A 56,864-nucleotide genomic window follows, 5' to 3' on the forward strand; every position below is an offset into this window, starting at 1 on the left:
GGTTCGGCAGGCGCGGCCGGCTTGGCAGGCGCCGCCGGCGCGGCCACCGTGGTGGTCGGCGCAGCCGGTCCGTCACCCGGCGCCGCCGCAGCCTGCGGCAACCCGGCCGTGAGCGCCGTCAACGACACGGCGATCCCGGATGCCATTGCCGCGATGACTCGTTTCTCGGCAACACGTCGTGCGCGCATCGTTCATCGACTCCTCGTGGTCCGCAGCGCAACCGCTCCCCCGACGCCGGCCCCTGAAACCAGCAGGAAGGTGTGGTCGCCCCGGCTCGACCCGACCTTCACGGTTGTGCTCACCACGTTCATCGCGCGCAGCGCTAGTTCGTTACACGAGGACGCTCGGGTGGCACGGCGTCGATGAGCAGGCGGGTGTAGTCCTCGCGCGGTGCCGCGAACAGCTCGGTCGCGGGCCGGTATTCGACGGCGCGGCCCGACTGCATCACCAAGACGTCGTGACTCATCCGCTGGATCACCGCGAGGTCGTGGCCGATGAACAGGTAGGTCAGGGTCAGCTCGCGCTGCAGGTCGGTCAACAGCTCGAGGACGCGTGCCTGCACCGACACGTCCAGCGAGGCGGTCGACTCGTCGAGGATCAGCAGGTCGGGTTCGAGGGCGAGCGCCCGCGCGATGCTGACGCGCTGCCGTTGACCACCGGACAGCTCGTGCGGGTAGCGCTCGGCGAACGACGACGGCAGTCCGACGAGTTCCAGGAGTTCGGCAACGCGCTCCCGGCGGGCGGCGCGATCGGCGGCCAGGCGGTGGACGCGCAGCGGCTCGGCGATCGTCGCGCCGACGGCCATGCGGGGGTCGAGGGAGGAGAACGGGTCCTGGAACACCAGACCGACGCGTCGGCGCAGCGCGCGCGGCGCGTCCTTCGCCAGCAGGTCCGCTCCCTCGAGGGTGGCGGTGCCCGCGTCGGGGCGCACCAAGCCGGTGAGCGCGGACGCCACCGTCGACTTGCCGGACCCGGATTCGCCGACGAGGCCGAGCGTGGCGCCGCGCCGGATGGTGAACGCGAGGTCGTGCACCGCGTGCACGGTGGCGCGTCCGGTCGCGGTGGTCACCGGGAAGCTGACGTCGAGGCCGGTGACCTCCACCAGCGGGGGTGCGTCCTCGGGCACGGGTGCGGGCCCTGCGGAGCCGAGCACCGGCCGGGCCCGCAGCAGGTCGCGCGTGTAGTCGTCACGGGGACGGTCGAACACGTCGAGGATGGGCGCGCGTTCGACCACTTCGCCGGTGCGCAGCACCGTCACGTCGTCGGCTACCTGACCGATCACGCCCAGGTCGTGGCTGATCCAGACGACGGCGGTGCCGAAGTCGCGCTGCAGTGTCCGCACCAGCTCGATGATCTGCGCCTGCGTCGTGACGTCGAGGGCGGTGGTGGGTTCGTCGGCGATCAGTAGTTCCGGATCGCAGGCCAGTGCGATCGCGATCATCACGCGCTGCCGTTGGCCGCCCGAGAGTTGGTGCGGGTACGCCTTCAACCGGGACGCGGGGTCCGGCAGACCGACGGCCTCGAGCAACTCGAGCGCGCGGGCGGTCGCCTCGCGTCGCGACACGCGGCGGTGGGCCTCGATGGACTCGGTGATCTGGCGCTCGAGGGTGAGCATGGGGTTCAGCGACGTGCCCGGGTCTTGGAAGACGAAGCCGATGCGGCCGCCGTGCACGCGGCGCAGGCTGCGTGCCGACGCACCGACGAGCTGGATCGGATCATCCTGTCCGGCAAGGAGACTGGAGCCCGTGACGGTGGCCGCGGGCACGTCCAGCAGGCCGGTGGCGGCCAGCACCGTCATCGACTTGCCGGATCCCGATTCGCCCACGATGCCCAGCGTCTGCTCCCGGTCCACCGAGAGCGACACGTCACGCACGATCTCGCGGCGGCCCACGCGCACGCTCAGCCCGGCGACGTCGAGCACCGTCTCGTTCGCGACCGTCACCGTTGCCTCGCCGCCTCGCGCACCGTGCGCTGCCTCGGGTCGAGTACGTCACGCAGGCCGTCGCCGACGAGGTTGAGCGCCAACACGATGAGGAAGATGGCCGCTCCGGGGAACACCGCCATCCACCAGGCGAGGGTGACGAACCCCTGGGAGTCGAAGATCATGCGGCCCAACGACGGTTCGGGCGGCTGGATGCCCAGCCCGAGGAAGGACAGTGCGGCCTCGCTGAGGATCGCGAACGCCAGCGACAGCGACGTCTGCACGATCAGGGGCCCGGCGATGTTGGGGAGCACGTGGCGGGTCAGGACGAAGCCGTGCCCGGTACCCATCGACCGGGATACCGCGACATACGGTTCGACGCGCACCGACAGCGTGCTGGCGCGCGCGACGCGGGCGAAGATCGGGGTGTACACGACCCCGATCGCCAGCATCGTGGTGGTGACGCCGGGACCCAGGATGGCGACGATCGCCAGTGCGAGCAGCAGCACGGGAAAGGCGAACATGACGTCGACGACACGCATGAAGACCGTGTCGAGCCAGCCGCCGCGATATCCCGCGAGCACGCCGAGACCCACCCCGACGACGGCCGCGAAGGCCACGCTGACCACGGCGACCTGCATCGAGGCCTGGACCGCCACCATGACGCGGGACAACACGTCGCGGCCGAGTTCGTCGGTGCCGAACCAGTGCGCACCGCTGGGTCCCTGCAGCGCGATGGGCACGTCCACGTCGTTGATGCCGTAGGGGGTCAACCATCTCGCGGCGACGGCCACGACGGCGATGACGACCAGCAGCACGGCGCTGACCAGGGTGACGGGGTTGGACAGCAGCAGGCGCCACGATGCGACGCGGGTGGACTCGGGCGCGGGACCGGTCATGACAGCCGGATCCTGGGGTCGACCACGGCGTAGAGCACGTCCACCACGAGGTTGATGAGCAGGAACAGCGCGGCGATCAGCAGGACCGCCCCCTGGATGACGGGGTAGTCGCGCGCGGCGACGGCGTTGTACACCAACCGGCCGAGGCCCGGCCACGCGAACACCACCTCGACGACGATGACCCCGCCGAGGATCGTGGCCAGCTGGATGCCCGTGATGGTCAGGATCGGCACCAGCGCGTTGCGCACCGTGTGCCGCATGGTGACGACGGTCGGTGAGAGGCCCTTCGATCGCGCGGTGCGCACGTACCCGCTCGAGGCGACGTCGAGGACGGCCGAGCGGACGTATCGCGTCATGATGGCGCCGGCGACGAGGCCCACGGTGAGCCCGGGCAACACCATGTGCGACAGCCATCCGGCGGGGTCGCCGAACGGCGGCCGATATCCCGACGTCGGGAGCCAGCCGAGGGTGCTCGCGAACAGGGCGATGAGCAGGATGCCCATCCAGAAGTCGGGGATCGACACCCCGAACTGGCTCGTCACGCGGACGATGGCGTCGCTCAGCCGACCTTCGCGCAGCGCCGAGAAGATACCCGCGGGCAGTGCGATCAGCAGTGCGACGACGATGCCCACGGCCGCCAGCGACACCGTCGCGGGCAGCCGCTCGAGCAGCACGCCCAGCACGGGGTCGCCGTTGCGGAAGCTGACGCCGAGGTCGCCGCGCGCGGCGGAGACCAGGTAGCTCGCGAACTGGTCGTACAGCGGCCGATCCAGTCCGCTCGCCGAGCGCAGGGCCGCGTACGCCTCCGGGGTGTACCGCGTGCCGAGCGCGATGCGGACCGGGTCGCCGGGCACCAGGTGCACCAGTGCGAACACGACGATGAGCACGCCGACCAGCACCACCAGCGAGTACGCGACGCGTCGGGCGAGGAAGCGGATCACGGGTTCACCTGCTCCCCGAGCCGTGCGGTGCGGAAGCGCACGGCGCCGTCACGGCGCGCCTCGTACCCGGTGAGATCGGGCCGCCACGCCTGGATCACCGACGGGTTGTACAGGTACAGGTAGCTCACCTCGTCGGCGATGCGGGTGGCGGCCTGCGCGTAATCCCGTGCGCGCAGGGCGGTGTCGGTCTGCACGCGGCCCGCGTCCAGCAGCCGGTCCACCTCGGGATCGGAGAACTTCTGGGCATTGCTGCTGCCGTCGGTGTGATGCTGCGCGTAGTAGAAGTCGTCGGGGTCGATGTTGCCCAGCCACCCCATCATCAGCATGTCGAAGTGGCCGCTGTTCTGTTCGTCGAGCCAGGTCGCCATGTCGACGGTGCGGATGTTCACGGTGATGCCCAGCGGGGCCAGGTTGGCGGCGATCACCTGAGCGGCGGTGACCGTCTCGGGATACTCGCTGGTGACCAGCAGGTCCATGCTCGTCGGCGCGGCGTTGGCCTCGGCCAGCAGCCTCCTGGCCTCGTCCAGGTCGTAGCGGTACCGGTCGTAGGGCACGTACCACGGGTTGCCCTGGGGAATGGCCAGCTGGTTGGCCACTGCGGTGCCGTAACTCGTTGCCTGGACGATGGATTGGCGGTCGATGGCGTAGGCGATGGCCTGTCGCACGCGCACGTCGTTCCACGGCGCGCGGGCCTCGTTCAGGGCCAGGTACCAGTAGTCGTTGCTGGGCGTGACGGCCAGGTGAAGCGAGTCGTCGTCGCGCAACTGCGCCACCCGCTGCGTGGGAATGGCGTCGGTCCAGTCGATTTCACCGGCCTGCAGTGCCGAGAGCGCCGTCGACGGTTCGGAGATGAACTGGAACGTCACGCCGGGGATCGCGGGTGCCCCACCCCAATAGGTGGGGTTCGCGGCCAGCGTGATGGAGTCGCCGCTGCGCTGCGACACGAACGAGAACGGGCCGGTCCCCACGGGATGCGTCGCGATCTGGCCGCTTTCGACGTTGGCCCGGGAGACGATGGCCATGCCCTTGAAGCCGCCGAGGTTGGTCAACAGGTTGGGCGTGGGTTGGCGCACCCGGATCACGACGGTGGCCGGGTCCGGGGCGGTGACGTCGGTGACGGCGGCGAACTTGTCGACGTTGGAGAGCTTTTCGTCGATGATGCGGCGGTAGGAGTAGACGACGTCGGCGGCGCCGAAAGGGCTGCCGTCGTGGAAGGTGACGCCGCGCCGCAGGTGGAAGGTCCACGTCAGCTGGTCCGCCGACACGTCCCAGGACTCGGCCAGCGCCGGTCGCATCCGGAGGTCGGCGTCGGGTTCGACGAGCGTGTCGAAGACGTTCTCCAGGACCTCGAACGAGAAGTAGGCGCTGGTCTTCTGCGGGTCCAGCTGGTCGGGTTCACCGGCGATGGCGGCGATCAGGTTGCCGGAGCCGGCACCCAGGTCGACCCGCTGCGCTGGAGCGCACGACGACACGGCCAGGGTTGCGAGCAGGACAGCAAGGCTCGCCAACCACCGCATTGGGACCCTGTACCCACTGGGCCCGCGTCTCATGCCAACGAATCGAGGACCGACGCGTAGCTTTCCTTCACCACTTCCAGATGCGCCCAGCTCTCCACCGCGCTCACTCCCGGCAGTGCCCGCACGACGTCCATCGCCTCGACCAGCTGGGCCGCGGAGAACGCCCGCACCGTCATCAGCACGTCGAAGCGCCCCAGGGTCCTCGCGACGAAGATGGCCGCGGGCATCGCGGCGACGGCGGTGACCACCTCGCGGTGATCACCGACCAGCCGGATGCCCAGACCCACCGCACTCTGACGATCCTCGCCCGAGTGCCGCACGACGGCGCCGATGCGCACCACCTGCGCCTCGACGAGGCGCACCACACGGCGCCGGGCGCCGGCCGGGGACAGGCCGACCACCCTGGCCAGGTCGACGAACGAGGTGCGGCCGTCCTCCTGCAGCGCGCGCAGCAACGCCAGGTCCACCGCATCGACGGTGATGTCGACGTCTCCGACGGGCCCCACCACGTCGCGCACCACCTCGACGTAGCTCAGCGTGTCGACCCCGGTGACGCCGTCCATGCAGCGCAGTTCGCCGACGGCGCGGTCGATCTCTCGCGGGGACGCGGCACGCAGTTCGGCGACCAGTCCGTGCAGGCCGCCGGTGAGCGACAGGAACGGCACGTCGTCGCGGTGCGCGATCGCGGCGGCGATGGGAGCCGCGGGCCGGTCGACGGTGAGGCCGACGTGCGCCAACGCGCCGCGGCCCAGTACGGCGGGGTGCACCACACCGCGGACGACCACCTGGCCGCTGCCGATGAGCCGCTGCACGCGGACCGCGGCGGCCGACCGCGACAGGCCGACGCGGCGCGCTATCTCGGGGGGCGCCAGCCTTCCGTCGTCCTCGAGGAGTTCGACGATCGCCTCGTCCACCTGGTCCATGACAGCCCCTCCGTTCCGCGACCCGCGACATTCGCCGGAAGATCTTTCTACCCGTGATGGTCACCAGATCGAACGAAATCAATGGCTTTTCTCGTTCATTCGACCCGAACTTCCGTCTGATCACGTCAGATCGTGATCGGAAACGCCTCCGTAACGATCGAACTGATTGCACACCAGGACGGGTGAGCCCTACAGTGACCCGCACCACACCACCATCCCGGAGAGCGCCACCCGATGACCGTCTTGAGCCACACCGTCGACACCGTCACCGACACCGCGGGACGACTGCTCGCCGTGCACGCGCACCTCTCCCCCTCCCGCCGACCGTCCGAGGTAGACCGGTGAGCACCAACCCCGACGCCGACCCCCATGCCGAGGCCACCCCGCCGAAGATCACCCAGGTGGAGGTGCACGGCGTGGAACCCATCCCCGACTCCGAACGCACCGCGCGCCCCCTCGACCTCTTCCGGCTGACGTTCGGTGGAGCCAACACCATCGCCACCGTGGTGCTGGGCAGTTTCCCCATCGTGTTCGGGCTGTCGTTTCGCGACGCCGTGCTCGCGACGCTGCTGGGCGTCGTCGTCGGCGGCGCGATCTTGGCCCCCATGGCCGTGTTCGGACCGCGCAACGGCACCAACAACGCCGTCTCGTCGTCGGCACACCTCGGTGTCCACGGCCGGGTGGTGGGATCGTTCCTGTCGTTGCTCACCGCCGTCGCGTTCTTCTCCATCTCCGTGTGGACGTCCGGTGACGTGCTGGTGGGCGGCGCCCACCGGGCCGTCGGATTGCCACAGAACGACCTCGCCGTCGCCGTGGCCTACGGGATCTTCGCGATGCTGGTCTTGGTGGTGTGCATCTATGGGTTCCGATTCATGTTGCTGGTGAACAAGATTGCGGTGGTCGCCGCCACCGTGCTGTTCCTGCTGGGCCTCGTCGCGTTCGGCGGCACCTTCGACGCCGGCTATGCGGGCATCTTCGGGCCCGGCGCGGATGCGGCGACCCAGGCGCTGTACTGGCCGTCGTTCGTCGGCGCGGCGCTGATCGTGATGGCCAACCCCGTCAGCTTCGGCGCCTTCCTGGGCGACTGGGCGCGCTACATCCCGCGGGACACGCCGTCGTGGAAGCCGATGGCGGCGGCGTTCCTCGCCCAGATCGCCACGCTGGTCCCGTTCCTGTTCGGTCTGGTGACCGCCACGGTGGTCGCCACCACCGCCTCGGAGTTCATCGCCGACGGTGACTACGTCGGCGGACTGCTCGCGGTGTCCCCGGGGTGGTACTTCCTGCCGGTCTGCCTCATCGCGCTCATCGGCGGGATGTCGACGGGGACCACGGCGCTCTACGGCACGGGCCTGGACTTCTCCAGCGTGTTCCCGCGGTTCTCCCGCGTGCAGGCCACGATCTTCATCGGCGTCATCGCCATCGCGTTCATCTTCGTGGGCCGGTTCGCCTTCGACGTGGTGCAGTCCATCTCGACGTTCGCGGTGCTCATCGTCACGTGCACGGCGCCGTGGATGGTGGTCATGATGATCGGCTGGGCCACGCGCCGCGGCTGGTACGACTCCGACGCCCTGCAGGTGTTCAACCGGCGCCAGCGCGGCGGCCGGTACTGGTTCCGGCACGGCTGGAACTGGCGAGGCCTGGGCGCGTGGCTCGTCTCCGCTACGCTGAGCATCTGCTTCGTGAACCTGCCCGGCCAGTTCGTGGGGCCGCTGGGCGATCTGGCGGGCGGCATCGACCTGTCGATTCCCGTGGGCCTCGGGCTGGCCGCCGTGCTGTATCCCGTTGCGCTACGCCTCTTTCCCGAACCCGCCGACGCGTTCGGCCCCGACGGCCCGCGGTTCGTGCCTGCGGGGCCCGCGACCAACGTCCCCATCACCTCACTCGACGATCCCGAAACCACCGACACCGCAAGGGAAGTGACCGCATGAGCACCCCGCTCGGCCCCATCGACGCCTCCAAGACACCACGCTTCGCCGGCCCGGCGTCGTTCGCCCGCCTGCCCCGACTGGACCAGGTGACCAAGGCCGACGTCGTGGTGGCCGGGGTGCCGTTCGACTCCGGTGTGTCCTACCGGCCCGGCGCGCGCTTCGGCCCCACCTACGTCCGCGAGGCCTCGCGGCTGCTGCGGCCCTACAACCCGGCGCTCGACGTCTCGCCCTTCGAGATCGCCCAGGTAGCCGACGCGGGCGACATCGCGGTGAACCCCTTCAACATCAACGAGGCCATCGAGACCATCGAGGCCGCCGCCGTCGGCCTGACGAAGGACGGTACCCGCCTGGTGACGATCGGCGGCGACCACACCATCGCCCTGCCCCTGCTGCGCGCCGCGGCCGCCGCCCACGGCCCGGTGGCGCTGGTGCACTTCGACGCTCACCTCGACACGTGGGACACCTACTTCGGCGCCGAGTACACCCACGGCACCCCGTTCCGCCGCGCGGTGGAGGAAGGCATCCTCGACACCGAGGCGCTCTCGCACGTCGGCACGCGAGGCCCGTTGTACGGCAAGAAGGATCTCGAGGACGACCGCCGCTTCGGGTTCGGCATCGTCACCTCCTCGGACGTGTACTACCAGGGTGTGCGCGAGGTGGTCGACAAGCTGCGCGACCGCCTGGGCGACCGTCCGGTATACGTGTCCATCGACATCGACGTCCTCGACCCCGCCCACGCACCCGGCACCGGGACGCCGGAGGCCGGCGGCATGACCAGCCGCGAACTGCTCGAGATCCTGCGCGGTTTCCAAGGTCTGAACCTGGTGGGCGCGGACGTGGTGGAGGTGGCCCCGGCCTACGACCATGCCGAGATCACCGGGGTGGCGGCGTCGCACGTCGCCTACGACCTGGTGTCGCTGCTGGCCCAGCGGGTCCAGGAAACGGCGCCATGACCCGTAACGGCGGTGACGTCGTCGTCGAAACCCTGGCCGCACTCGGTGTTTCGCACGTCTTCGGCATTCCCGGCCAGCATGCGCTTGGGCTGTTCGACGCCATCCGGCGCAGCTCGCTCACCTTCGTCAGCTCGCGGGTGGAGAACAACTCGGCCTTCGGTGCCGACGGCTTCGCCAGGGCGACGGGCGACGTCGGCGTGCTGTTCCTGTCGACGGGCCCGGGCGCACTCACCGCGCTGGGCGCCCTGCAGGAGGCCTACGCCACCGGGGTGCCACTGCTGGTCATCACGAGCCAGGTCCCCCGCTCCGGGCTCGGGCTGCGCCGCGGCATGCTGCACCAACTCGACGACCAGCAGCGCAGCGCGGTGAACGTCACCAAGAGCACGGCGGTGGCCCACACGGCCGCCGCCATCCCCAGCCTGCTCGCCGACGCGTGGGCACTGGCCACCTCGGCGCCTGCGGGTCCCACGTGGGTGGAGATCCCCCAGGACGTGCTGCTCGAGACCACCGACGTGCCGCCGGTGACCGCGGTGCCGGTGCGGGCCACCGTCCGCCCGCCGCGCGACGACGTCGTGGCGGCGGCGGCGGACCTGCTGAACGGGGCGCAGCGGCCGGTGATCCTTGCCGGTGGCGGGGTGCGCCGGTCGGCGGGAGGTCGCGAGGCGCTGGTGGCCCTGGCCGAGCGCCTGGACGCCCCGGTCGTCTCGACCGTCGGCGGCAAGGGCGCCATCGGTTTCGGCCATCCGCTGTCGGCGGCGTCGTGGATCGAGGATCGGCACACCACCGACCTGCTCGAAGACGCCGACGTGCTGCTGGCCGTCGGCACCGCGATGGGTGAGGTCACCAGCAACTACTTCACGTTCGCGCCGCGGGGCCGAATCATCCACGTGGATGCGGAGGCTCGGGTGCTCGAGGCCAACCACCCGGCCCTCGCGGTCCACGCCGACGCGGCGACCGCACTACGGGCGCTGACCGCCGCGGTCGCCCCCCGGGAGCCGGGGCAGGGCGCACGGGTGGCCGGCGACCTGCGCCGCGCCGTGGAACGCCGGCTGGCCGGCCAGGACGTCGCGACCGAACTACGGCTGCTGCGCGATCTGCGCGCGGCGGTCCCGTCGAGCGCACACACGTTCTGGGACATGACGATTGCCGGCTACTGGGCGTGGTCGGCGTGGGATCCCGCCGACGGCGCGTTCCACTCCGCGCAGGGTTCGGGCGGTCTGGGCTTCGCCTTCCCCGCCGCCGTGGCCGCCGCGATCGGCACGGGCCGACGCACGTTCGCGGTCTCCGGCGACGGCGGCGCGATGTACTCCCTCGCCGAACTCGCCACCGCGCGGCAGCACGACGCCGACGTCACGTGGCTGATCGTCGACGACGGCGGGTACGGCATCCTGCGCGAGTACATGACCGACGCCTTCGGCCAGGCCACCGCCACCGAGCTGGCCCGCCCCGACTTCGTAGCGCTGGCAGGAAGTTTCGGCATCCCGGCGTATCAGACCTCGCCGGCCGACGTCGGCGCCGTCGTGGCCCGGACGTGCGCCACGCCCGGGCCCGCCGTCGTCGTCCTGCCCGCAGTGCTGCGGATGTTCGCGCCCACCCACCTCTCCAGTTAGGACCTTCTCATGGGCAAGCCCCTCGACATCGCGATCATCGTCGTCTACCTCGCCGCCATGCTGGCATTCGGCTTCTGGGGCAAGACCCGCACCAAGGACTCCGCCGACTTCCTGGTCGCCGGCCGGCGCCTGGGCCCGACGCTCTACACCGGCACCATGGCAGCCGTGGTGCTCGGTGGCGCCTCGACGGTGGGTGGCGTTGGCCTGGGCTACAAGTGGGGCATCTCCGGCATGTGGCTGGTGGTGGCCATCGCCATCGGGCTGCTGGCGCTGAGCCTGTTCTTCGCGGGCCGCATCCAGCGTCTGCGGGTCTACACCGTCGCGCAGATGCTGCGGCTGCGTTACGGCATCGACGCCACGTCGACGTCGGGTCTCGTGATGGCCGCCTACACCCTGATGCTCTCGGTGACGTCGACCATCGCGTACGCCACGGTGTTCAACGTGCTGTTCGGCACCGAGCGGACGGTGTCGGTGATCATCGGCGGTGCCATCGTGATGCTGTACTCGGCGATCGGCGGCATGTGGTCGATCACGCTGACCGACATGGTGCAGTTCGTGCTCAAGACCATCGGGATCTTCTTCCTGCTGCTGCCGTTCACGTGGCACCGCGCGGGTGGGCTCGACGGCATCCGGGAACGCGCGGGCGACGCCGTGTTCGACCTGGGCGCCATCGGCACCCAGACCATCATCACGTTCTTCGTGGTCTACAGCTTCGGAATGCTCATCGGACAGGACATCTGGCAGCGGGTGTTCACCGCGCGTTCGCCACGCGTCGCCAAGTGGGGTGGCACCGCCGCCGCCATCTACTGCCTCTTCTACGGCGTGGCGGGCGCCCTGATCGGCATGGCCGCCTCGACGTTCCTGCCCGACGTGGAGGCCAAGGACGACGTCTACGCCCAGATCGCCGAGGCCATCCTGCCGGTGGGCATCAGCGGCATCGTGCTGGCCGCCGCGGTGGCCGCCATGATGTCGACGGCGTCGGGTGCCCTGATCGCCACCGCAACGGTGGCGCGCACCGACGTCAAGCCGTTGCTGCAGCGACTGCTCGGACGCACGCCCGACGCCGAGGACGGCGACCGCGACGTGCACTCCGACCGCATGTACGTGGTGGTCCTCGGCATCGCCGTGATCGTGATCGCGGCGCTGCTCAACGACGTCGTCGCCGCCCTCACCATCGCCTACGACATCCTGGTGGGCGGTCTGCTGGTGCCCATCCTCGGCGGCTTCCTGTGGAAGCGGGCGACCGGCGCGGGCGCGCTGTGGGCGATGGTGACCGGCACCGTCGTGACGCTGGGCACCATGGTGGCCGTCGGCGACGTGCTGGCCAACGAGCCCATCTACTACGGCCTGGCATCCAGCCTGGTGGTGTTCGTCGTGGCGAGCCTGGCGACTCCGCGGACACCCGCCGCGGTCCTCGCGGAGTGGGACGGCCGTCTGGCGGGCCGCGACGCCGAGTCGCCCCGCGTCACCACCTGACCCCTGGCGCGAACTCGACGCGCCCGCCGCGAGATCTGCACCGGGGTCGCGTGGCGTCGCGCACCGCGACCCGCGCGCAGAACTCGCGGACATCCGGGCGGATGTCAGGGCACCAGGACCACCTTGACGCAGTCCCCGGCCCGTTGCGCCACCCGCGCGTAGGCCTGGGCGGCGTCGTCGAGGGCGTAGGAGTCGGTGAAGATGCCGCCGACGTCCAGACGGCCCGCCCGCAGCAGCGGCACCAGTTCGGGCCACGTGCGTTGCACCGGCGCCGTGGTCATGCGCAGCGTGACGCTGCGCACCAACGACATCAGGGCGGGGAACGGGAACGGGTTCAGGTCGTGCACGCCCACCACCGACACCGTGCCGCCCGCACGCACGCACGTCAGCGCCGACGTCATCGTCGCGTCGTTGCCGACGGCGTCGATGACCGCCGCCGCACCGCGCCCGCCCGTCGCCTCGGCCACCGCGCCCAGGTCGTCGGGATGTAGCGGCGTCGCCCCGCTCGCCGCGGCGCGCACCCGACGGCCCTCGACGGGGTCGACGCCGAACACCGACCCGGCGCCCTGGGCGATCGCGCTGCGCACCGCGCACAGCCCGACCGCGCCCAGGCCGAGCACCACCACCGTGGCACCGGGCGTGATGTCCGCCCGCCGGGCACCCGCCCACCCCGTCGCCAGGTTGTCGGTCAGCAGCAGGGCGGCGTCGTCGTCGAGACCCTCTGGGACTGGCAGCAATTGGAAGTCGGCGGCCGGTACCGCCAGCAGTTCGGCCTGCGCGCCCCCCAGCGCACCGGACCCGAAGATCCGCGGGCCCGAGACGCACGTGACCGGATCCAGCGTGGCGCATCCCGCGCACGCCCCGCACCCGGCCACCGACGACACCAGCACGCGATCGCCGACGCGCACCGTGCGGACCTCGGGCCCGGCCTCGACCACGATCCCCACGGCCTCGTGTCCCAGGGCCACGGGTTCGGCCAGTGGGTAGTCGCCTTCGTAGAAGTGCAGATCCGAACCGCAGATGGCGGTGGCCGTCACCTGCACGACGGCACCGTCGGGGCCGGGCAGGCCCGGGTCCGGGCGACTGTCGACGCGCACGGTCCCCGGGGTGTCGATCAGCACGGTCCGCATGGCCGGAGTCTAGGGGCGCCGACGGGCGTTGCGGCACAATCGAGGCCAGCATGACCGAGACCGACGATCCGCCGACCACCTCGCGCCGGGCGCACGTGCTGCGTCTGCTGCTGTTCGCGGCGTTCCTGGCCGTCCTGTTCTATCTGGTGGCCGTTGCGCGCATCGTCGACGTGGCCACCGTGCGCGACGCCGTGGCGGCCACCGGGCCCGCTGCGCCGCTGGTGTACGTCGCGGTGTCGGCGTGCCTGGGCGCCATCCTGGTGCCCGGCCCCATCCTCGCGGCGGGCAGCGGTTTCCTGTTCGGGCCGCTGGTGGGCACGTTCGTCACCCTGGGCGCCACGGTGAGCACCGCGACGCTGACCGGTCTGATCGGCCGCCGCGCGGGACGCAGCAGCGCCCGCGGGGTGCTCGGCCCGACGCGGGCCGACCGGCTCGACGCCATGATCGGCCGCCACGGGCTGTGGGCCGTGGTCGGGCAGCGGTTCGTCCCCGGCATCTCCGACGCGCTGGCCTCCTATGCAATGGGCGCCTTCGGGGTGCCGCCCTGGCAGCTGGCCGTCGGCGCGCTGATCGGCTCGGCGCCGCGGGCGTTCGTCTACACCGCACTCGGCGCCTCGATCGCCGATCTGTCGGCGCCACTGGCCTATGCCGCCGTCGCGGTCTGGTGCCTCACCGCCGTCGCCGGCGTCTATGCCGCCCACCGCGGCTACCGGGCCTGGCGCGCCCGGGACTAGCCGGATCCGGCCATGTGCAGCGCCGCGAGGTGGCTGAAGAGCACCGAGGCGCCGATCGGGTTGCCCCCGCCGGGATAGGTCTCGCCCGAGATCGCGGCCATGGTGTTGCCCGCCGCGTACAGCCCGGTGATGGGCCGCCCCGCGGTGTCGAGCACCCTGGCGCAGGCGTCGGTGCGCAGGCCGCCCTTGGTGCCCAGGTCGGAGACGCCGAACGCGGCGGCACGGTAGGGCGGCACATCGATGGGCGCCAGCGGCGCCGCGCCGCCGGTGAACACCACGTCGAATGCCTCTCGCCCGCGGCCGAAGTCGTCGTCGACGCCCCGGGCGGCCATGTCGTTGAACCGTCGGACGGAGGCGTGCAGACCCTCCGGGGGAACGCCGATCACCTCGGCGAGTTCGTCGAGCGTGGCGGCCTGTCGCCACAGCCCGGCCGACTCGTACTCGGCAGTGGGCGCGAACGACACGTTGGTGGCCAGCACCGGCGGTTGCTCGCCGGCCCTGCTGTCGTAGACCAACCAGAACGGGGTCCCGACGGTACCGTCGGCCATCGCGGCGAGGATGGCGCGGCCGGAGCGGTCGTAGGCCGCGGCCTCGTTGACGAACCGGCTTCCGGAGCGGTCGACGAACATCCCCCCGACGATGCCCAGCGCGAACGCCGCGCGGCCGTCGGGATGGATCAGCCCCGGCGACCACCAGGCCTGGTCCATGAGATCGGTGGCGGCACCCGCCGCGATGGCGGCACGGTGCGCCCACCCGGTGTTGCCCGGCGCCCCCATGGTGTCGGAAACGCTTCCCGGTACGCCGTTCTCGGCGCGCATCGCCGCGTCGTGCTCGAAGCCGCCCGCGGCCAGCAGCACTCCCCGCCGGGTGCGAATCACCTGACGCGTTCCGTGATGGTCGACGACGCCGCCGATCACGGCGCCGTCGTCGACCACGAGGTCGACCAGCCGGGTGGACAGCTGGGCGGTCACTCGGGGGTCGTCGGCCATCGCGGCCAGGAAGCGACCGATCAGCGCGCGCCCTCCCACCAGGAGGTCGGGCTGCGGCGCACCCAGCCTCTCGTGATCCAGGGGTCCGCGCACCAGGCCGGCGAACCTGCCGAGCCGCGCGTCGGGGATGGCCCTCGACACGACGTGACGCATCCCGTCCGCCCGGGCATCCGGCACCGAACCGAAGTAGTCGGGCCACGGCAACACCTTGAAGGCGAAGCGCTCGTCGCGTTCCAGATACTCGATGAGGGCCGCGCCGCCGCGGACGTAGACCTCCTGAAGTTCGCCGGGGGTGCGGTCGCCCACGACGGCGTGGAAGTAGCGCAGCGCGGCGTCGATGGTGTCGTCGCAGCCCTCGCGGACGGCCACGGGATTGCCGGGGAACCACATCCCGCCGCCGCCGGAGTAGGCGGTGGTGCCACCGAAGCGGTCCGTCGCCTCGACGAGTGCTACCGAAAGGCCCTCGCGCGCGGCGGTGTACGCCCCCGCCACACCGCCACCGGATCCCACCACCAGCACGTCGACGACGTCGTCGAGAGCCTTCACCGTTCCCCCTTCCGGTGGCCACCCCAGCGGGTCCGAACCGACATTCGAGACATCATCCCCTCCGGCGGCCGCACCGACTACGCTTCTGGCTCATTGCCGAGGAAAGGACCCTCCGATGTGGTGTCGACCGTCGATGCGTGGCGTGATCGCCGCGATGTTGGGCGCTTGCGCCGCTTCCGCCGTCGTCATGGCGCCGACGGCGTCCGCCGAGCCCGGGGCTCCCGGGCCCAACTTCTTGACGCAATCGCATCGGGTGCTCTGCGCGGTGACCCCCGACTCGACCATCGCCGACCCCGGCGTCGACGCGGTGGTGTGTCAGGGCGACTTCACCCAGCCGGGTGCGCACTTCCAAGCCATCACGCACGGTGACGGGAAGCTGGAGTGGCAGGACGCCAATCTCGCGATCGACAACCCCACCACCGACATGACCTACGGCCAGACCTACCACCGAGGCAACTGGACGATCTTCCACGATTCCAGCGGCACGCGGTTCACCAACGACCGCACGGGCCGCGGCATGTTCGTCTCGATCGAGAACGTCTACGCATTCTGACGGTCGGGCGTTCCGTCGCCCACGATTGACGCTCGCGTCGATCCCAGCGGCTATGGTGACCGCGTGTGCACCCGTCTGCTGTGGAACACCAACGCCCTCGCCGTGCTGTCCGGCCGCACGATGGACTGGCCGGAGTCCACGGAACCACTGCTGGTCGTCTCGCCTCGCGGACGGGAGCGTGACGGCGGGATGCTCGGCGGCGTCGTCGTCGACGAACGCAACCCGCTGCGATGGGTCAGCCGCTTCGGCTCGGTGGTGACGAGCATCTACGGCATCGGCAGCATCGACGGCCTCAACGAGCAGGGCCTGGCTGCTCACGGTCTGTACCTCGAGACCACCGACCTCGGCACTCGCGATCCGGCGAAACCTGGCCTGCAGAACGCCCTTTGGGTGCAGTACCTCTTGGACCAGGCAGGCACCGTGGCCGAGGCGTTGACGCTGATGGACGACGTGCAGCTCATCCTCGCGCACGCCCATGGCTTCGACGCCACCATCCACCTGGCCATCGAGGACGCCGCGGGCGACTCCGCGGTCGTCGAGTTCGCCGACGGCAGCCCGGTGGTCCACCACGGCCGCGAGTACACCGTGATGACCAACGATCCGACCTATGCCGAACAACTGGCCCTGCTTGCCCGGCAAGACTTCTCGCACCCCACCTCACAGACGCCACTCCCGGGCAACATCAACGCGGTGGACCGCTTCCAACGCGCGGCCTACTTCGCCGCGATGCTGCCCGAACCCACCGACGAGCGCGAGGCCGTCGCGGGTCTGCTCGCGATCATGCGCAACGTGTCGGTGCCCTTCGGTGCTCCCGACGCCGACTTCGGCACCTACGACACCGAGTACCGGACGGTCGCCGACCTCACCAACCGGTGGTACTTCTTCGAGTTGTCGCGCAGTGCCAACCTGCTGTGGGTCGACCTGACGGCGGTGAACCTCGAAGAGGGTGCGCCCGTGGTCGCCGTCGACCCCTACGACTACTCGTTGATCGGCGACGTCACCGCGCGCTTGACCCCACGCGAACTCGCCTTCTGAGGGCGGGTTTGGGCTGCGTCAGAACGGCTATCCCGAAACGCCACCCCCTATCGGGTGATCGAGATCGGCCCACGGAGCACGGATGACGAATTCGACCGGGGCGTCGACGTCGGAGGAGGCACTCCTGCACGACGTCGTGACCGCCCATCACGCGCTGATGGTCGCCAAGCTGTGGCGGCATCCCGGATCCGTGGAGCACGCCGAACTGTCCATGCAGGCAGCGGTGGACCGGGCCCGCGCCCACGACGTGCCGTGGGGCCGGATCGCCGACGCGCTCGGCATCGCGCGCGGCAACGCCTATCGTCGCTACCGCCCGCGCGTCGAGGCCGTCGACGCCCGAGAACGCACCCAACGGTGAGCGTCGAGACCGGGTACCCCCGCTAGCCTGGCAGCGTGTACACGCCGCCAAGGTTCGCCATCTCCGACGACGAGGTGCGGGCGACGCTGTCCCGCGCCGGTCTGGTGCACCTGGTCACCTTCACCGGTGACGACTCGTTCGTCACGCCACTGCCCATGGTCTTCGACGCCGAGCGGCACCGCCTGCTGGGTCACGTCGCACGCCTCAACCCGCACTGGCAGGCCGCCGAGTCCGCCGTGCGCAGCCTGGCGATCATCCCCGGGCCGCAGGCCTACGTCACGCCGTCGTGGTACGAGACGAAGGCCGAGACCGGCACCGTGGTCCCGACCTGGAACTACGACACCGTGGTGGTCCACGGCCGGATGCACGTGTACGACGACCCGGCGTGGGTGCGCGCGCAGGTCGACCTGCTGACGGCCGAGCACGAACGCCACCGGCCGCAGCCCTGGCAGGTGGCCGACGCGCCGCCGCGCTACGTCGCCGGACAGCTGCGGGCGATCGTCGGCGTCGAGTTGGAGATCACGCGCTGGGAGGGCAAGGCCAAGATGTCGCAGAACCAGCCGGAGCGCAATCGCCGTGGCGTCGTGGCCGGCTTGCGGGAGTCCGAGTGCCCGCTCGACCACGCCGTCGCCGACCGTGTCGAGCAGATGGTAGAAGCCGACCGTGTCGAGCAGACGGCAGAAGCCGACCGTGTCGAGCAGGTCGCAGACGAGGAGACGCCGCGCCCCGCACCGCGGTGACGTTCCCGTCGGGCGTCATCCCGTTCGCGCGGTGCCCGCGACGGTACCTGCCTCTCGGCTGCGCCGGACCGCTACGGGCGCGCGTGTGCCACCAGCATCGCCAGCCCGCGCTCGAATGCCCGGGTGGCGACGGTCTCCTCTGAATCCTGGTCGTGCAGCGTCGAATACGCGGCGGCGAAGCGCGGAAACCGGGCCTCCTGGCCGGCGGGATCGAACATGATGCTGGGGCCCGACATGTCCAGGACGCTGCCGAGGATGAAGGATTCGAACGCGGTCAACAGTGGGATGACCTCGGACGGCGGCCATCCGACCGCTTCCGCTGCCACCGTGAAGTCCTCGTACTCTGCCAGTAGGACCGGCGCGGAGGCGCGCGTGGTCATCAGCAGCGGTACGGCGCGCGAATGCCGCGCGAACGCCAGCCGGTAGGAGCGCGCCCACGCCAGCAGGCCCTCCTCCCAGGGCAGCTCCCGCAGCGGCGACGAGTCGATCTTCGCCGAGACCAGCGCGCGCACGTCCTCGACCATCGCTGCGCGATCCGGGACGTGGTTGTACAGCGACGTCGGATTCACGTTGAGCTTCTGCGCCACCCGTCGCATGCTGGCGCCTTCGATGCCGTGACGATCCACCAGGGCCAGCGCGGTGCGGGCGATGAGATCGCGACTGAGGATGGGACGCGGTGGTCGAGCGATGGCCGGTCTCCTCTCGGGACCCGCCCAGCGTACCGGCAGCGGCCCGCACAGCCTCGGCGTCCAGCACGCTTCCAAACCGACACCGTATGTTTTAGGCTGTCGGCGGACCATCGCCCGCACCCCACTGCGCCCGTCCCCCACCGACATCCGAACCGAGGCTCGCCAGATGAACCCCCACCCCGACTTCACCGTCGTCGAAGCCGACCCCGACTTCACCGTCGTCGAAGCCGACCCCGACTTCACCGTCGTCGAAGCCGACCTGGACACCCTGGCGCGCGCCCTGGACGACGGCACCCTCACCAGCGTCGAACTGGTGGCCCGGCACCTGAACCGCATCGCTCACTTCGACCGCTCGGGCATCGCGCTGAACGCGGTGCCCGTGCTCAACCCGGCCGCCTTCGCCGAGGCGCGCGAATCCGACCGGCGCCGGGCACGCGGGCAGTCCCTCGGCCCGCTGGACGGCATCCCGTACACGGCCAAGGCCAGCTACAAGGTGCGCGACCTGCCGGTGACGGCCGGCTCCCCGGCGTTCGCCGACCTGGTGGCCGACGACGACGCGTTCGCGACGGGCCGGCTCCGGGCGGCGGGCGCCATCTGCCTCGGCCTGACGAACATGCCACCGATGGCCGCCGGCGGCATGCAGCGCGGTCTGTACGGACGCGCCGAAAGTCCCTACGACGCTCGGTATCTCACGTCGGCGTTCGGTTCGGGGTCGTCGAACGGCTCGGGCACCGCAACCGCGGCGAGCTTCGCCGCGTTCGGTCTGGCCGAGGAGACCTGGTCGTCGGGCCGGGCGCCGGCCTCCAACAACGCGCTGGTTGCCTACACGCCGTCACGCGGCGTGATCTCCGTTCGCGGCAACTGGCCGCTGGTCCCCACCATGGACGTCGTGGTGCCCCATGCGCGTTCGGTCTCCGACCTGCTCGCGATGCTGGATGCGATCGTCGACGACGACCCGGTGCGCGAGGGTGACCTGTGGCGGTTGCAGCAGTGGATCCCGCTCCCGGCGGCCTCGTCGGTCCGACCCCTGTGCTACCGCGAGCTGTCGCCACTGCCGCTGCGGGGCATTCGCCTCGCGGTTCCTCGGCTCTACGTCAACGGCGACCCCGACAGCGCGCACCCGATCGAGACCCGCGAATCGGTGATGTCGCTCTGGCGCAGCGTGCGTGACGACCTGGTGGCCGCGGGCGCCGAGGTGATCGAGACCGACCTTCCGGTCGTCGAGAACTACGAGGGGCTGCATGCCGACTCGCGCTCGATGGTCGACCGCGGCCTGGTACCGGCGGAGTTCCTCGACCGCGAGCTGTGGGAGCTGTCGATCTGGGCCTTCGACGAATTCCTCAAGGCCACCGGGGCATCGGGTCTCGCCGACGTCGACCCGGAACGGATCTTCCCGGCGCCGCGGGGCGCACTCCCCGACCGCTACGGCGTGTTCCCGTTCGATCTCGCCTACGACCTGGCCGACTACGTACCCCGCGCCCGCGCGGGGGTCACGCCCTTCGACGAGATCCCTGCCGTCGAGGCGGGCATGCGGGGGCTGGAGCGCACCCGCGAACTGGACTTCGAGGGCTGGCTCACCGAAGGCGGGTTCGACGCCGTGATCTACCCGGCGGCCGCGGACGTCGGCCCCGCCGACGCCGACGTCGACGCCGCATCGGCCGACCGCGCGTGGCGCAACGGCGTCTGGGTGTCCAACGGCAACCTCGTGCCACGCCATCTCGGCATCCCCACCGTCACGATCCCGATGGGCACCATGGCCGACACCGGCATGCCCGTCGGGCTCACGCTGGCGGGCCGGGCGTATTCGGACACCGCACTGCTTCGGCTGGCGCGGGCCGTCGAGGGGTTGCGGCCGCGACGCGTGGCCCCTGCCCGCACCCCGTCACTGCCCGACGAGCGGGTGTTCGACCGCGCCCACCGTGCCACCGACGGCGATCTCGACATCGCCGTCACCGACGTGGCGGTCCGCGACCGTTCCGGCGGCGTCGAGGTGACGTTCACGGTCGAGGCGAAAGACGGCGTGGCGCAGGAGATCGTCGCGTTCGTCGACGGGACGCGCGTACCGCTGTCGATCACCGCAGACGGATCGGCGACCGGCACGGCGACGCTGCCCCCGGACGCACACACCACGGCCCACAGCGAGTGGCGGGCTCCGTACGGTCCACTGATCGTCGCGGTCGCGCGCGACGCCCGGGGCGTCGTCGCCGCAGCGGTGGCCACCACCCCGGATGCACCCCTGTGAGGAGATCGATCGGCGCCGCCGCATCGCCGCCATCCTGGCGCCCACTAAAACCTACAGTGTAGGTTTCAGGTGATCTGCGCCGCCCCGAACCCCTCGAGACGAGGACGTCGATGACCACCACACCCGCCTCCGACGTCGCTCGGCTGCCGTTGACGGCACGCCGCGCCACGTCGACGTTCGGCATGTCCGTGCTGGGCCTGCTGTCGGCGAACCTGTTGCCGTTCATGGTCGTTGCGCTCCAAGACGCTCTGGGTGTCGGTGTCGCCGAGGCCGGGACCATCATGACGGGGTCCTTGCTCGCGACCGCGCTGACGTGCATCGCGGTGACGCGCTTGGCCGAGGGCACGCGGCGAGTCGCCGTCGCCCGCGTGGGCCTGGTGGTGGCCGCCGTCGGATTCGGCGTCGCCGCCTCGTCTCTCGGCACGGTCATGACGGTCGGCGGCGTGATCGTCGGCGGCGCCGGTGCCGGTGGCGCCCTGGCCGCCAGCGGCGCCGCACTGGCCGCGCTGCGCAACCCCAACCGCATGTCGGCGGCCAACGGTCTGGTGAACCGCTTCCTGGTCACGGTGGTGCTCGCGGTCGTCCCGCTGGTCGGCGTCACGCTGAGCAGCGTCTACGGACTGGTCGCCGGGCTCGCCGTCGCGCTGCTGCTGATGTCGGCGTGGCTACCCGCCGCGCCCGTCGTGGACGAGCGCCCCGTCGCCCGGGAAGTCGTTGCCGACGAGTCGATTCCACGCCGTCGGGTCACCGTCGCGGGCATCGCGCTGCTCGTCACGTACGCGCTGTGGGCCATCAGCGAGGACTCCCTGTGGGCCGTCGCGGGCAGCATGGGCGCCGAGCACGCGGGGCTGGGCGACGCCGCCCTCGGCGTGGTGCTCAGCGTCTCGAGCGCCGGCGGATTCGTCGCCGCGCTCGCGCTGATCGTGCTCGGCGACCGCCTGGGCCGGGCGGTGCCGCTGGGCGTGCTGCTCGTCGTGGGCGGCGCCCTGAAGGTCGGCACGTCGGTGACCACCGATCCCACCGTCTTCGGAATCCTGCTGGTGGCGTGGAATTCGGTGTATCTGGCGGCGTTCCTGCTGTTCATCGCCGCGGCCGCGGCGTTGGACGCGAACGGCCGCTTCTCCGGCCCGTCGGTGGGCGTGTACCTGGTGGGATCGAGTTTCGCACCGATGGCCGGCGGGTGGCTCGCGCAGACGTTCGGCTACGGGACGTTCGGGTGGGTGCTCGGCGTCGCCAGCTGGCTGCTGGTGCTGCCGGTCGTGCTGGTCGCACGCCTGTCGACACGGGTGGAGAAATCAGAGATGGCGCGCCGCCAGGCCGCCACTATCGCAGAGGAGGCACGTCGATGACCCGTCGCACAGCGCTGGTGAATGCGCGCGTCGTCAGCTCGGCAGGCGCCGTCGACGCCGTCGCCGACGGCACCCTCGAGGAGGCGGGGTGCGTCGTCATCGAGGGAGACCGCATCGCCGCGCTGGGCGCCACGTCCGACACGCCGGAGGCCGACCAGACGATCGACGTCGCAGGCCGCCTGGTGCTCCCCGGCTTCATCGACTCCCACGTCCACCTGCTCTGGTTCGGGGCGGGACTGAGCAGCGTGGCCCTCACGGACGCCGGCGACCTCGCCGAGATCCAGCGGCGGCTGGTCGAGGCCCGGCGCGCGCTGCCCGCCTCGGCGACGATGCTGCGCGGCCGCGGATGGCTCTTCGACGCCGTGGACGGCGAACCCACCGCCGCCATGCTCGACGACGTCGTCGCCGACATCCCGGTGTTCCTGGACTCCAACGACATGCACTCGGTGTGGGCGAACACCGCCGCCCTGCGGGCGATGGGGCTCGACGCCGACACCGCGGACCCGGCAGGCGGTCGCCTGTCGCGGCTGCCCGACGGCTCCCCGGCCGGGATGCTCTACGAGCGGGCGGCACACGATCTGGCGTGGGCTCACCTGGCGTCCGTGACGTCCGACGAGGACCGGGAACGGCACGTCGCGCTGGCGCTGGAGACGTTCGCCGCCGCGGGTGTCACGTCGGTGGTGGACATGGGCATGGACGAATACGGCTGGAAGGCACTGTGCGACCACGCCGAGCGCCGCGGTGGCCGCCTGCCGGTGCGGGTGTCGGCGCACTGGCTCGTCACCGACTCCGGTGATGCCGAGCGCAACCTGGCCGAGGTGCGCCGCGCTGCCGAACTCAGCCGCGAGCGCACCCCGTGGCTGGAGTTGATCGGCATCAAGCTCGTGCTCGACGGCGTCATCGACGCATGCACGGCGGCGCTGTCCTACCCGTACGCCAACGGCACGTCCGGCGACCTGCTGTGGAGCGCCGAGGCGCTGCTGCCCGTGGTGGTCGCCGCCGATGCCGCCGGGCTGCGGTTGGCGCTGCACGCCATCGGCGACCGGGCCAGCGACGTGGCACTCGACGTCCTCGAGGAGATGATCCGGGTGAACCCGCCGTGGGACCGCAGGCCCCGGCTGGAGCACCTGGAGATCGTGCACGAGCAGACGCCGGCCCGGATGGCACGCCTCGGCGTCACGGCCTCGGTGCAGCCCGTGCACGCCGATCCCGCCATCCAGCCGAACTGGCGCGCCCAGCTCGGCGACGACCGCGTGCACCGCGGGTACCCGTGGACGGCGTTCACCGACGCCGGCGCCCGGTTGGCGTTCGGCACCGATGCGCCCACCGCGCCGCACGAGGCGCTGGCCAACCTGTACATCGCCACCACCCGGCGGTCGGCCACCGACCGCGATCTGCCGCCGAACGAACCCCAGTGGGCGGTGTCGGTGCCCGCGGCGCTGCGGCACGCGACCCTGGACTCCGCGGCGTCGTTCGACGCCGACGGACGCACCGGCCGGGTGCGGCCGGGCATGTACGCCGACCTGGTCGTGCTCGACGGGGACGTCCTCGACGGAGACCTTCTCGAGGTCACCGTGGCACGGACTATCGTCGGCGGCGAAACCGTTCATCAGAAGGGCTGATCGAGACGATCATGGCTGGCGAATACTTCGACTTCTTCGCGCACCGGGAACTTCCCACCCCGACGCTGGACCCCGGCGAGGTGCGGCGGCTGGTGTCCGAGACGTGGGCGCTGGACTGCCATCTCACCGAACTGGGCAGCCAACAGGACCAGAACTTCCTGATGTCCGAGGGCCCGGGCGCGGCGCCGATCGGAGTCCTCAAACTGAGCAACCCGGTGTTCAGCGGCGCCGAGATCGAACTGCAGGATCTCGCCGCCGCCACCGTCGCCGGGCACGACCCGACCATACGCGTGCCCCGCATCGTCGCCGGCCCCACCGGGCCCATGTCCGCCTGGTGGGACACCTCGCAGGGACGGCTGCAGGCCCGCGTCATCGAGTTCTTCGACGGCGCCACGCTGATGGGCTCGGGCTACCTCGCGCCGCGCGTGGTGGCGCGGCTGGGCGAACTCGCGGGCCGCGTCAGCGTCGCCTTGAAGGATCTGAGCCATCCGGCATCGGCCCGCGTGCTGCAGTGGGATCTGCGGCACGCGGACCGTGTCATCGCCGAACTGCTGCCCGACGAGCCCGACGTCGAGGTCTCCGAGTTCGTCGCCGCCGTCGCCGACGCAGCACGACGCGAGCTGGATCCGGTGCGGTCTCGGTTGCCGATGCAGTTGGGCCACTTCGACATCACCGACGACAACGTGATCGCCCCGCCGGGACCGTGCACGGTCCCCGACGCCGTCATCGACTTCGGCGACGTGTGCGAATCGTGGGCCGTCGGCGAGATCGCGGTCACGGTGTCGTCCCTGCTGCACCACGACGGGCTCGGCCCCGTCGACGCACTGCCCGCCATCCGCGCCTTCCATGCCCACCGCCCGCTCGGCGAGGACGAGGTCGACGCGCTGTGGCCGTTGGTCGCCCTGCGCGGCGTCGTCCTCGTGCTCAGTGGTCGCCAACAGGTGCGGCTCGACGCGGACAATGCGTACGCCGACTCGGCGTTGGAGCGCGAGATGCGCATCCTGCGCCAGGCGGCATCGGTCCCGTTCGCGGTGATGTGCGCGCTCATCCGCGACGCCGTGGGACTGCCGCCCCGCCGCCAGTCCGGCTGGGGTGCAGGGGTTCTCGTGCCCGGAATCGCCGATGCCCGGGTGCTGGACGCCGGTACCACCGGCGAACTCAACGACGAGGGCCGCTGGCTCGACGGTGCGGTGCTGGCCGACGCCGCGCACGCCGCGCTCGACGGCGGCGCGCCCGCCGCGGTCGTCCCGGGCTGGCGCGCACGGCTCACCGGCGCGCCGTCACGCACGCCGGAAGCGCCGGCCACGGTGCCCACCGGCCTGACGCTGTGGCTGGCGCACGACACCGCGCTCGACGTCCCGCACGACGGCGCGCTCGCACCCACCGACGACGGGTTGACGATCACCGTCGGCGACCAGGTGGCCCGGTTCGGCGGCTTCGCGCCCACGGGCCCCACGCTGCCGGCGCGCACGCCCATCGGCGTGCAGGTCACCGTCGTCGACGCCGACGTGCCGCTGCGGGTGCCGGCACGGTATGCCCACGGATGGCAGGCGCTGGCCGGTGATCCCGGCCCGGTGCTCGGCCTGCCGGCGATGGCCGACGACGCCGCCGACGACACGTTGGTCCGGCGCGAACGCGTGCTGGCCGAGGTGCAGGAGCACTACTACGCCGAGCCGCCGCGCATCGAACGCGGGTGGCGCGAATACCTCGCCGACACCGACGGCCGCGTCTACCTGGACATGGTGAACAACGTGACGTCGGTGGGGCACGCCCATCCCAGGGTGGTCGAGGCGGCCCATCGCCAGGCGCGGCTGCTGAACACCAACTCGCGCTTCAACTACCGCGTCATCGCCGACTTCGCCGAGCGGGTGTCGGCGACACTGCCCGACGAACTGGACACGGTGTTCTTCGTGAACTCCGGCTCGGAGGCCACCGACCTGGCGATCCGGATCGCCATGGCCGCCACGGGCCGCGCCGACATCGTGGCGATGCGCGAGGCGTACCACGGGTGGACCTACGCCAGCGACGCGGTGTCGACGTCGATCGCCGACAACCCGAACGCGCTGTCGACGCGGCCGGCCTGGGTGCACACCGTGGATGCGGCGAACTCGTACCGCGGCGTGCATCGCGGCGCCGACGCCGTGCGCTACGCCCCGGAGGCGGTGCAGGTCATCGACGACCTGGCGGCTGCGGGCACGCCGCCGGCCGGCTTCATCTGCGAGTCGTACTTCGGCAACGCCGGTGGCGTCGCGCTGCCCGACGGTTACCTGCAGCAGGTGTACGCCGCGGTGCGCCGCCACGGGGGCATCGCGATCGCCGACGAGGTCCAGGTGGGGTACGGCCGCCTGGGCGAGTGGTTCTGGGGCTTCCAGCAGCAGCAGGCAGTGCCCGACGTGGTCGCCGTCGCGAAATCCGTTGGGGCGGGCCAACCGATCGGCATCGTGATCACGCGACGCGCCATCGCCGAGCGCTACCGCACGCAGGGTTACTTCTTCTCCTCGACGGGTGGCTCACCGGTGTCGTCGGCGATCGGTCTCGCGGTGCTGGACGTGATCCAACAGGAGGGCTTGCAGGAGAACGCCCGCGTGGTGGGCACCCACCTGCGGGCCCGGCTGCGCGCGCTCGGCGACAAGCACCCGATCGTGGGCACGGTGCACGGCTCCGGCCTGTACCTCGGGCTGGAGTTCGTCCGCGACCGGGACACGCTGGAACCGGCCACCGAGGAGACCGAGGCGATCTGCGACCGCCTGCTCGAACTCGGCGTCGTCATGCAGCCCACCGGCGACTACCAGAACGTGCTGAAGATCAAGCCGCCGCTGTGCGTCACCGAGGAGTCGGTGGACTACTTCGTCGACAGCCTGGATCGGGTCCTCACGACGGGGTGGTGATCCGACCGCGAGTTCTGCAGCAGGGTCGTGGGGAGACGTATCCGCACGACCCTCCCGCAGAACTCGACGCCGTTCGTGCGGCGCGGCGAGTCACGCGTCTCCTGCGAGCGTGGGAAATCTGAGCGTGGAGGACTAGGACACCAGCCCACGTCGCAGATACGCCATGCGCGCCTCGTCGACGAGGTTCGCGATCCGGGCGAGGTCGCGCGACCGCAACGACGTGACCAGCCCGAGCAGAACCGAAACCAGGAGGGTGAGCTGGATCACCTCGATGAAGCCATCGTGCGGCTGCTCGAAGCCGATGGCCGCCTCCCCTACGGTGTGATCGGGCGACGAGTGGGCCTGTCCCGCGCGGCGGTGGCGGCGCGGGTACACCGCCTGATGGACTCGGGGCGGGTCGACATCCGGGGCGCGGTGCACCCGGGCGTCCTGGGCCATCACGTCCTCGGTTACGCGATGGTCGAGGTGCGGGAGTCGGCGGCCGAGGTCGCCCGTCACGTGGCGACGTGTACCGACGTTCCGTTCGTCTGCGTGGTGACGGGTCGCAGGTCGGTCATCGCCGAGGTGCGGACGAACACGACGGCCACCTTTCAGGCCACCCTCGACCAGATCCGCGCCCACCCGCACGTCACGTCGACCACCACGCTGCGGTACGACGAGATCGTCCGCGACGTCGTGGGTCCGGTGGGCGCCGTCACCGCAGCCGTCGACGCGTTGGACGTCTCGTTGTTGCGGGCGTTGCAGGACGACGGTCGCCTCACCTACGTCGAACTGGCGCAACGCGTGGGACTCACGCCGGCGGGGGCGCGCCGGCGGGTCCGGGCGCTCATCGACGCGCGGGTCGTGCGGATCGGCGCGACGGTCCGGCTGACGGGTCGTGATCACTACGTGGCCATGGACATGACGGTGCGGGTCAGCAGACCCCGTGACGAGGTGGCAGCGGCGATCGCGGCGCAATGCACGCCAGTCTTCCTGGCCTACACGACGGGCGACGCGGACGTGTTGGTGACCTTGCGCGGACTCACCATCGCCCAGGTGGGCGCTGCGATGGACGCCATCAGGGCGATCCCGGGGGTCGACGACACCGATACGTGGATGTATCTCAGCGTCGTCAAGGAGGACTACCTGGCGCCGGTGCCGGCACCTGGGTGACGCCGCTTCGTGCGCAGACCGCGACGCCGATGGGCCGATACTCCTAACGTGTGTTCCGGAGATCGTCCGGCGTTTGGACGCACGGCACGTAGGGCGGGGGTGACATGGGGTTCTGGGACGGCGCGTGTCTGATCACGGGAGTCGTCTTCGGTGCGGGCGCGAACGCCACCGCGGTCCTGCTGCGACGCAGTGACGCCGGACGATACGAGCCCATGTCCCTTGGTATTCACGGCACGTACGACGGTTTCGGATCCATCGACTGGGTGACCGAGGACCTCGCCACCGCGCTCCTGACGCGGTTCTGCTCCGCTGCACACCGCGCCGCCCGCTTCCACGTGCGCGACGACACCGGCGCGGACGAGCCGAGCCATGTCGACGAGGACATCGACGTCGAGTCGCTGCTCCACCTGGTCGCACACACCACGTCGTCCTTGGAGGGGTGGGACGATCGTTGCCCGCCGGGCACGCTGCTCGACGACCAACCCGTGGTGCTCGCCTTGATCGCCCAGCCCGTGTGGGATGCCATCGCCACCCAGAGCCGCGCCGAGGGCACGATGCACGCATTCGGTCCCGGCGAGCCCATTGCGTCCGAGATCTACGCCGAGCACCTGGATCAGCTCGCCGAGCCGCTGCGCCAGTTCACCGCGGTCGCCGACGTCATCGCCCGCCGGCCGCGGCTGCGATGGGCACCACCCGACGAACCCGACCAGCGCCATCCGCGGCCGTCCGGCCGCCAGTATCGCCTCGAGGAGGTTCGACGGTTCCTCGACGACGCCCGGCGCGAATATCGGGGCGAGCAAGCAATCCTGGATGCGCTCGACGCCATCGACCAGACCGGCCTCGCGTAGGGCGGGCGGGGCTCGAACCCGCGACCAAGGGATTATGAGTCCCCGGCTCTAACCAACTGAGCTACCGCCCTCAGATGCGCACTGCGCGGCGCCCATCTTCGCATGGGCTCGTCCCGGCCTCGCACGAGACGCCCGCCGCACTCACCGAGCCTGGCTCACCGAGGACATGTGGAAGTCCGGGATGCGCAGCGACGGCATGGCGGCGCGCGTCGCCCAGTCACCCCACTCGCGGGGTAGCGTGACCTCGCTGACGCCGGCCTCCGTGGCTCGCCGCAGCAGGTCCAGCGGGCTCTCGTTGAACCGGAAGTTGTTCACCGCGGCCGTCACCTCGCCGTCCTCGACCAGGTACACGCCGTCGCGCGTCAACCCGGTCAGCAGCAGCACCGTGGGGTCGACGGTGCGGATGTACCACAGCGTCGTCAACAACAGGCCGCGCTCGGTGCCGGCGATCATGTCTGCCAGGCTCGCGGTGCCGCCCGTCATCACGAAGTTGTCCGCGGGCACCGTCACCGGCACGTCGAACTCCGCGGCTGCCGCCCGCGGGTACGCCAGCGCATTGATGGCCCCGTCGCGGATCCACTCCGTGCGTCCGACGTCCATGCCGTTGTCGAAGACCGACACCCGCTCCGACGAACTGCTCGCGGCGACGAACGGCGCGCACTCCAGCCCCGGTGCAGTCGGGTCCGAGTACAGCTGCAACCCCAGGTCGGTGAGCCGCTCCCCCACCCGCGTGCCCCCGGGCGCCGACAGCGCGGTGCGCCCCTCCTGCGCCCCGCGGCCGTCCATGCTCCACGTCAGGTAGATCATCATGTCCGCCACCGTCGACGGCGGCATCAGCGTCTCGTACCGGCCCGCGGGCAACTCGATCGTGCGCTGCGCCCAGCCGAGTCGCGTCGACAACTCCTCCAGCAGCGAATCCGTGGGCACGTCAGCGAAATTCGGCGTACTGAGCCCGGCCCACGCACTGGCGCCGTCGCGCTTGGCGTTGATCTCCACCGAACCCGTCGGCTGCGTGTAGCGCCGCCGCAACCCGTTCGACGTCGCGACGAACGTGGTCTCCACCTCGTGGCGGGCGAAGCCGTAGAGCGCGTCGCTGCCGCGGAAACCACGCGACAGGCTCGACGCGACCGACCCGAACACGTCCGCCCCGGTCGTGGGGACGGGCTCGTGCCAGTCGGCGGGTTCGGCGGTGGCGGTCAGCGGCGGTGCGGCATCGGGGGCCGCAGGCGCCGAACGTGCGGCCGCCTGCGACGCCGCGACCATCGCCGCCACCGCCTCCGGCGTCACCTCGCTGGACGTCACCGATCCGACGAACGCCTGCTCGTCGCGCCGCACGATCGAGATCACCGTGGTGTCTCGGGCCCGCGACTCCCCGTTGGTGGTCATCGAATTGCCCGCCCACCGCAGCGACGCCGTGGACCGGTCGGTGACGAGCACGATGGTCTCGTCCGCCCCGCGCAGCCGCTTCGCCTCCGCCAGGGCCAGTTCCACCACCCGTGCCGCCCCGATCACCGGCCGGACTCCTCACGCGTGTTGAGCACGTTGACGCCGCGGAACAACGCCGACGGGCAGCCGTGGCTGACCGCGGCCACCTGGCCCGGCTGCGCCTTGCCGCAGTTGAACGCCCCACCCAGCCGCCAGGTCGACGGTCCCCCAACGGCTTCCATCGCACCCCAGAAGTCCGTGGTGGTGGCCTGGTAGGCGACGTCGCGCACCTGGCCGTCGAGCCTGCCGTCGCGGATCCGGTAGAACCGCTGCCCGGTGAACTGGAAGTTGTAGCGCTGCATGTCGATCGACCACGACTTGTCGCCGACGACGTAGATGCCGTCGGAGACCCTGGCGATCAGGTCGTCGGTGGTGACGTCGTCGGCGGCCGGGCTCAACGACACGTTGGCCATCCGCTGAATGGGCACGTGGTGTGGCGAATCCGCGTACGAGCACCCGTTGGACCGCGATTCACCCAACCGCGGCGCGAACGCCCGGTCCAGCTGGTAACCGACGAAGATGCCGTCGCGCACCAGGTCCCACCGCTGGGCGGCCACGCCCTCGTCGTCGAAACCGATGCTGGCCAAACCGTGTTCGACGGTGCGGTCGGCGGTCACGTTCATCACCGGCGACCCGTAACGCATGGTGCCCAGCTTGTCGGGCGTGGCGAACGACGTGCCGGCATAGGCGGCCTCGTACCCGATGGCCCGGTCGTACTCGGTGGCGTGACCGATCGATTCGTGGATGGTGAGCCACAGGTTCGACGGATCGATCACCAAGTCGGTGGGCCCCGCCACGACGCTCGGCGCCTTGACCTTCTCGGCCAGCAGCGTGGGCAGCTCGGCCAGCTCGGCCGTCCAGTCCCACACGTCGTCACCGGCCACGTACTCCCACCCGCGCGCCGTCGGCGGCGCCAGCGACCGCATCGACTCGAAGCTGCCCTCCGCCGCGTCGACCGCCACCGCCTCCAGCGTCGGCTGGATGCGCACGCGCTGCTGGGTGATCGCCGAACCGTACGTGTCGGCGTAGAACGTCTGCTCCTTCACGGCGTACAGCGCCGCCGACACGTGATCGACACCGTCGGAGGCCGACAGCCGACCGCAGTACTCCCCGAGGACGCCGATCTTCTCCTTGGTCGACACCTCGAACGGGTCGATGCGGTAGTCCGACACCCACGTGGCATTCGGGTACACCGGCTCGTCGGCCAGCTCGATGCGTTCGGAGTTCAGCGGCGCGAGCGTGGTGGCCACCGCGACGGCCCGCCGCGCCGTGTCCGCCGCCACGCGCGGCGACAGCTCGGCGTTCGAGGCGAAACCCCAGGTGCCGTCGACGATCACGCGGACGGCCAGGCCCACCTCGCGGGTCACCACGGACGACTCGAGTTCGCCGTCACGCAGCCCGATGATCTCACTGGTGATGCGGTGGATGCGCAGATCCGCGTAGCTGGCACCGGCCGCGGTCGCCGCCGTCAACGCGGCGTCGGCGAGTGCGGTCCGGGGCAGCGCGAGGAAGTCGGCATCGACACGTCGGTGCGCTGTCACGCCTCCACCGTAGTGGCACGGCGGCCGCAGGGGCTTTAATGACCCCGTGACGAGACTGCGGGCGACCACGCGCGGCTACGCGTTGCTGGCCCCCAGCCTGTTCGGTGTCGTGACCTTCCTGCTGCTGCCCATGCTGGTGGTGGCGTGGTTGAGCCTGCACCGCTGGGACCTGCTGGGGCCCATCGAGTATGTCGGCCTGGCCAATTGGCGTTCGGTGTTCACCGACGCCACCTTCGGCCGATCGCTGCTGGTGACGGGCCTGTTCATCGCCATGGTGATCCCCGCGCAGACCGCGCTGGGACTACTCGCCGCGTCGCTGCTCGCCCAGGGGTTGCCCGGGAGCGGCGTCTTCCGGACGCTCTACGTCCTGCCCTGGATCTGCTCGCCGCTGGCCATCGCGGTGCTCTGGCACTGGATCCTGGCCCCCACCGACGGCGCCGTCGCCACCATCGCGGGCACGCGGATCGAGTGGCTCACCGATCCGGTGATGGCCCTGCCGGTGGTGGCGGCGGTGACGGTGTGGACCAACGTCGGGTACGTCACCCTGTTCTTCCTCGCAGGCATCCTCAACATCCCCCTCGACGTGCTCAACGCCGCCCGCCTCGACGGCGCCGGCGCCTGGCAGCGGTTCTGGCACGTGACGCTGCCGATGCTGCGACCGACCCTCTTCTTCGTCCTGGTGACCGGAATCGTCAGTGCCGCACAGGTCTTCGACACCGTCTACGCACTCACCGGCGGCGGGCCCGCCGGCCGCACCGACCTGGTGGCCCATCGCATCTACGCCGAGGCGTTCGAGTCCGCGTCGGTGGGCCGCGCCTCGGTGATGGCGCTGACGCTCTTCGCGCTGCTGGTGGGCGTCACCGTGCTGCAGCAGCGGTACTTCCGCACCAGGACCAGCCATGACCTGGTCTAGGGTGGCGGTGTACCCCGCGCTGCTCGCCGGCGCGGTGCTGACCCTGCTGCCGTTCCTGCTGGGGCTCGCGACGTCGTTCACGTCCGCCGACCGCTTCGGCATCGATTCGCCTCTGGCGCTTCCCAACCCGCCGACGCTGGCCAACTACGCCCAGCTCGTCGACGCCGGATTCGGGCGCGCCATCCTGGTCACCGCGCTCGTCACCGCGGTGATCCTGGTGGCACAGCTGACCTCTTCGGTGCTGGCGGCCTACGCGTTCGCGCGGCTCGACTTCCCCGGCCGCGACGCCCTGTTCTGGCTCTACGTCGCGACGCTCATGGTGCCCGCCACGGTGACCGTGGTGCCGCTGTATCTGATGATGGCCGAGGCCGGTTTGCGGAACACGTTCTGGGCGCTGGTGCTGCCGTTCATGTTCGGGTCGCCGTATGCGATCTTCCTGCTGCGCGAGTACTTTCGCAGCATTCCCGAGGACCTGATTCGCGCGGCGCGCATCGACGGGGCGAACACGCTCGACGTCATCACCCACGTGGTGGTGCCCGCGAGCCGCCCCATCCTGGTGACGCTCGCGCTCATCACCGTCGTCACGCAGTGGAACAACTTCATGTGGCCGCTGGTGATCACCAGCGGCCCGACGTGGCGGGTGCTGACGGTCGCGACGGCCGGGTTGCAGTCGCGCTACGACGCCCAGTGGCCCGTGGTGATGGCCGCGACGACGGTGGCCATCGCGCCGTTGATCGTGGCGTTCGTCGCGATGGGCCGCCACGTGGTGCGCTCGATCGTGGTCACGGGCCTGAAATGAGCCGGCCCCGCACGTCGACGCTGCTGTTCGGCGGTCTGGCGCTGCTGCTGGCCGCGCTGCTGACGGCCGCGCTGCTGCTGACACCGTCGGACGACGCGGGCGGACGCACCGTGGTCACGGTGCGCCTGTGGGACGAGCAGGTCGCGCAGGCCTATCGCGCCTCGTTCGCCGAGTTCGGCCGCGCGCATCCCGGCATCGAGGTGCGCGTCGACGTCGTGGCCTACGCGTCGTACTTCGACACGCTGCGCACCGACGTCGCCGGGGGTGGCGCCGACGACGTGTTCTGGCTGTCGAACGCCTACTTCGCGAACTACGCCGACACCGGGCGATTGCTCGACGTGGGCGCCGCGCTCGGGCCCGACGCGATCCGCGGCTGGGAGCCGTCGGTGGTCGAGCAGTTCACCCGCCACGGCGTGCTGTGGGGCGTGCCGCAACTGACCGACGCGGGCATCGCGCTGTACTACAACGCCGACCTGCTGGCGGCCGCAGGCCTCACCCCCGCGGACCTGACCGACCTGCGCTGGAATCCCGACGGCGCCGGCGACACGCTGCGCCCGCTGCTGGCGCGGCTGACGCGTGACGCCGACGGCAGGCAGGCGGGCACACCGGGCTTCGACGCCGCCCGCACCCGGCAGTGGGGCTACAACGCCGCCAACGACCTTCAAGGGATCTACCTGAACTACGTGGGCTCGGCGGGCGGCACGTTCACCACGGGTGACCGGTTCACGTTCGACGACCCGGCCGCGCGGTCCGCGTTCGCCTACGTCGTCGGGCTGATCAACGGCGACCACGTCGCGCCCCCGGCCTCGGCGACCAACGGCAACGGCGACTTCTCCCGCACCCAGTTCCTCGCCGGCCGCATGGCGCTGTTCCAGTCCGGCACCTACAGCCTGGCGGCCGTGGCCGACGCGGCGACGTTCCGGTGGGGTGTCGCGATGTTGCCCGCCGGACCCGCGGGCCGGGTGAGCGTCACCAACGGCATCGTCGCTGCAGGCAACTCGGCCACGCGTCACCCCGACGCCGTGCGGCAGGTGCTGGCCTGGATGGGCAGCGCGCAGGGCAACGCCCACCTCGGCGCCGGCGGCGCGGCGGTGCCCGCCGTGCGCACCGCCCAGCCCGCGTACTTCGACTACTGGGCGCGCCGCGGCGTCGACGTGGGCCCGTTCTTCCGCGTGCTCGACGGGCCGCGGATCGCCGCACCCGGCGGCCCCGGCTTCCCGGCAGGCTACGAGGCGCTGACCCCCTACTTCGACGAGATGTTCCTGGGCCGCCTGGACGTGGCGCGTGGTCTCGCCGAGGCGCAGGCCGCCGCGAACGCCGCCGCCGACCGCTCGGGTTAGGTCCTGCTGGTCGCCAGGGGGCTGAGCACCTCGACGTAGACCGACACCGCGCACAGCGCCAGCACGATGCCCAACGCCACCGCGTCGCGCAGCTTGGGTCCCGACGGCAGCGCCGAGATCTGGCCGGTGCCGCCGCGGGCGGTGATGGCGTCGCCCATCTCGTCGGCGCGGCGCAGCGCCACGGTGATCGACGCCGTCATGAGGTCCACGATCTCGATGCCCCACCGCTTGCCGCGGGTCTCCTGCGCGTAGGGGCGGGGCCGCTGCCGCCGCGCCGCGAACAGCACGCGGAACTCCTCCACCAGCATCGGGAACGCCCGCAGCGCCAACGCCAACGCCACCGCCCACTCGTCGATCGGGAGGCGCAGCGCCTTCAGCGGGCGACCCAACTTGGCCACCGCAGGGGCGATCTCGGCGACGTTGGTGGTCCACGAGATCAGGGCACCCAGCCCGAGCAGCACGATCGCCAGGGCGGTCACGCGCAGGAACGACAGCAACCCACCCAACCCGACGGTGACGACGCCCAGGTCGATCTCGGGGGTGCCGCCCGCCAAGGCCGCGGTGGCCGCACCGAGCCCCAGCAGCAGCCACAGCGAGAGCGGCACCGACGGCACCGCGCCCCGTGGGATGCGCGCCATCCCGGCGGTCACCAGGACCAGCAGCCCGACGAGCGCGATGGGGATCCAGCCCGGGTAGAACGTCATGAGCACGCCGATGCCTGCGACGGCGATCAGCTTGGTGCCCGCCCACAGGTCGTGCACGACGGTGCGTCCGGGCACCGGTCGCAGCAGCACGACCGGGCGCCGCTGCTTCTTCTCCCTGGCGGGCCTGCCCCTTCCGGCCACGGTCACGTCATGCCTCCGGGTGCGGTGGTGGCCTTGAAAGATGTGTTGGAAGATGTGCCGGTCGATGTGCCGGTCGATGTGCCGGTCGGCACGATGGCACCGTCGCGCAGGTGCAGCGTGCGCGGGCACAGACCCTCGAGCCCCGAGAAGTCGTGCGAGATCACCACGACGGTCAGGCCCGTCCGGCGGCGGAGGTCCTCCAGCACCGACAGCAGCCCGCGCTGGCTCGCGGCGTCCAGCCCGGCCAGCGGTTCGTCGAGGATGATCGCGCGCGGTTTGCGCGCCAGCAGCCCGGCCAGCACGACCCTGCGCATCTGACCGCCACTGAGCTGGTCGATGCGGCGCAGGCCGAGCGAGGGATCCAAGCCCACCGCGGCCAGCGCCCGCACCACCTTGGAGTGGTCGTGATAGTCGAAGCCGGCGCTCGCCGCGATGTCGAGGTCGACGCGACCCTTGAGCAGCTGCAACCGCGCCGCCTGGAAGGAGATGGCGACCGTGCCCACCTGGTCTGCGACCGGCGCCCCGTCGAGCAGGCACTCTCCGGTGGTGGGCTCCTGCAGGCCGGCCATGATCCAGGCCAGGGTCGACTTCCCGGAACCGTTGAGCCCGTGGATCAGCAGCCCGTCGCCCTCGCCGACGACGAAGTCGACGTCGCGCAGCGCCGTCGACGCCCACGGGGTGCCGCTGCCGTAGACGTGGCCGACGCCGCGGCACTCCAGCAGCGGGGTGCCCGACACGGCCGCCGGTGCCGACGGCGTCGGCACCGGCGCGGTGGGCACCATCTCCACCGCGGCGTCGTCGCCGTCGAAGCTGGTGTTGTCCGCGCTGTTGCCGACGAGGTTGATGACGCGCTCGGCAGAGTCGGCCTCGGCGTTGTAGTGCGTGATGTGGACGAGCGACATGTCGTGGCGGTCGGTGAGCCCGGACAGCACCGAGATCAACCCGTCGCGCCCCTGCTGGTCCACCATGCTGGTGATCTCGTCGGCGATCAGCAGGCTGGGCCGGCGCGCCAGCGCACCCGCGACGGCGAGGCGCTGCAGTTCGCCACCGGACAGTCCGCCGGTGTCGCGCTCGGCGAGCCCGTCCAGGCCCACCTCGGCCAGCAGGCGCGCCACGTCGGGGCGCGCGTCGGCCGGCAGGCCCCACACCACGTCGTCGGCGACGCGGGTGCCCAGCACCTGGCTCTCGGGATGCTGCATGACGACGGCAGTACCGCCGACGCGGCCGAGGCCCACCCCACCGGGCCGTTCGATGCGGCCGGCCGTCGGCGGCCGTCCCGACAGCACGAGCATCAGCGTCGTCTTGCCGGAGCCGTTGGCGCCGGTGATCGCGACGTGCTCGCCGCGCTCGACGTGCAGCGAGACCGGGCCGAGCGCGTCGACCCGGGCCCCGGGATACCGGAAGCGGACGTCGTGCAGCCGCACCGGCAGCGGCGCGGCGGGCTCGGCCGGATCGCCGGCGTCCAGCTTGTGCACGTCGGGGACACCCGAGAGCCGGTCGAGGACGCGCGAGAGCGCCCACCAGCCGAGGAGGCTGACGAAGGTGATGCTCCACACGCCGGACAGGATCATCAGCACGGGCCAGTAGTGCAGCAGCGTCCCGAAGTCGTCGCGCAGGCGCTGGGCGACCTGCTCGCCCTGCGGCAGGCGCTCGATCACGTTCGCGACGCCCGTGACGTTGGCCGTCATCGACTCGAAGATCAGGTTGCGCAGGCGGACCAGCACCGCGAGCGCCGCGGTGATCGCCAGGCCGAACAGGGCGCCGGCGATCAGCGCCACGACGGTCACGGTCGGCGTGCCACGGCCGCGGCGCTTGACCACGCCACACAGGCCGCCGATGTAGGCGCAGTTGACCACGGTCATGAACCCGCCCATGCCCGCGATGAGGAAGGCGATGGTGGCGCCGGCGACCGTGGCGGCCAGCAGGACGCGCAGCCGGTAGCGGTAGGCCAGCAACCCCATGGGGACCGTGCCGAGCAGTGACACGCCCGCGGCGAACGGGACGATGACGGCGATGATCGCGATCGCGGCGCTCAACGCGGCCATGACGGCGGCGTGAGCGAGTTCGGCGGGCTGAAGCGAGCCGGCACGTCGCAGTCCAGTCGTGCCGGTCGGAGCCATTTCACGATTCTGCCAGCCGCCGACGAAGAACCTCCTCAGCAGCCTGTACGTCCGCTGTGAGCATCGCCACGTGCCATCCGCGCCATCTGCATAGAACTTCTATGTATCGTGGGGTGATGCCCACGTCCAGATCCACGTCGATGACCGACGTCACCCTGGCGTCGGACCTGCTGTCGGCCGTCGCGCGGATCAACCGCCTGGCGAATCAGCGCGTGCGCCTCGCCCTGCCGTTCGCCCAGGCCCGGCTGCTGGCCGTCATCGAAGACCAGGGCGCAGCCCGAATCTCGGACCTGGCGGTGTTGGACCACTGCTCGCAGCCGACCATGACCACCCAGGTCCGCAGGCTCGAGGAGGCCGGCCTGGTCACCCGCACCGTCGACCCGGCCGACGCCCGCGCCGTCCTGATCAGCATCACCGAGGCCGGCGTCCGGATGCTCGCCGACGTCCGCGCCGACCGCGCCGCCGTCGTCGACCCCTACCTGGACCGCCTGGACCCCGCAGACCGGCAGACGCTGGCGCAGGCCGTGCGCGTCATGCGCACCCTGCTCGACGAGGCCCAGCGCCCCCGGCCGTCCACCCCGTAACCGTCAACCTCGAGGAGGTACCGCCACCGTGTGGCGCCAACCCAAGGCCGTCTGGGCCGTCGCGTTCGCATCCGTCGTCGCTTTCATGGGCATCGGGCTCGTCGACCCCATCCTGAAGCCCATCGCCGACAACCTCGACGCCACGCCGTCGCAGGTGTCGCTGCTGTTCACCAGCTACATGGCCGTCATGGGCGTGGCGATGCTCATCACCGGCGTGGTGTCGAGCCGCATCGGGCCCAAGCGCACGCTGCTGATCGGCCTGCTGGTGATCATCGCCGGCGCCGGCCTGGCCGGCATGTCCGAGACCGTGATGGAGATCGTCGGCTGGCGGGCGCTGTGGGGCCTGGGCAACGCGCTGTTCATCGCCACGGCCCTGGCGACCATCGTCAACTCCGCGAGGGGCTCGGTGGCGCAGGCGATCATCCTCTACGAGGCGGCACTGGGCCTCGGCATCGCCGTCGGCCCGCTCGTCGGCGGCGTGCTGGGCTCCATCTCGTGGCGCGGGCCGTTCTTCGGCGTCTCGGTGCTGATGGCCGTCGCGCTCGTCGTCACGGCGTTCCTGCTGCCCGCCACGCCACGACCGCAGCGCGCCACGTCGTTGCTGGACCCGTTCCGCGCGCTGCGCCACCGCGGCCTGCTGGGCGTCGGCATCACCGCGCTGCTCTACAACTTCGGCTTCTTCAGCCTGCTCGCGTTCACGCCGTTCCCGCTCGACATGAACGCCCACCAGATCGGGCTCATCTTCTTCGGCTGGGGTCTGGCGCTGGCCTTCACCTCCGTGGTCGTGGCGCCGCGCCTGCAGCACCGGTTCGGCACCGTGCGCGTGCTGATCGTCAACCTGATCGCGTTCACCGCCACGCTCGCCGTGATGGCCATCGGTACCGACAGCAAGGCGGTGCTCGCCACCTGCGTCGTGGTGGCCGGGTTGTTCATCGGCATCAACAACACGCTCATCACCGAGACCGTGATGAAGGCCGCGCCCGTCGAACGCGGCGTCGCGTCGGCCGCCTACAGCTTCCTGCGCTTCGGCGGCGCCGCCGTCGCGCCGTGGCTCGCCGGCGTGCTCGGCGAGCACGTCAGCGTCCACCTGCCGTACTGGGTGGGTGCGGGCGCGGTGCTGCTGGGTGCAGGGGTGCTGTTCGCCACCCGGGGTCATCTCACCGGCGTCGACGCCGAGGAGACACCGGAGGAGTTCGCCGAGGACGAGACGCTGGCGTCGACGTCCTGACCGAAAACCGGTGCCGCGGCCACCATCCCGCTACGAGACCGTGGCCCCGATGAGGTGTCCCACGCCGTAGGTGGCGGCGATGGCGACCGCGCCGAACGCCAACTGGCGCACCCCGCCCGCCCACGGCGACCGCCGCGTGATGCCCGCGGCCGCCCCGCCCACGACGAGCAACCCCGCACCGCCGCACGTCAACCCGAGCCACAGCGAACCGTGACCCAGCAGGTACGGGATCAGCGGGATGATGGCTCCGATCCCGAACAGGAAGAACGACGACAGCGCCGCCACCCACGGCGACGGCTTCTCGCGGGGATCGATGCCCAGTTCCTGAACCAGATGGAAGTTCAGCGCCCGGGTCTCGTCGCGGTGGATCTCCTCGCTTGCCGTCCTGGCGGTGTCGGCCGACATCCCCATGTCGACGAGCATCGAGACCAACTCGTCACGCTCGGCCTCGGGCTGCCGGGCGAACGACCGTCGTTCCACCCGCACCTCGGAGTCCAGCTGCTCGTTGGCCGTGGTCACCGACGTGAACTCGCCCAGCGCCATCGAGAACGAGCCCGCCAGCAGGCCGGCCACCCCCGACAGCACGACGGTCTGCGGGCTGGCACTGGCCGCGACGCCCGCGATGAGCGCGGTGTTCGACACCAGACCGTCCATGGCCCCGAACGTCGCCGCGCGCAACCAGCCACCGGTGACGTCGGCGTGCCGGTGATCGGGAACGTGGGGAAGGCCGGTGGGCGAGAAGGAGCCGTCGGGCTGGGTCATGAACTCGATCCAACCGCGTGGCCCACCACGACGCCATCGGGGGTGCACTCCCAGGTTCGATCGGGTTTGCGACATCACAGTTTCCCGGGCGTCCGCGCAGGCTACCGTCTCAATATGACGAGCACTGCCGAGTACCTGCGCAATGCCCTCGATGGCCGTTGGCGCGACGTGAAGAACGACATGCGCCAACAACTCTCCACCGAGGTGTTCCGGCCGCACTACACCCCCAACACCGTCATCGCCCGCACCAAGGTGGCCGAACAGATGCGGATCATGGCCGCCAAGGGGGCCGCCGAAGACGGCTTCAAGAAGGAGCACGGCGGCAACGGCGACGTCGGCGCCGCCGTCACGCAGATCGAGATGCTCGCGATGTCCGACCTGTCGCTGATGGTCAAGGCGGGTGTGCAGTGGGGCCTGTTCGGCGGGGCCATCGAGAACCTGGGCACCGAGCGCCACCACGAGGCGTACGTCCGCAAGCTCATCGACCTGGAGGTGCTCGGCTGCTTCGCGATGACCGAGACCGGTCACGGCAGCGACGTGCAGTCCCTGGAGACCACCGCGACGTACGATCCGGCCACCGAGGAGTTCGTCATCGACTCCCCCACGCCCTCGTCGCGCAAGGACTACATCGGCGGCGCCGCCGAGACCGCCCGCGTGGCAGCCGTTTTCGCACAGCTCATCACCCCCGACGGCGAGGGTCACGGCGTGCACTGCTTCGTGGTGCCCATCCGCGACGACGACGGCAACGACCTGCCGGGCGTCACCACGTCCGACTGCCACTACAAGGGTGGCCTCCCCGGTGTCGACAACGGGCGCATCCAGTTCGACCAGGTGCGCGTCCCGCGCGAGAACCTGCTCAACAAGTACGCCGACGTCGCCCCCGACGGCACGTACACCTCGCCCATCGAGAACCCGGGCCGCCGCTTCTTCACCATGCTGGGCACGCTGATCCGCGGCCGTGTCACGGTGGGTGGCAGCGCGGGCGCCGCGGCGCGCGTGGCCCTGGACATCGCCACCCGATATGCGCTGCAGCGCAGGCAGTTCGGCGCCCCCGGCGCCGACGACGAGGTGCTCATCATGGACTACCTGGTGCACCAGCGCCGGCTGTTCCCGTTGATCGCCAAGTCCTACGCGCTGCAGTTCGCCCAGAACGAGCTGGTGGCCAAGTGCCACGAACTGCAGACCGCCGACGACCCGGACGCCGAGGAGCAGCGTGAGCTGGAGTCCCGTGCCGCCGGGCTCAAGGCCGCCAACACCTGGCACGCCACCCGTGCCATCCAGGAGGCGCGTGAAGCGTGCGGCGGCGCCGGATATCTGGCCGAGAACCGGTTGATCGCGCTCAAGGCCGACACCGACGTGTTCACCACCTTCGAGGGTGACAACCACGTGCTGACGCAGTTGGTGGCCAAGGAACTGCTCACGGCCTACGCCGACGACATCAAGGGCATGAGCCCCGTCGAGTGGGTGCGGTTCGCGGCCAACTTCGCCGGTGAGCGCGTCCTCAAGCGCACGGCAGCGCAGACGATCATGCAGACCGTGCTGGACACCCGGCAGGACAACGAGGAGGAGGGCTCGCTGTTCAACCGCGGCACGCAGGTGCAGATGCTCGAGGACCGCGAGCAGTACATGCTGGCGTCGGTGGCGCGGCGGCTGCAGAGCAAGTCCAAGGAGGGCAGCGCGTTCGAGGCCTTCAACGCCGTCCAGGACCACGTGCTGCACACCGCGCAGGCACACATGGACCGGATCATCCTCGAGGCGTTCGTCGCGGGCATCGACGCGTGCCCGGACGCCAAGGCCCGCGAGATCCTGGGCCTGGTGTGCGACCTGTACGCGCTCAGCGTCATCGAGGACGACAAGGCGTGGTTCGTCGAGCACCGCTTCCTGTCGGTCGAGCGCGCGAAGGCCGTCACCCGCGGCATCAACGACCGCTGCCGCCGACTGCGACCGCACGCCGAACTGCTCGTCGACGGCTTCGGCATCCCCGAGCAGCTGCGCTACGCGGAGATGCTGCACCCCGAGCACATCCCCGACGCCGACGAGCACCAGGAGAAGGACGCCGTCAGCGCGGGCACCATCGCCCCGTAGGTCAGGGGCCGGGTACCGGGTCCAGGGCGTCGAGCGTGCCGTCGCGCACCGTGAAACGTGCCGTGCCGATTCCGGTCGGGCAGCACGGCTGATCGGCGCCCTGGCGCCACTGGTACTGCACCGTGACCGCGTCGGTGCCCGAGTCGACGACCGCGACGTAGGGCCGCGGGTCCGGCGTCGGCGCGCCCAGGGGCGTGTCGTGATCGAAGAACAGCACCTGCCCCGGCGCGTCGGGGGCGGTGCCGGATGCCACCTGTACCCAGTACAGCCGGCAGTCGGTGGTGTTGCCCTTGGCCGTCTGACGCCACCGGCCGGCGCCGCCGGGCAATGCGGCCACGGCCGTGTCCACCGTGGCCTGCTGGGGCCCGTCGGCGGGGCTGCACGGCGGCGCGGCCGCGGGTTGATTGCCTGCCGGCGGTTTCCAGCCGCAGCCGGCCGCGGCCAAGATCATCAGGGACGTCGCGATGACGAGAAGGGCTCGCACGAGCACCAGAGTAGGTGTTGCTCCCCCGGATGGACTCGAACCATCAACCGCCCGATTAACAGTCGGGAGCTCTGCCAATTGAGCTACAGGGGACTATCCAGGACCTACGTTCGGCTCGCGCAACCACTCCGCGAACCGGTGCATGACTCTAGCGCACGATCGGCCGGAGGTTTCAATCGGGCTGGTCGGCACCGTTTTCAGCATCGGCTGGCAGGATGGCATCCGATGCATCGTCACGAAAGAGGGAACCAGTGATCCGCACAGCCGTCGTCCTCGCCGTCGGGTACGTTCTGGGCGCCAAGGCCGGCCGACGCCGCTACGAGCAGATCGCGGGGACGTACCGGGCCGTCACCGAGAGCCCGCGTACCAAGGCACTCATCGACGCGGGACGCCGCAAGGTCGCCGAGCAGGTGTCACCCGACCCGAAGTTGGTGAAGCTGACGCCCATCGACGCCGATACCGCGGTGCTGCGCCCCGACGACGCCAGGGAGCGGTAGCCCGCTAGGCGATGGGCGCGGTCCAGGTCTGGCCGGGAAGCAGCGGGCCGGTGGTGACGCCGATGCCGCCCCCGGGATAGCTGCCGGCGTTGGGGCCGTACACGCCGATGCCAGGGGTGCCGACGTTGATGCCGTTGCCGTTGGAGTAGCCGGCGCACACGTTGTCCTCGAGGTTGCCGATGTGCGCCAGGCACCGCGGACCCGCCGTGCTCTGGGCGTCCACACCGGAGAAGGCGACGGCGATCGGGGCGGCCACGGCGGCGACGGCGAGCGCGCCTGCGGTGACGAGACGGGGGGCCCGGATGGTCATGAGATGCCTTTCCAGTGGACTGCGACGGCTTTACCTTAGCGTTATCGCTGTCCGACCGCAGCTACGTTACGCGGTCAGCCCATCGCCGCTGGCGCGTTCCAGCAAGCTCTTGCGGTAGGTCTCCAGCGCGATCAGGTCGCCGTAGAGCGCGTGATAGTCGTCGCTGTGGTCCACCGACGACATGCGCTGCAACTTCGACTTGATCTCGGCGATCTGCCTGCCGACGTAGACCTCCTGCTGGCGTGCCAGCACACCCCCGACGTACCGCAGCAACATCTCGTCGTCGTCGTCGTTGACGTTGACGGCCTCCACGCTCAGCTCGGTGACCAGACCGGCGAGGTCGTCGGGGCGAACCTGGTCCCGGACCGCCTCGATCCACTCCGCTCCCGACCGGCCCGCCGCCGTGCCGCCCGCCGCGTCGATGGCCGTCCGCACTGCCAGGTACGCCGGGTGGGTGAAGCCGTCCGCCGCCAGCGAGTCGAACACCGGACCGGCGATGGCGGGTTGCTGCAGCGCGACCTTGAGCGACTCGCGTTCGGTCCAGAGCTTGGGGTCGCGCGGATTGGGCCGCGCGGTCGCCGAGCCCGTCGCACCCGCGCCCGTGGCGGTCACCCGCGTGGTGGCCGCGGGAGCACCGCGGCGCCCCGTCGACCTGCCACCGCGGCCCGCCTCCTCGCGCACCCGGCCGAGCACCTGCGGCACGTCGTCCCAACCCACCCAGCCGGCCAGCTGACGCGCGTACTCGTCCCGCAGCGACGGGTCCTTGATCTTGGCGACCATCGGCACGCACCGCCGCAGGGCGGCCACCCGGCCCTCGGCGCTGTCCAGATCGTGTTCGGCCAGCGCCGTGCGGACGGCGAACTCGAACAGCGGGGTGCGGCGCGCCACCAGGTCGCGCAGGGCGGCCTCCCCCGCGCGCAACCGCAGATCGCACGGGTCCATGCCGTCGTCGGCCACCGCGACGAACGATTGCCCCGCGAGGTTCTGTTCCCCCTCGAACGCCTTCACCGCGGCGGCGCGACCGGCGGCGTCGCCGTCGAAGACGTAGATCAGCTCGCCGCGAAAGAAGTTGTCGTCCATCATGAGTCGACGCAGCATCGACAGGTGCTCGTCACCGAATGCGGTGCCGCAGGCCGCCACCGCCGTCGTCACGCCGGACTGGTGCATGGCCATGACGTCGGTGTAACCCTCGACCACGACGGCCTGGTGCCCGCGCGCGATGTCCCGCTTGGCCAGGTCCAACCCGAACAGCACGTGAGACTTCTTGTACAGCGGCGTTTCCGGGGTGTTGACGTACTTGGCCTGGATGTGGTCGTCGTCGAACAACCGGCGCGCGCCGAAGCCGATGGTCTCCCCCGTCGAGACCCGGATGGGCCACAGCAACCGTCGGTGGAACCGGTCGATCGGGCCGCGCTTGCCCTCGCGCGACAGGCCCGCGGCCTCGAGTTCCTTGAACTCGAATCCCTTGCGCAGCAGGTGTTTCGTCAGCCCGTCCCAGCCCGACGGGGCGTACCCGCACCCGAACCGGGCGGCCGCCTCGCCGTCGAAGCTGCGCTCGGTCAGATAGGCCCGGGCCGGCGCGGCCTCGGCGGATTGCAACTGCTCGGCGTAGTACTCCTGGGCGGCCGCGTTGGCCGCCAGCAGCCGCGAGCGGCTGCCGCGATCGCGCTGCACGTTGGTGGTCGAGCCACCCTCGTAGGCGACGGTGTAGCCGATCCGGTCGGCCAGCAACTCCACCGACTCGACGAAGCTGACGTGTTCGATCTTCTGCAGGAAGCTGTAGACGTCACCGCCCTCGCCGCAGCCGAAGCAGTGGAAGTGGCCGTGGTTGGGCCGGACGTGGAACGACGGTGACTTCTCGTCGTGAAACGGGCACAGACCCTTGAGCGAGTCGGCTCCGGCGCGTCGCAGCTGCACGTAGTCGCCGACCACGTCCTCGATGCGCACGCGCTCGCGGATCGCGGAGATGTCGCGGTCGGGGATGCGGCCGCGGCCGCCCCCCGTCACTGCACCCCTGCTCGCCGTCCCAGCCACCACGACAGTCTAGGGGCCATCACAGGGACCGGGGTGAGCGCGCTTCGTGGACCCGTTCCAGCCGCCCCTCGGTGTAGGAGGCGATCTGATCGATCACGACGCGCAGCCGCGCCCCGTCGTCGTCGGCGGCGGCGAACTCGGGCGCGAACTGCGGGTCCAGGCTGCCCGGCGCCTGCGCCCACAGCACCAGTGCCACCTCTTCGATGCGGGTGCGCTGGTCGGCCTGGATCTGCAGGTGGGCGTGGTCGGACATGATGAACTGCAGCGCGAGCATCTTCAGCACGGCCACCTCGGCACGCACCAGCGTGGGCACGGCGAGGTCGGCGTCGTAACGGCGCAGCGGGCCCGCGCCGCGATGGCTGCGGGTCTCGGTGATCGCGGCGTTGGCGAAGCGGCCCACCAACTCACTGGTCATCCGCTTGAGCGCCACCGACGCCGCCACGGTGCCGTCGTACTTGCCGACGTCGGCGACCACCGGCATGTCCGACAACCGCTGCGCGGCCTCGGCCAGATCGTCGGCGGCCAGCGCGGGAAACGCGCCGGCACCCAAGGTGGCCAGCGCCGCGACGGCGTCGGCGTCGGCCAGCACGCGCAGGTCGATGCGCCCGGAGATGACGCCGTCCTCGACGTCGTGCACGGAGTAGGCGAAGTCGTCGGCCCAGTCCATGACCTGGGACTCCAGGCACGGCGTGCGCTCGGGCGCGCCGGCGCGCATCCACTGCGCACCCGCCGCGTCGTCGTCGTAGAACCCGAACTTGCCGCCGTGGGACGCCCGGAACCACGGGTATTTGGTCACCGCGTCCAGCGCGGCGCGGGTCAGGTTCAGACCGGCGCTGCGGCCCTGCCCATCAAGCACTTTGGGTTCGAGCCGGGTGAGGATGCGGAAGTTCTGCGCGTTGCCCTCGAACCCGCCGAACGCCTTCGCGATGTCGTTGAGCGCGCGCTCGCCGTTGTGCCCGTACGGTGGGTGCCCGATGTCGTGCGCCAGACCCGCGAGGTCCACCAGGTCCGGGTCGCAGCCCAGGCCGATGGCCATGCCGCGGCCGATCTGCGCGACCTCAAGGGAATGCGTCAGCCGCGTGCGCGGCGTCTCGCTTTGGCGGGGACCCACCACCTGTGTCTTGTCGGCGAGCCGACGCAGCGCCACGCTGTGCAGCACCCGGGCCCGGTCCCTGGCGAAGTCGGTGCGATGCTCGGTGTCGGTGCCCGGCAAGGCGGCACCCTTGGGCGCCTCGGCCACCATGCGTTCGCGGTCGAGGTCGTCGTAGGGATCGTTCACTGCGGTCACCGCCGAACAGTCTGCCAGGGTCGATCACCGCTGCCGCCCGCCCGGTGCAACTAGATTGACGGGCATGCCTTCCACGACGCCGATGACCCGCATCCACGCCGTGTTGCTGACGGCGCTCACCGCCGCGCTGCTGTGCGCGCCCACGGCCGCAGCCGTGGCCCCGATGCGGCTGGCGGACTATGTCACCGACGACGCGGGCGCACTGACCGGCGGCGGGCTGGGCCAGGTCCGCACGGCCGTCGACGACCTGTACACCGCGCGGCACGTGCGCCTGTGGGTGGTGTTCGTGGACTCGTTCTCCGGCCAGAGCGCCGACGCGTGGGCGCGAAACACCATGCGGATGAGTGACTTCCAGAACGAGGACGCGCTGTTGGCCGTCGCCACGGCGGACCGCGCCTACGCCTTCCTGGTGCCGAAGGCCGCGGCGGGCCGCGTCGACGTGGACGCGTTGCGCCGCAACGACGTGGAACCCGCCCTGCGCCAAGGCGACTGGACCGGGGCCGCGATGGCAGCGGCCACCGGCCTCAACGCGACGGGCATCGGGGGCACCGTCGGATGGGTGACGCCGCTGGTGCTGCTGGCACTGGCGGTGCTGGCCGTCGCGATCTACCTGGTGTGGCGCCGGGGTCGGCGCCGCAAGCAGCGCGCCGCCGAGTTCGCCGCCGCCCAGCGCGTCGATCCCACCGATCCCGCGGCGCTGGCCGCGGTGCCGCTGGACGCGCTCGACGAGTTGTCCCGCTCCATCGTCGTCGAGGTGGACAACGCGGTGCGCACCAGCACCAACGACCTCGCGCTGGCGGTCGAGGAGTTCGGCGAGAAGGACACCGCGCCGTTCGCCGCCGCGGTGACGGCCGCGAAGACCACGCTGACGCAGGCGTTCAACGTCCGCCAGATCCTCGACGACGCCGTCCCCGAGACGCCGCAGCAACGGCGCAACCTGCTGACGCGGGTGGTGGTCGCCGCCGCGACGGCCGACCGCGAACTGGAGGCGCAGCAGGACGCGTTCGCCGCGATGCGTGACCTGGTGATCAACGCCCCGTCGCGTCTCGACGCGCTGACCCAGCAGACCGTGGCCCTGACCGCGCGCCTGGAGCCCGCCGAGCAGACCCTGACGGCGCTCCGGTCGCAGTTCGCCGAGACCGCGCTGGCGTCGGTGCTGCAGAACGTCGACACCGCACGGGAACGGCTCGACTTCGCCGACCAGTCCATGGACACCGCCCGCGCCCTGGTGGCCCGGCCGGTCGGCAGCCAGGCCGGGCTGGTCGACGCGATCCACGCCGCCGAGTCGGCACTCGGGCAGGCTCAGGTGTTGCTGGACGCCGTGGACAGCGCCGCGACCGACGTCAACCGAGCCGTGGCGGCGCTCCCCGAGGAGATCGCCGACGTGCAGGCCGGCATCGACCATGCCGGCGAGCTGCTGGCCCAGGGGTCGACGCCGCACCTCGACGACCTGCGCACCGCGCGCGACGCGGCGCTGGCCGCCGTGACGACGGCGCGCGACACGGGGGCGGCGGATCCGCTGGGCGCCTTCACCGCCTTGACCCAGGCCGACGCCGATCTGGATCGACTGGTGGCCATGGTCACCGAGGAGCGCGCGGCGGCCGAGCGCTTGAGCCGCGCCTACGACCAGGCACTCTTTGCCGCGCAGTCGCGGGTTCGGGCGGTGTCGGACTTCATCGACACGCGGCGCGGCAGCGTGGGCCCGGAGGCGCGCACGCGGCTGGCCGAGGCGGTCCGCCAGCTCGACGCGGCCCAGGCCAAGCGGGCGAGCAACCTGCCGGAAGCCATCGCCCACGCCAATGGTGCGGCCGCGCTGGCCGAGCAGGCGCAGACGTTGGCGGGAGTCGACGTCGCCAACGCACAGCGGACCTACTACGACCGGCACGGCGGGGGTGGCTCGAACACCGGTGCCATGATCGGCGGCATCATCATCGGCAACATCCTGTCGGGCGCCCTTCGCGGGGGCCTCGGCGGCAGCGCGGGTGGCGGCGGCTGGAGTTCGCCGTCCTTCGGCGGTTCGGGTGGTGGCGGTTACGTCGGAGGCGGTGGCCGCTTCTGATCCGTCACGACGCGGCGCCGGGGGCCACCAGGGCGACGTCGGCGGCGGGCACCCTGCTGCCGTCGCGCCGGCGGAATCCGATCCCGACGCTCTCGCCCGTGCCCTCCTCGACGAACCGGTACCCACTGCTGTGGGCGCGCGGGAGGTGAACGTGACCCCACTGCCCGATGGCGGCCAGCACCGGGACGAGATCGCGGCCGGCGTCGGTCAGCACGTAGCGACTCCGGGTCCGGTCGCCCGGTGACCGATAGTCCACCACCTCGAGGATGCCCGCCTCGACCAGTTCGGTGAGCCGTGCGCTGAGGACGTCGGAGGCGATGCCCAGCCGCTCCCGGAACTCCGAGAACCGCGACCGCCCGAGCAGCGCTTCGCGGATGATCAGCACCGCCCAGCGCTGCCCGAGAACCGACATCGTGCGGGCGATGGGGCACGGATCGTCGATGAGGGCTCTGGTGCGCATGGTCACATCGTACCTAGATTGGAAAAACAAACCTAGCGGTGTTACCGTGAGGGCCGATCCAACGAGAGGGAGACGACCATGGGCCAGACGGGAACCCGCGTCGCGGGCGCGACCGCGGTGGTGACGGGCGGTCAACGCGGTCTCGGCAAGGCGGTGGTCGACGAGTTGCTGGCCCGCGGCGCCGCGCGCATCGTGTCGACGAGCCGCAAGCCGGACACCGCAGCGGATCCCCGCGTCACCGTGGTCCAGGCCGACGTCACGCGCGACGACTCGGTCGCCGCGCTGGCCGCACTGGTACCCGAGGCCACCATCGTGGTGAACAACGCCGGTCTGCTCGGCGGTCAATCACTGCTGCACGCCGACTTCGACGACATCCAGGCAGTGTTCGGGACCAACCTGTTCGGCGCCCTGCGCGTCACCAGGGCCTTCGCTCCCACCCTGGTGCGCAACGGCCACGGCTCGATCGTCAACGTCGCATCGGTGTTGTCCTGGCTGCCCGGGTCCGGCGCCTACGGTGCATCCAAGGCGGCGCTGTGGTCGGCCACCAACTCGCTGCGCCTGGAGCTGGCACCCGAGGGCGTCAACGTCGTCGGCGTATACCTCGGCTACACCGACACCGAGATGGTCTCTCACCTCGACGTCCCCAAGAACGATCCCGCCGACGTTGCCCGCCAGATCGTCGACGGCATCGAAGCAGGCGCCGCCGAGGTGCTCGCCGACGACCTCACCCGCCAGGCGCGCATCCAGGCGCTGGCGTGACGATGGGACACGAACCGAACATGAAGACCTACAAGGCCTTTCAGGTCACCGGGCAGCGCGAGTTCGCACTCGTCGAGCGTGACGTCGCGCCGCCCGACGACGGGCAGGTGCGCGTGCGCGTCCTCAGCTGCGGGGTGTGCCACAGCGACGTGCTGGCCGTCGAGGGCCAGCGGCCGCACCCGGAACTGCCGGTGGTCCCCGGCCACGAGATCGTCGGCATCGTCGACGCTGTCGGCGAGGGTGTGCGGCAGTGGGCGCCGGGCGACCGGGTGGGATTGGGATTCCTGGGCGGCCCCTGCTACCAGTGCGAGTACTGCCGCCGCGGCGACGTGGTCAATTGCACCGACCAGCCGTTGCCCGGCACCAGCATCGACGGGGGCTACGCCGAGATGGTGTACGCCCGGGCGACCGGGCTGGTCCGCGTGCCCGACGGCATCGACGCCCACCTCGCCGCTCCCCTGCTCTGCGCGGGCGTGACGACGTTCAACGCACTGCGCACCGCCGCCGCCCCGCCGGGGGCGCTGGTGGGCGTGCAGGGTCTGGGTGGTCTGGGCCACCTCGCCGTCCAGTACGCGAAGGCATTCGGCCACCGCGTGGCGGTCATCGCCCGCGGACCCGAGAAGGCCGAGCTGGCACGGTCACTGGGCGCCGACGTCTACGTCGACAGCGCCGCCGAGGATCCCGGTGCGGCCCTGACCGCGCTCGGCGGGGCCACCGCGGTGGTCGCGACGGCCGCCAGCGGGGCGTCGATGGGGCCGTTGGTCGCCGGGCTGCGTCCCCGAGGCCGACTGGTGGTCGTCGGCGCCGCCCCGGACCCCATCGCCGTGCAGACCTCGGACCTCATCTTCGGCGGCCGCAGCATCATCGGCAGCCTCACCGGCTCGCCCATCGAGAACGAGGACAATCTGGCGTTCGGCATCGCGAACGGCATCACCCCGATGGTCGAGGTCGTGCCGTTCGAGCAGGCGCCGGCAGCCTACGAACGAATGATGGCCGGCAAGGCCAGGTTTCGAGTGGTCCTGGACGTCGCCGGATCCGCGTCGTGACCCGTCGCAGTGCCGCGGTGGAGCATCCGAGCCGCCGGTTGCTGATCGCGCTGCCCGACGACTACGAGGTCGCGCGGGCCCGCTACGAGGCGCTGGTCCCCACCGTCGACTTCGCCGCACTCGCGAACGCCACGTCGTGGGACGACGTGCTCGTCGGGGTGAAGTCGCAAGCGCCGCACGGCTTCCTGCGGTACTTCCAGACCGACGTGGTACCTGCCATGGCACTCTCGGATGCCCATTGGCCCGCCACGGAGTACCTGATGGGCAACCACACCATCGCCCATCGGATGTACCGTCACGATCCCGCCGCGATGCTGCACGCACCGTTGCGCACACTGCTCTACTCCGACCGCGACGGCGCGACCGTACTGGCGGTCGACCAGCCCGGCCTGCTGTTCGCCAGCTACGGCAACCCGGCCATCAGCGCCGTCGGCGACGAACTGGACCGCCTGCTGGCGGCGCTGATCGAACTGCTCGACGGCGACGTACCCGCGGCGCTGAGGCTCAGCAGCCCTTGAGCCGCACGGCCAGGTAGTTCGACACCTCCGAGATCGCCACGCGCTCCTGGGTCATCGCGTCGCGCTCGCGCACCGTGACGGCATGGTCGTCGAGCGAATCGAAGTCCAGCGTCACGCAGAACGGCGTCCCGATCTCGTCCTGGCGCCGATAACGGCGGCCGATCGCACCGGCGTCATCGAACTCGATGTTCCAGTTCTGCCGCAGTTCGGCAGCCAGGTCCTTGGCCTTGGGTGACAGGTCGGCGTGCCGGGACAACGGCAGCACCGCGGCCTTGACCGGGGCCAGCCGGGGGTCGAGCTTGAGCACGGTGCGCTTGTCCACGCCGCCCTTGGCATTGGGCGCCTCGTCTTCGTGATACGAGTCCACCAGGAAGGCCATCAGCGACCGGGTCAGGCCGGCCGCCGGCTCGATCACGTACGGCGTGTAACGGGTGTCCGTGGACTGGTCGTAGTACGTCAGGTCCACACCGGAAGCCTTTGCGTGGCTCGACAAGTCGTGATCGGTGCGGTTGGCGATGCCTTCGAGTTCACCCCACGGGCTGCCGGCGAAGCCGAACTTGTACTCGATGTCGGTGGTGCCTGCGCTGTAGTGCGACAGCTTCTCCAGCGGATGTTCGTACAGCCGCAGGTTCTCCGGCCGGATGCCGAGGTCGACGTACCACTGCAGCCGGGTCTTGATCCAGTACTGGTGCCATTCCGGCGCGGTCGACGGCTCGACGAAGAACTCCATCTCCATCTGCTCGAACTCCCGCGTGCGGAAGATGAAGTTGCCGGGGGTGATCTCGTTGCGGAAGCTCTTGCCGATCTGGCCGATGCCGAACGGCGGCTTCTTGCGCGACGTGGTGACCACGTTGGCGAAGTTCACGAAGATGCCCTGGGCGGTCTCCGGACGCAGGTAGTGCAACCCCTCCTCGGACTCGATGGGACCGAGATAGGTCTTGAGCATCATGTTGAAGTCGCGCGGCTCGGTCCACTGGCCCTTGGTGCCGCAGTCCGGGCAGACGATCTCGGCCATGGGGACGGCGTCGGGATCGGCCAGCCCGTCCTTGGCCCCGCGCTTCTCGAAGTACGCCTCCTGGAGGTGGTCCTGCCGATGCCGCTTGTGACAGTTCAGGCATTCGACCAGCGGGTCGTTGAAGACCGCGACGTGGCCGGAGGCCACCCACACCTGGCGCGGCAGGATGATCGCGGAGTCCAGGCCGACGACGTCGTCGCGGCCGGTGACCACGGACCGCCACCACTGCTTCTTGATGTTCTCCTTGAGTTCCACCCCGAGTGGTCCATAGTCCCAGGCGGACTTGGTACCGCCGTAGATCTCGCCCGATTGGTAGACCAGGCCACGGCGTTTCGCCAGGTTCGCAACGGTGTCGATGATGGAAGCCACGGGGTGACAGCGTAGTGGGCTGCGCCGCCGGGCCCCCAATCGCGCGCAGCCGCGCGGGACCCCGGCGCTCCGAGCCGGCGTTGACATGCGCGGACGCGCATGTATCCTGACCAGATAATGAAAACGGTTTCCAGTTTGGCACACGGAGCAGACGACGTCGACGGCCACCTCGCCGGGGATGCCGCCGGGGATGTCGCCGCGATCCACGGCACCGGCCGAGAGACCGGGCACGATCCCCACACGCATCCCGGCCCCCCGCCGTCCTCGCCGCCGCCACGCGACGTCCTGGAATCCGCGGGCGAACTGCTACGCGCCCTGGCCGCCCCCATCCGCATCGCGATCGTGCTGCAGCTACGCGAGTCGTCGCGCTGCGTCCATGAACTCGTCGACGCCCTCGAAGTGCCGCAGCCGCTGGTCAGCCAGCACCTGCGCATCCTGAAGGCCGCGGGCGTCGTCGTCGGTGAACGCGCCGGACGCGAGGTGCACTACCAACTGGTCGATCACCACCTGTGCGACATCGTGCTCGCCGCCGTCGACCATGCCGGCGAGGCCCACCCATGACCGGCGCCGTCGTGCGCTCCACCAAGCAGCGCACCGCCATCGCCGCCCTGCTGGAGACGGTCGACGAATTCCGGTCGGCCCAGGAACTCCACGACGAACTGCGCAAGCGCGGTGAGGGGATCGGGCTCACCACGGTGTACCGGACGTTGCAGAGCATGGCTGCCGCCGGCCAGGTCGACACGCTGCGCACCGACACCGGCGAGTCGGTGTACCGCCGCTGCTCGGACCACCACCATCATCACCTGGTGTGCCGCACCTGCGGCACCACCGTCGAGGTCGAGGGCAAGGCCGCGGAGAAGTGGGCCGCCGACGTCGCCGTCGAACACGGCTTCACCGACGTCACGCACACCTTCGAGATCTTCGGGCAGTGCCGCGACTGCACCGTCAGCTGACGGCCCCGCGGGCCAGCGCCAGCACCGTGTCCCGGGTCAGCGGCGCCAGCACCACCTGACCCGGATCGTGTGGATCCACCCAGGCGATGTCCTCGATCTCCGCCGCCGGTCGCGGCACGCCGAGAAGACGCACCCGGAACAGGTCGGCGTCGACCACGTGATCGGGCTCGTTGGCCGCGGGTGCGGTGTGCCGTCCCAGCGGGACCACGGCATCGACACCCACGCCCAACTCCTCGTGCACCTCCCGGCGCAGCGCCTGCAGCGGCGTCTCCCCCGCTTCGATCTTGCCGCCGGGCTGCATGAACGCCGCAGTGGCACGCTTGCGCACCACCAGCACGTGGCCACGACCGTCGAGCGCCACGGCGGCGACGATGCGCAGGACCCGCGTCACGACGTCAGCGCGCGTCGCACCTCGACGCCACCGGAGAGCACCAGCACCACCAGCGTCCGCAGCGCGTCGTCGGACAGTCCGGTGGCGGGAAAGTTGTATCGCAGCAACACGTCTGCGGTCTTCTTCACCGATGATCGCCTGGACGTCGACGGTGACGACGCCCCGTTGGTGGCGGTCTCGGGCCCCGGATCGGTCTTCTCCACCAGCACCACCGAGCCCAGCAGCGTCTGACCCGCCTGCACGCCGACGCGGTCGCGCAGTGTGGCCGTCAGCGCGAGGTCCCACGCCAAGGGCTGCGTCAGCGACACCATCTCCAAGCCCTCGGCGATGGTCACCACGCGCAGCGACGCGACCGTGCCCTCGAGGCCGACGGTCAGCGACTCGTCGTCGGCGTCGAGCACCGTGGTGACGTCGCCAAGCACTGTCGAGAGGCGGTGCAGCAGGGACGTCATCGGGCGGCGCTCACGCCCTGCCGAAACGGCGATTGCGGTTGACGTACTCCTCGCAGGCCTCCCACAGATCCCGCCGGTCGTAGTCCGGCCACAGCTTGTCCTGGAACACGAACTCGGCGTATGCGGCCTGCCACAGCAGGAAGTTGCTCGCCCGCTGCTCTCCGGAGGTGCGGATGAACAGGTCGACGTCGGGGATGTCGGCGCGGTGCAGGTGCTTGGCGAACGTCGCCTCGCTGATCCGGCTCGGGTTGATCTTGCCCGCGGCGGCTTCCTCGGCGAGTTCCCTTGCGGCCTCGACGATCTCGGTGCGGCCGCCGTAGTTCACGCAGTAGTTGATGGTGATGACGTCGTTGCCGACCGTCATCTTCTCCGCGATGTCGAACTCCTTGATGACGCTGCTCCACATGCGCGGCCGCGAACCCACCCAGCGCATGTTGACGCCCATCGCGTTGAGGTTCTCGCGTCGGCGCCGCACCACCTCGCGGTTGAACCCCATCAGGAAGCGCACCTCTTCGGTGCTGCGCTTCCAGTTCTCGGTGGAGAACGCGTACACCGTGAGGTGCTTGATACCGAGTTCGATGGCGCCGCAGGTGATGTCGATGAGCACCGCCTCGCCCATCTTGTGTCCCTCGGTGCGCCCCAGGCCGCGCTGCTGGGCCCACCTGCCGTTGCCGTCCATGACCACGGCCACGTGGTTGGGCACCTGATCCGCCGGGATCCGAGGCGCCGCGGCCTTCGACGGGTGCTGCGGCGGCCGGGAGAACCGGCCGTTGGTGCGAGGCGGCAGCTCCGGGAACACCACCGGCCACGTCGACGTGTCCGGGAACACCGGATAGTCGTCAGGCGCCGGGGGCAGCTGCGGGTAGCTCGCAGACTTCCCCATGCCCCTTGCCTTGCTCATGCGCCATATCCTGCCCGACCGACGCGGCGCGCTCTCCGGCGACCTTCGCCAGGAACGCCGTGTCCGCCTTGTATACCCGCTCCACCAGCGGCAACGTCCGCATCTGACGTTCCAGATGCCACTGCAGGTGCGCGGCCACCAGGCCGCTGGCCTGACTGCGGTGCGTCGACGTCGACGCCTCGGCGACGTCCCAGTCCCCGTCGTGCAGCGCGGCCATCAGGTCGAGCACCTGCTGCGGCGGTGTCACCGAACCCGACGGTCTGCAGTGCACGCACACGCTGCCACCTGCGGCGACGTGGAATGCACGGTGCGGACCGGGTGTCGCGCACCGGGCACATTCGACCAGCGCCGGCGCCCAGCCCGCGATCGACATGGCGCGCAGCAGGTAGGCGTCGAGCACCAGTTCACGCGCCCGGGCCCCGTCGGCCACCGCCCGCAGCGCGGCGACGGTGAGCCGGTGCAGCGCCGGCGCCGGGGCCCGTTCCTCGCCCGCGATGCGCTCGGCGGTCTCCAACACCGCGCAGCCGCAGGTGTAGCGACCGTAATCGCTGACGATGTCACTGGCGAAGGCGTCGATGGCCTG

General features: G+C 70.9%; 52 protein-coding genes and 2 tRNA genes (1 of these 54 running past the window's edge). 28 read left to right on the plus strand and 26 right to left on the minus strand.

Annotated elements, in window-relative coordinates; all coding sequences use genetic code 11:
- Window positions 1-322: 322 nt before the first annotated feature.
- From AC30CM_RS01505 to AC30CM_RS01525, 5 genes are read right to left on the minus strand one after another with little or no spacing between them, the layout of a single operon-like run.
- Window positions 323-1,942: a dipeptide ABC transporter ATP-binding protein gene (locus tag AC30CM_RS01505; RefSeq protein ID WP_490115052.1), complete on the minus strand. Its 1,620-nt coding sequence runs from the start codon at window positions 1,940-1,942 to the stop codon at window positions 323-325.
- Window positions 1,939-2,820: an ABC transporter permease gene (locus tag AC30CM_RS01510; protein WP_490115053.1), complete on the minus strand. Its 882-nt coding sequence runs from the start codon at window positions 2,818-2,820 to the stop codon at window positions 1,939-1,941. The genes AC30CM_RS01505 and AC30CM_RS01510 overlap by 4 nt, the downstream gene beginning before the upstream one ends.
- Window positions 2,817-3,761, minus strand: coding sequence for an ABC transporter permease (locus AC30CM_RS01515; protein ID WP_490115054.1), 945 nt, complete (start codon window positions 3,759-3,761; stop codon window positions 2,817-2,819). The genes AC30CM_RS01510 and AC30CM_RS01515 overlap by 4 nt, the downstream gene beginning before the upstream one ends.
- Complete coding sequence (locus AC30CM_RS01520) at window positions 3,758-5,278, minus strand: ABC transporter substrate-binding protein (protein WP_490115055.1); 1,521 nt, start codon at window positions 5,276-5,278, stop codon at window positions 3,758-3,760. Before AC30CM_RS01520 ends, AC30CM_RS01515 begins: the two co-directional genes overlap by 4 nt.
- A gap of 29 nt (window positions 5,279-5,307) precedes the next feature.
- Window positions 5,308-6,201 carry an Lrp/AsnC family transcriptional regulator gene (locus tag AC30CM_RS01525; RefSeq protein ID WP_490115056.1) on the minus strand — a complete coding sequence of 298 codons (894 nt, stop codon included), beginning with the start codon at window positions 6,199-6,201 and terminating at the stop codon, window positions 5,308-5,310.
- A 341-nt stretch (window positions 6,202-6,542) separates the two neighbouring features.
- Here AC30CM_RS01525 and AC30CM_RS01530 point away from each other — a divergent pair, with 341 nt between their 5' ends.
- Genes AC30CM_RS01530 through AC30CM_RS01545 form a run of 4 tightly spaced genes read left to right on the plus strand, consistent with a single transcriptional unit; the run spans window position 6,543 to window position 12,168 of the window.
- On the plus strand, window positions 6,543-8,129 hold the full coding sequence (locus tag AC30CM_RS01530) for a purine-cytosine permease family protein (RefSeq protein WP_490115057.1): 1,587 nt from the start codon (window positions 6,543-6,545) through the stop codon (window positions 8,127-8,129).
- Window positions 8,126-9,082: an agmatinase gene (gene speB / locus AC30CM_RS01535; protein WP_490115058.1), complete on the plus strand. Its 957-nt coding sequence runs from the start codon at window positions 8,126-8,128 to the stop codon at window positions 9,080-9,082. The genes AC30CM_RS01530 and speB overlap by 4 nt, the downstream gene beginning before the upstream one ends.
- Window positions 9,079-10,692, plus strand: coding sequence for a thiamine pyrophosphate-binding protein (locus AC30CM_RS01540; RefSeq protein WP_490115059.1), 1,614 nt, complete (start codon window positions 9,079-9,081; stop codon window positions 10,690-10,692). The genes speB and AC30CM_RS01540 overlap by 4 nt, the downstream gene beginning before the upstream one ends.
- Window positions 10,693-10,701: 9 nt before the next feature.
- On the plus strand, window positions 10,702-12,168 hold the full coding sequence (locus tag AC30CM_RS01545) for a sodium:solute symporter family protein (protein WP_490115060.1): 1,467 nt from the start codon (window positions 10,702-10,704) through the stop codon (window positions 12,166-12,168).
- Window positions 12,169-12,272: 104 nt separating this feature from the next.
- Here AC30CM_RS01545 and AC30CM_RS01550 read toward each other — a convergent pair whose 3' ends face one another.
- Window positions 12,273-13,298: an alcohol dehydrogenase catalytic domain-containing protein gene (locus AC30CM_RS01550; RefSeq protein ID WP_490115061.1), complete on the minus strand. Its 1,026-nt coding sequence runs from the start codon at window positions 13,296-13,298 to the stop codon at window positions 12,273-12,275.
- A 50-nt stretch (window positions 13,299-13,348) separates the two neighbouring features.
- On the opposite strand from AC30CM_RS01550, the gene AC30CM_RS01555 reads away from it, so the two are divergent.
- Window positions 13,349-14,032, plus strand: a complete 684-nt coding sequence (locus tag AC30CM_RS01555; protein ID WP_490115062.1) for a TVP38/TMEM64 family protein — start codon at window positions 13,349-13,351, stop codon at window positions 14,030-14,032.
- Here AC30CM_RS01555 and AC30CM_RS01560 read toward each other — a convergent pair.
- Window positions 14,029-15,567 carry an FAD-binding protein gene (locus tag AC30CM_RS01560; RefSeq protein WP_490115063.1) on the minus strand — a complete coding sequence of 513 codons (1,539 nt, stop codon included), beginning with the start codon at window positions 15,565-15,567 and terminating at the stop codon, window positions 14,029-14,031. The two genes, AC30CM_RS01555 and AC30CM_RS01560, sit on opposite strands and share 4 nt — an antisense overlap.
- Window positions 15,568-15,700: 133 nt before the next feature.
- Here AC30CM_RS01560 and AC30CM_RS01565 point away from each other — a divergent pair, with 133 nt between their 5' ends.
- The 4 genes from AC30CM_RS01565 (at window position 15,701) to AC30CM_RS01580 (ending at window position 18,253) form a co-directional block, all read left to right on the plus strand.
- A complete protein-coding gene (locus AC30CM_RS01565) occupies window positions 15,701-16,120 on the plus strand; it encodes a hypothetical protein (RefSeq protein ID WP_490115064.1) in 420 nt (139 codons plus the stop codon).
- A 63-nt stretch (window positions 16,121-16,183) separates the two neighbouring features.
- On the plus strand, window positions 16,184-17,155 hold the full coding sequence (locus AC30CM_RS01570) for a linear amide C-N hydrolase (RefSeq protein WP_490115065.1): 972 nt from the start codon (window positions 16,184-16,186) through the stop codon (window positions 17,153-17,155).
- An 82-nt stretch (window positions 17,156-17,237) separates the two neighbouring features.
- A complete protein-coding gene (locus tag AC30CM_RS01575; protein WP_490115066.1) occupies window positions 17,238-17,513 on the plus strand; it encodes a hypothetical protein in 276 nt (91 codons plus the stop codon).
- A 35-nt stretch (window positions 17,514-17,548) separates the two neighbouring features.
- Window positions 17,549-18,253 (plus strand): FMN-binding negative transcriptional regulator, encoded by a 705-nt coding sequence (locus AC30CM_RS01580; RefSeq protein ID WP_490115067.1) that lies wholly within the window; start codon window positions 17,549-17,551, stop codon window positions 18,251-18,253.
- Window positions 18,254-18,324: 71 nt separating this feature from the next.
- Here the strand turns inward: AC30CM_RS01580 and AC30CM_RS01585 are convergent, their stop codons facing one another.
- Window positions 18,325-19,017 carry a TetR/AcrR family transcriptional regulator gene (locus tag AC30CM_RS01585; RefSeq protein ID WP_490115068.1) on the minus strand — a complete coding sequence of 231 codons (693 nt, stop codon included), beginning with the start codon at window positions 19,015-19,017 and terminating at the stop codon, window positions 18,325-18,327.
- Between the two features lie 91 nt (window positions 19,018-19,108).
- Between AC30CM_RS01585 and AC30CM_RS01590 the strand changes: the two genes are divergently transcribed.
- The 4 genes from AC30CM_RS01590 to AC30CM_RS01605 all read left to right on the plus strand — a co-directional run bounded on the left by AC30CM_RS01590 (window position 19,109) and on the right by AC30CM_RS01605 (window position 27,043).
- The gene (locus AC30CM_RS01590) at window positions 19,109-21,184 is read left to right on the plus strand and encodes an amidase (RefSeq protein ID WP_490115069.1); all 2,076 of its coding nucleotides are present in this window, start codon (window positions 19,109-19,111) and stop codon (window positions 21,182-21,184) included.
- A 110-nt stretch (window positions 21,185-21,294) separates the two neighbouring features.
- Entirely contained in the window at window positions 21,295-22,533 is a 1,239-nt protein-coding gene (locus tag AC30CM_RS01595; RefSeq protein WP_490115070.1) for an MFS transporter, read from the plus strand.
- Window positions 22,530-24,155: an amidohydrolase gene (locus tag AC30CM_RS01600; RefSeq protein ID WP_490115071.1), complete on the plus strand. Its 1,626-nt coding sequence runs from the start codon at window positions 22,530-22,532 to the stop codon at window positions 24,153-24,155. The genes AC30CM_RS01595 and AC30CM_RS01600 overlap by 4 nt, the downstream gene beginning before the upstream one ends.
- A gap of 11 nt (window positions 24,156-24,166) precedes the next feature.
- On the plus strand, window positions 24,167-27,043 hold the full coding sequence (locus AC30CM_RS01605; RefSeq protein WP_490115072.1) for an aminotransferase: 2,877 nt from the start codon (window positions 24,167-24,169) through the stop codon (window positions 27,041-27,043).
- 132 nt (window positions 27,044-27,175) lie between these two features.
- Here the strand turns inward: AC30CM_RS01605 and AC30CM_RS01610 are convergent, their stop codons facing one another.
- Window positions 27,176-27,310, minus strand: coding sequence for a hypothetical protein (locus AC30CM_RS01610; RefSeq protein ID WP_490115073.1), 135 nt, complete (start codon window positions 27,308-27,310; stop codon window positions 27,176-27,178).
- Window positions 27,311-27,325: 15 nt separating this feature from the next.
- Here AC30CM_RS01610 and AC30CM_RS01615 point away from each other — a divergent pair, with 15 nt between their 5' ends.
- Together AC30CM_RS01615 and AC30CM_RS01620 are read left to right on the plus strand one after the other, a co-directional pair.
- Window positions 27,326-28,195 (plus strand): Lrp/AsnC family transcriptional regulator, encoded by an 870-nt coding sequence (locus tag AC30CM_RS01615; protein WP_490115074.1) that lies wholly within the window; start codon window positions 27,326-27,328, stop codon window positions 28,193-28,195.
- 104 nt (window positions 28,196-28,299) lie between these two features.
- Window positions 28,300-29,043: a hypothetical protein gene (locus AC30CM_RS01620; protein WP_490115075.1), complete on the plus strand. Its 744-nt coding sequence runs from the start codon at window positions 28,300-28,302 to the stop codon at window positions 29,041-29,043.
- Here AC30CM_RS01620 and AC30CM_RS01625 read toward each other — a convergent pair.
- The 3 genes from AC30CM_RS01625 to AC30CM_RS01635 form a co-directional block, all read right to left on the minus strand.
- A tRNA-Ile gene (locus AC30CM_RS01625) sits at window positions 29,041-29,114 on the minus strand. The genes AC30CM_RS01620 and AC30CM_RS01625 overlap by 3 nt on opposite strands.
- A gap of 70 nt (window positions 29,115-29,184) precedes the next feature.
- Entirely contained in the window at window positions 29,185-30,555 is a 1,371-nt protein-coding gene (locus AC30CM_RS01630; RefSeq protein WP_490115076.1) for a metallopeptidase TldD-related protein, read from the minus strand.
- Window positions 30,552-32,069 (minus strand): TldD/PmbA family protein, encoded by a 1,518-nt coding sequence (locus AC30CM_RS01635; protein ID WP_490115077.1) that lies wholly within the window; start codon window positions 32,067-32,069, stop codon window positions 30,552-30,554. Before AC30CM_RS01635 ends, AC30CM_RS01630 begins: the two co-directional genes overlap by 4 nt.
- A gap of 46 nt (window positions 32,070-32,115) precedes the next feature.
- On the opposite strand from AC30CM_RS01635, the gene AC30CM_RS01640 reads away from it, so the two are divergent.
- From AC30CM_RS01640 to AC30CM_RS01650, 3 genes are read left to right on the plus strand one after another with little or no spacing between them, the layout of a single operon-like run.
- Window positions 32,116-32,982 carry a carbohydrate ABC transporter permease gene (locus tag AC30CM_RS01640; RefSeq protein ID WP_490115078.1) on the plus strand — a complete coding sequence of 289 codons (867 nt, stop codon included), beginning with the start codon at window positions 32,116-32,118 and terminating at the stop codon, window positions 32,980-32,982.
- Window positions 32,969-33,781, plus strand: a complete 813-nt coding sequence (locus AC30CM_RS01645) for a carbohydrate ABC transporter permease (protein WP_490115079.1) — start codon at window positions 32,969-32,971, stop codon at window positions 33,779-33,781. The genes AC30CM_RS01640 and AC30CM_RS01645 overlap by 14 nt, the downstream gene beginning before the upstream one ends.
- Window positions 33,778-35,121 (plus strand): ABC transporter substrate-binding protein, encoded by a 1,344-nt coding sequence (locus tag AC30CM_RS01650; protein WP_490115080.1) that lies wholly within the window; start codon window positions 33,778-33,780, stop codon window positions 35,119-35,121. Before AC30CM_RS01645 ends, AC30CM_RS01650 begins: the two co-directional genes overlap by 4 nt.
- Here AC30CM_RS01650 and AC30CM_RS01655 read toward each other — a convergent pair.
- Window positions 35,118-35,972 (minus strand): CbiQ family ECF transporter T component, encoded by an 855-nt coding sequence (locus AC30CM_RS01655; protein WP_490115081.1) that lies wholly within the window; start codon window positions 35,970-35,972, stop codon window positions 35,118-35,120. The two genes, AC30CM_RS01650 and AC30CM_RS01655, sit on opposite strands and share 4 nt — an antisense overlap.
- On the minus strand, window positions 35,969-38,086 hold the full coding sequence (locus tag AC30CM_RS01660) for an ABC transporter ATP-binding protein (protein WP_490115082.1): 2,118 nt from the start codon (window positions 38,084-38,086) through the stop codon (window positions 35,969-35,971). The genes AC30CM_RS01655 and AC30CM_RS01660 overlap by 4 nt, the downstream gene beginning before the upstream one ends.
- Before the next feature lie 116 nt (window positions 38,087-38,202).
- On the opposite strand from AC30CM_RS01660, the gene AC30CM_RS01665 reads away from it, so the two are divergent.
- Together AC30CM_RS01665 and AC30CM_RS01670 are read left to right on the plus strand one after the other, a co-directional pair.
- Window positions 38,203-38,670: a MarR family winged helix-turn-helix transcriptional regulator gene (locus AC30CM_RS01665; protein ID WP_490115083.1), complete on the plus strand. Its 468-nt coding sequence runs from the start codon at window positions 38,203-38,205 to the stop codon at window positions 38,668-38,670.
- Between the two features lie 28 nt (window positions 38,671-38,698).
- Window positions 38,699-39,898, plus strand: coding sequence for an MFS transporter (locus AC30CM_RS01670; protein ID WP_490115084.1), 1,200 nt, complete (start codon window positions 38,699-38,701; stop codon window positions 39,896-39,898).
- 30 nt (window positions 39,899-39,928) lie between these two features.
- Here AC30CM_RS01670 and AC30CM_RS01675 read toward each other — a convergent pair whose 3' ends face one another.
- A complete protein-coding gene (locus AC30CM_RS01675) occupies window positions 39,929-40,660 on the minus strand; it encodes a VIT1/CCC1 transporter family protein (protein ID WP_490115085.1) in 732 nt (243 codons plus the stop codon).
- A 114-nt stretch (window positions 40,661-40,774) separates the two neighbouring features.
- Between AC30CM_RS01675 and AC30CM_RS01680 the strand changes: the two genes are divergently transcribed.
- On the plus strand, window positions 40,775-42,745 hold the full coding sequence (locus tag AC30CM_RS01680) for an acyl-CoA dehydrogenase family protein (protein ID WP_490115086.1): 1,971 nt from the start codon (window positions 40,775-40,777) through the stop codon (window positions 42,743-42,745).
- A 1-nt stretch (window position 42,746) separates the two neighbouring features.
- Here the strand turns inward: AC30CM_RS01680 and AC30CM_RS01685 are convergent, their stop codons facing one another.
- Both AC30CM_RS01685 and AC30CM_RS01690 read right to left on the minus strand, forming a co-directional pair.
- The gene (locus AC30CM_RS01685; protein WP_490115087.1) at window positions 42,747-43,229 is read right to left on the minus strand and encodes an LppP/LprE family lipoprotein; all 483 of its coding nucleotides are present in this window, start codon (window positions 43,227-43,229) and stop codon (window positions 42,747-42,749) included.
- Between the two features lie 20 nt (window positions 43,230-43,249).
- Window positions 43,250-43,322 (minus strand) — tRNA-Asn (locus AC30CM_RS01690).
- Window positions 43,323-43,480: 158 nt separating this feature from the next.
- Between AC30CM_RS01690 and AC30CM_RS01695 the strand changes: the two genes are divergently transcribed.
- Complete coding sequence (locus tag AC30CM_RS01695) at window positions 43,481-43,726, plus strand: hypothetical protein (RefSeq protein WP_490115088.1); 246 nt, start codon at window positions 43,481-43,483, stop codon at window positions 43,724-43,726.
- 4 nt (window positions 43,727-43,730) lie between these two features.
- On the opposite strand, the gene AC30CM_RS01700 is transcribed toward AC30CM_RS01695, so the two are convergent.
- The 3 genes from AC30CM_RS01700 to AC30CM_RS01710 form a co-directional block, all read right to left on the minus strand.
- Complete coding sequence (locus tag AC30CM_RS01700; RefSeq protein ID WP_490115089.1) at window positions 43,731-44,036, minus strand: DUF7155 family protein; 306 nt, start codon at window positions 44,034-44,036, stop codon at window positions 43,731-43,733.
- A gap of 66 nt (window positions 44,037-44,102) precedes the next feature.
- Entirely contained in the window at window positions 44,103-46,043 is a 1,941-nt protein-coding gene (gene dnaG, locus AC30CM_RS01705) for a DNA primase (protein ID WP_490115090.1), read from the minus strand.
- 46 nt (window positions 46,044-46,089) lie between these two features.
- Window positions 46,090-47,358, minus strand: a complete 1,269-nt coding sequence (locus tag AC30CM_RS01710) for a deoxyguanosinetriphosphate triphosphohydrolase (RefSeq protein WP_490115091.1) — start codon at window positions 47,356-47,358, stop codon at window positions 46,090-46,092.
- Window positions 47,359-47,422: 64 nt separating this feature from the next.
- Here AC30CM_RS01710 and AC30CM_RS01715 point away from each other — a divergent pair, with 64 nt between their 5' ends.
- Window positions 47,423-49,417, plus strand: coding sequence for a TPM domain-containing protein (locus AC30CM_RS01715; RefSeq protein WP_490115092.1), 1,995 nt, complete (start codon window positions 47,423-47,425; stop codon window positions 49,415-49,417).
- Between the two features lie 4 nt (window positions 49,418-49,421).
- Here the strand turns inward: AC30CM_RS01715 and AC30CM_RS01720 are convergent, their stop codons facing one another.
- Complete coding sequence (locus AC30CM_RS01720; protein ID WP_490115093.1) at window positions 49,422-49,877, minus strand: winged helix-turn-helix transcriptional regulator; 456 nt, start codon at window positions 49,875-49,877, stop codon at window positions 49,422-49,424.
- A 78-nt stretch (window positions 49,878-49,955) separates the two neighbouring features.
- Between AC30CM_RS01720 and AC30CM_RS01725 the strand changes: the two genes are divergently transcribed.
- The 3 genes from AC30CM_RS01725 to AC30CM_RS01735 are packed head-to-tail and all read left to right on the plus strand — an operon-like array spanning window position 49,956 to window position 52,200.
- A complete protein-coding gene (locus AC30CM_RS01725; RefSeq protein WP_490115094.1) occupies window positions 49,956-50,636 on the plus strand; it encodes an SDR family oxidoreductase in 681 nt (226 codons plus the stop codon).
- 20 nt (window positions 50,637-50,656) lie between these two features.
- The gene (locus tag AC30CM_RS01730) at window positions 50,657-51,682 is read left to right on the plus strand and encodes an alcohol dehydrogenase catalytic domain-containing protein (protein WP_490115095.1); all 1,026 of its coding nucleotides are present in this window, start codon (window positions 50,657-50,659) and stop codon (window positions 51,680-51,682) included.
- The gene (locus AC30CM_RS01735) at window positions 51,679-52,200 is read left to right on the plus strand and encodes a DUF302 domain-containing protein (protein ID WP_490115096.1); all 522 of its coding nucleotides are present in this window, start codon (window positions 51,679-51,681) and stop codon (window positions 52,198-52,200) included. Before AC30CM_RS01730 ends, AC30CM_RS01735 begins: the two co-directional genes overlap by 4 nt.
- Here AC30CM_RS01735 and AC30CM_RS01740 read toward each other — a convergent pair.
- Window positions 52,187-53,623 carry a glycine--tRNA ligase gene (locus AC30CM_RS01740; RefSeq protein WP_490115238.1) on the minus strand — a complete coding sequence of 479 codons (1,437 nt, stop codon included), beginning with the start codon at window positions 53,621-53,623 and terminating at the stop codon, window positions 52,187-52,189. The genes AC30CM_RS01735 and AC30CM_RS01740 overlap by 14 nt on opposite strands.
- A gap of 78 nt (window positions 53,624-53,701) precedes the next feature.
- Between AC30CM_RS01740 and AC30CM_RS01745 the strand changes: the two genes are divergently transcribed.
- Complete coding sequence (locus AC30CM_RS01745) at window positions 53,702-54,145, plus strand: ArsR/SmtB family transcription factor (RefSeq protein WP_490115097.1); 444 nt, start codon at window positions 53,702-53,704, stop codon at window positions 54,143-54,145.
- Window positions 54,142-54,537 carry a Fur family transcriptional regulator gene (locus AC30CM_RS01750; RefSeq protein ID WP_490115098.1) on the plus strand — a complete coding sequence of 132 codons (396 nt, stop codon included), beginning with the start codon at window positions 54,142-54,144 and terminating at the stop codon, window positions 54,535-54,537. The genes AC30CM_RS01745 and AC30CM_RS01750 overlap by 4 nt, the downstream gene beginning before the upstream one ends.
- On the opposite strand, the gene AC30CM_RS01755 is transcribed toward AC30CM_RS01750, so the two are convergent.
- The 4 genes in view from AC30CM_RS01755 to recO are tightly spaced (at most 10 nt apart) and all read right to left on the minus strand, a layout consistent with a single transcriptional unit that may run on beyond the window.
- On the minus strand, window positions 54,530-54,928 hold the full coding sequence (locus AC30CM_RS01755) for an NUDIX hydrolase (protein WP_490115099.1): 399 nt from the start codon (window positions 54,926-54,928) through the stop codon (window positions 54,530-54,532). The genes AC30CM_RS01750 and AC30CM_RS01755 overlap by 8 nt on opposite strands.
- Window positions 54,925-55,380 carry a hypothetical protein gene (locus tag AC30CM_RS01760; protein ID WP_490115100.1) on the minus strand — a complete coding sequence of 152 codons (456 nt, stop codon included), beginning with the start codon at window positions 55,378-55,380 and terminating at the stop codon, window positions 54,925-54,927. The genes AC30CM_RS01755 and AC30CM_RS01760 overlap by 4 nt, the downstream gene beginning before the upstream one ends.
- Window positions 55,381-55,390: 10 nt before the next feature.
- Window positions 55,391-56,281, minus strand: a complete 891-nt coding sequence (locus AC30CM_RS01765) for a decaprenyl diphosphate synthase (protein WP_490115101.1) — start codon at window positions 56,279-56,281, stop codon at window positions 55,391-55,393.
- On the minus strand, window positions 56,220-56,864 hold the 3' portion of the coding sequence (gene recO, locus AC30CM_RS01770) for a DNA repair protein RecO (RefSeq protein ID WP_490115102.1). It continues 219 nt past the right edge of the window; only the last 645 of its 864 coding nucleotides appear in the window; its start codon lies beyond the right edge, outside the window — the gene reads right to left on this strand; it ends in the stop codon at window positions 56,220-56,222. The genes AC30CM_RS01765 and recO overlap by 62 nt, the downstream gene beginning before the upstream one ends.

The organism is Mycobacterium sp. DHQP2018-32-09 (assembly GCF_058148405.1).

Bases quoted from the DNA above. Each gene is read 5' to 3' on its own strand.
- AC30CM_RS01660 (WP_490115082.1), bottom strand. From the start codon at position 38,086: ATGGCTCCGACCGGCACGACTGGACTGCGACGTGCCGGCTCGCTTCAG.
- AC30CM_RS01645 (WP_490115079.1), top strand. From the start codon at position 32,969: ATGACCTGGTCTAGGGTGGCGGTGTACCCCGCGCTGCTCGCCGGCGCG.
- AC30CM_RS01600 (WP_490115071.1), top strand. From the start codon at position 22,530: ATGACCCGTCGCACAGCGCTGGTGAATGCGCGCGTCGTCAGCTCGGCA.
- AC30CM_RS01540 (WP_490115059.1), top strand. From the start codon at position 9,079: ATGACCCGTAACGGCGGTGACGTCGTCGTCGAAACCCTGGCCGCACTC.
- AC30CM_RS01620 (WP_490115075.1), top strand. From the start codon at position 28,300: ATGGGGTTCTGGGACGGCGCGTGTCTGATCACGGGAGTCGTCTTCGGT.
- AC30CM_RS01680 (WP_490115086.1), top strand. From the start codon at position 40,775: ATGACGAGCACTGCCGAGTACCTGCGCAATGCCCTCGATGGCCGTTGG.
- AC30CM_RS01525 (WP_490115056.1), bottom strand. From the start codon at position 6,201: ATGGACCAGGTGGACGAGGCGATCGTCGAACTCCTCGAGGACGACGGA.
- AC30CM_RS01605 (WP_490115072.1), top strand. From the start codon at position 24,167: ATGGCTGGCGAATACTTCGACTTCTTCGCGCACCGGGAACTTCCCACC.
- AC30CM_RS01730 (WP_490115095.1), top strand. From the start codon at position 50,657: ATGAAGACCTACAAGGCCTTTCAGGTCACCGGGCAGCGCGAGTTCGCA.
- AC30CM_RS01760 (WP_490115100.1), bottom strand. From the start codon at position 55,380: ATGACGTCCCTGCTGCACCGCCTCTCGACAGTGCTTGGCGACGTCACC.
- AC30CM_RS01510 (WP_490115053.1), bottom strand. From the start codon at position 2,820: ATGACCGGTCCCGCGCCCGAGTCCACCCGCGTCGCATCGTGGCGCCTG.
- AC30CM_RS01565 (WP_490115064.1), top strand. From the start codon at position 15,701: ATGCGTGGCGTGATCGCCGCGATGTTGGGCGCTTGCGCCGCTTCCGCC.
- AC30CM_RS01545 (WP_490115060.1), top strand. From the start codon at position 10,702: ATGGGCAAGCCCCTCGACATCGCGATCATCGTCGTCTACCTCGCCGCC.
- AC30CM_RS01595 (WP_490115070.1), top strand. From the start codon at position 21,295: ATGACCACCACACCCGCCTCCGACGTCGCTCGGCTGCCGTTGACGGCA.
- AC30CM_RS01520 (WP_490115055.1), bottom strand. From the start codon at position 5,278: ATGCGGTGGTTGGCGAGCCTTGCTGTCCTGCTCGCAACCCTGGCCGTG.
- AC30CM_RS01725 (WP_490115094.1), top strand. From the start codon at position 49,956: ATGGGCCAGACGGGAACCCGCGTCGCGGGCGCGACCGCGGTGGTGACG.
- AC30CM_RS01575 (WP_490115066.1), top strand. From the start codon at position 17,238: ATGACGAATTCGACCGGGGCGTCGACGTCGGAGGAGGCACTCCTGCAC.
- AC30CM_RS01700 (WP_490115089.1), bottom strand. From the start codon at position 44,036: ATGACCATCCGGGCCCCCCGTCTCGTCACCGCAGGCGCGCTCGCCGTC.
- AC30CM_RS01745 (WP_490115097.1), top strand. From the start codon at position 53,702: ATGAAAACGGTTTCCAGTTTGGCACACGGAGCAGACGACGTCGACGGC.
- speB (WP_490115058.1), top strand. From the start codon at position 8,126: ATGAGCACCCCGCTCGGCCCCATCGACGCCTCCAAGACACCACGCTTC.
- AC30CM_RS01550 (WP_490115061.1), bottom strand. From the start codon at position 13,298: ATGCGGACCGTGCTGATCGACACCCCGGGGACCGTGCGCGTCGACAGT.
- AC30CM_RS01675 (WP_490115085.1), bottom strand. From the start codon at position 40,660: ATGACCCAGCCCGACGGCTCCTTCTCGCCCACCGGCCTTCCCCACGTT.
- AC30CM_RS01750 (WP_490115098.1), top strand. From the start codon at position 54,142: ATGACCGGCGCCGTCGTGCGCTCCACCAAGCAGCGCACCGCCATCGCC.
- AC30CM_RS01650 (WP_490115080.1), top strand. From the start codon at position 33,778: ATGAGCCGGCCCCGCACGTCGACGCTGCTGTTCGGCGGTCTGGCGCTG.
- AC30CM_RS01555 (WP_490115062.1), top strand. From the start codon at position 13,349: ATGACCGAGACCGACGATCCGCCGACCACCTCGCGCCGGGCGCACGTG.
- AC30CM_RS01765 (WP_490115101.1), bottom strand. From the start codon at position 56,281: ATGAGCAAGGCAAGGGGCATGGGGAAGTCTGCGAGCTACCCGCAGCTG.
- AC30CM_RS01665 (WP_490115083.1), top strand. From the start codon at position 38,203: ATGCCCACGTCCAGATCCACGTCGATGACCGACGTCACCCTGGCGTCG.
- AC30CM_RS01590 (WP_490115069.1), top strand. From the start codon at position 19,109: ATGAACCCCCACCCCGACTTCACCGTCGTCGAAGCCGACCCCGACTTC.
- AC30CM_RS01715 (WP_490115092.1), top strand. From the start codon at position 47,423: ATGCCTTCCACGACGCCGATGACCCGCATCCACGCCGTGTTGCTGACG.
- AC30CM_RS01720 (WP_490115093.1), bottom strand. From the start codon at position 49,877: ATGCGCACCAGAGCCCTCATCGACGATCCGTGCCCCATCGCCCGCACG.